Annotated in this window: 41 protein-coding genes and 1 pseudogene; 24 read left to right on the forward strand and 18 right to left on the reverse strand. The window is 65.4% G+C overall.

Features of this window, described 5'->3' with window-relative positions; all coding sequences use genetic code 11:
• Together KAY22_RS02650 and KAY22_RS02655 are read right to left on the reverse strand one after the other, a co-directional pair.
• Positions 1–1,455, reverse strand: a 1,455-nt coding sequence (locus KAY22_RS02650) for a type I secretion system permease/ATPase (RefSeq protein WP_296619662.1), incomplete at its 3' end; no start/stop codon positions are given.
• A gap of 88 nt (positions 1,456–1,543) precedes the next feature.
• On the reverse strand, positions 1,544–3,133 hold the full coding sequence (locus KAY22_RS02655; RefSeq protein ID WP_296619665.1) for a TolC family outer membrane protein: 1,590 nt from the start codon (positions 3,131–3,133) through the stop codon (positions 1,544–1,546).
• 324 nt (positions 3,134–3,457) lie between these two features.
• On the opposite strand from KAY22_RS02655, the gene KAY22_RS02660 reads away from it, so the two are divergent.
• The 3 genes from KAY22_RS02660 to KAY22_RS02670 all read left to right on the forward strand — a co-directional run bounded on the left by KAY22_RS02660 (position 3,458) and on the right by KAY22_RS02670 (position 11,354).
• Complete coding sequence (locus KAY22_RS02660) at positions 3,458–7,699, forward strand: glycosyltransferase (protein WP_296619666.1); 4,242 nt, start codon at positions 3,458–3,460, stop codon at positions 7,697–7,699.
• A gap of 18 nt (positions 7,700–7,717) precedes the next feature.
• Positions 7,718–10,252, forward strand: coding sequence for a methyltransferase domain-containing protein (locus KAY22_RS02665; RefSeq protein ID WP_296619668.1), 2,535 nt, complete (start codon positions 7,718–7,720; stop codon positions 10,250–10,252).
• 121 nt (positions 10,253–10,373) lie between these two features.
• Positions 10,374–11,354, forward strand: a complete 981-nt coding sequence (locus tag KAY22_RS02670) for a class I SAM-dependent methyltransferase (RefSeq protein ID WP_296619671.1) — start codon at positions 10,374–10,376, stop codon at positions 11,352–11,354.
• A gap of 13 nt (positions 11,355–11,367) precedes the next feature.
• On the opposite strand, the gene KAY22_RS02675 is transcribed toward KAY22_RS02670, so the two are convergent.
• From KAY22_RS02675 to KAY22_RS02700, 6 genes are read right to left on the reverse strand one after another with little or no spacing between them, the layout of a single operon-like run.
• Entirely contained in the window at positions 11,368–12,468 is a 1,101-nt protein-coding gene (locus KAY22_RS02675; protein WP_296619673.1) for a class I SAM-dependent methyltransferase, read from the reverse strand.
• The gene (locus tag KAY22_RS02680; RefSeq protein ID WP_296619676.1) at positions 12,443–13,318 is read right to left on the reverse strand and encodes a hypothetical protein; all 876 of its coding nucleotides are present in this window, start codon (positions 13,316–13,318) and stop codon (positions 12,443–12,445) included. Before KAY22_RS02680 ends, KAY22_RS02675 begins: the two co-directional genes overlap by 26 nt.
• Before the next feature lie 52 nt (positions 13,319–13,370).
• Positions 13,371–14,537: a lipopolysaccharide biosynthesis protein gene (locus KAY22_RS02685; RefSeq protein WP_296619678.1), complete on the reverse strand. Its 1,167-nt coding sequence runs from the start codon at positions 14,535–14,537 to the stop codon at positions 13,371–13,373.
• A 29-nt stretch (positions 14,538–14,566) separates the two neighbouring features.
• Positions 14,567–15,361, reverse strand: a complete 795-nt coding sequence (locus KAY22_RS02690) for an ABC transporter permease (protein WP_296619681.1) — start codon at positions 15,359–15,361, stop codon at positions 14,567–14,569.
• Positions 15,358–16,626 (reverse strand): glycosyltransferase family 1 protein, encoded by a 1,269-nt coding sequence (locus KAY22_RS02695; RefSeq protein ID WP_296619683.1) that lies wholly within the window; start codon positions 16,624–16,626, stop codon positions 15,358–15,360. Before KAY22_RS02695 ends, KAY22_RS02690 begins: the two co-directional genes overlap by 4 nt.
• A gap of 43 nt (positions 16,627–16,669) precedes the next feature.
• Positions 16,670–18,952 carry a glycosyltransferase gene (locus KAY22_RS02700; protein WP_296619686.1) on the reverse strand — a complete coding sequence of 761 codons (2,283 nt, stop codon included), beginning with the start codon at positions 18,950–18,952 and terminating at the stop codon, positions 16,670–16,672.
• Between the two features lie 313 nt (positions 18,953–19,265).
• On the opposite strand from KAY22_RS02700, the gene rfbC reads away from it, so the two are divergent.
• The 5 genes from rfbC to KAY22_RS02725 are packed head-to-tail and all read left to right on the forward strand — an operon-like array spanning position 19,266 to position 23,152.
• Entirely contained in the window at positions 19,266–19,832 is a 567-nt protein-coding gene (gene rfbC / locus KAY22_RS02705; RefSeq protein WP_296619689.1) for a dTDP-4-dehydrorhamnose 3,5-epimerase, read from the forward strand.
• 2 nt (positions 19,833–19,834) lie between these two features.
• A complete protein-coding gene (gene rfbB, locus KAY22_RS02710; RefSeq protein WP_296619691.1) occupies positions 19,835–20,893 on the forward strand; it encodes a dTDP-glucose 4,6-dehydratase in 1,059 nt (352 codons plus the stop codon).
• Positions 20,890–21,792 (forward strand): dTDP-4-dehydrorhamnose reductase, encoded by a 903-nt coding sequence (rfbD, locus tag KAY22_RS02715; protein WP_296619693.1) that lies wholly within the window; start codon positions 20,890–20,892, stop codon positions 21,790–21,792. The genes rfbB and rfbD overlap by 4 nt, the downstream gene beginning before the upstream one ends.
• Positions 21,789–22,658 (forward strand): glucose-1-phosphate thymidylyltransferase RfbA, encoded by an 870-nt coding sequence (gene rfbA / locus KAY22_RS02720; RefSeq protein WP_296619695.1) that lies wholly within the window; start codon positions 21,789–21,791, stop codon positions 22,656–22,658. The genes rfbD and rfbA overlap by 4 nt, the downstream gene beginning before the upstream one ends.
• Complete coding sequence (locus KAY22_RS02725) at positions 22,658–23,152, forward strand: cyclic nucleotide-binding domain-containing protein (RefSeq protein WP_296619697.1); 495 nt, start codon at positions 22,658–22,660, stop codon at positions 23,150–23,152. The genes rfbA and KAY22_RS02725 overlap by 1 nt, the downstream gene beginning before the upstream one ends.
• Positions 23,153–23,157: 5 nt before the next feature.
• On the opposite strand, the gene KAY22_RS02730 is transcribed toward KAY22_RS02725, so the two are convergent.
• Positions 23,158–23,313 carry a hypothetical protein gene (locus KAY22_RS02730; RefSeq protein ID WP_296619699.1) on the reverse strand — a complete coding sequence of 52 codons (156 nt, stop codon included), beginning with the start codon at positions 23,311–23,313 and terminating at the stop codon, positions 23,158–23,160.
• 186 nt (positions 23,314–23,499) lie between these two features.
• Between KAY22_RS02730 and trxB the strand changes: the two genes are divergently transcribed.
• Positions 23,500–24,471 (forward strand): thioredoxin-disulfide reductase, encoded by a 972-nt coding sequence (gene trxB, locus KAY22_RS02735; protein WP_296619701.1) that lies wholly within the window; start codon positions 23,500–23,502, stop codon positions 24,469–24,471.
• 40 nt (positions 24,472–24,511) lie between these two features.
• Here trxB and KAY22_RS02740 read toward each other — a convergent pair whose 3' ends face one another.
• Positions 24,512–24,784 carry a phosphopantetheine-binding protein gene (locus KAY22_RS02740; protein WP_296619703.1) on the reverse strand — a complete coding sequence of 91 codons (273 nt, stop codon included), beginning with the start codon at positions 24,782–24,784 and terminating at the stop codon, positions 24,512–24,514.
• Between the two features lie 126 nt (positions 24,785–24,910).
• Between KAY22_RS02740 and KAY22_RS02745 the strand changes: the two genes are divergently transcribed.
• The 11 genes and pseudogenes from KAY22_RS02745 to KAY22_RS02795 all read left to right on the forward strand — a co-directional run bounded on the left by KAY22_RS02745 (position 24,911) and on the right by KAY22_RS02795 (position 39,506).
• Positions 24,911–26,449 carry an acyl-CoA ligase (AMP-forming), exosortase A system-associated gene (locus tag KAY22_RS02745; RefSeq protein WP_296619705.1) on the forward strand — a complete coding sequence of 513 codons (1,539 nt, stop codon included), beginning with the start codon at positions 24,911–24,913 and terminating at the stop codon, positions 26,447–26,449.
• Positions 26,446–27,687, forward strand: a complete 1,242-nt coding sequence (locus KAY22_RS02750; RefSeq protein ID WP_296619708.1) for a pyridoxal-dependent decarboxylase, exosortase A system-associated — start codon at positions 26,446–26,448, stop codon at positions 27,685–27,687. The genes KAY22_RS02745 and KAY22_RS02750 overlap by 4 nt, the downstream gene beginning before the upstream one ends.
• A gap of 105 nt (positions 27,688–27,792) precedes the next feature.
• Positions 27,793–28,437, forward strand: coding sequence for an XrtA/PEP-CTERM system exopolysaccharide export protein (locus KAY22_RS02755; protein WP_296619710.1), 645 nt, complete (start codon positions 27,793–27,795; stop codon positions 28,435–28,437).
• Between the two features lie 32 nt (positions 28,438–28,469).
• Positions 28,470–29,993 carry an XrtA system polysaccharide chain length determinant gene (locus KAY22_RS02760; RefSeq protein WP_296619713.1) on the forward strand — a complete coding sequence of 508 codons (1,524 nt, stop codon included), beginning with the start codon at positions 28,470–28,472 and terminating at the stop codon, positions 29,991–29,993.
• Entirely contained in the window at positions 29,990–31,084 is a 1,095-nt protein-coding gene (locus KAY22_RS02765) for an AAA family ATPase (RefSeq protein WP_296619715.1), read from the forward strand. Before KAY22_RS02760 ends, KAY22_RS02765 begins: the two co-directional genes overlap by 4 nt.
• Positions 31,081–32,688: a hypothetical protein gene (locus KAY22_RS02770; protein ID WP_296619717.1), complete on the forward strand. Its 1,608-nt coding sequence runs from the start codon at positions 31,081–31,083 to the stop codon at positions 32,686–32,688. The genes KAY22_RS02765 and KAY22_RS02770 overlap by 4 nt, the downstream gene beginning before the upstream one ends.
• Before the next feature lie 38 nt (positions 32,689–32,726).
• Positions 32,727–33,524, forward strand: a pseudogene (locus tag KAY22_RS02775) (XrtA/PEP-CTERM system-associated ATPase); the annotation flags it as partial.
• A 988-nt stretch (positions 33,525–34,512) separates the two neighbouring features.
• Positions 34,513–35,358, forward strand: a complete 846-nt coding sequence (locus KAY22_RS02780) for an XrtA system polysaccharide deacetylase (protein WP_296619719.1) — start codon at positions 34,513–34,515, stop codon at positions 35,356–35,358.
• 2 nt (positions 35,359–35,360) lie between these two features.
• Entirely contained in the window at positions 35,361–36,410 is a 1,050-nt protein-coding gene (locus KAY22_RS02785; protein WP_296619721.1) for a FemAB family XrtA/PEP-CTERM system-associated protein, read from the forward strand.
• On the forward strand, positions 36,407–37,600 hold the full coding sequence (locus tag KAY22_RS02790; RefSeq protein WP_296619723.1) for a TIGR03087 family PEP-CTERM/XrtA system glycosyltransferase: 1,194 nt from the start codon (positions 36,407–36,409) through the stop codon (positions 37,598–37,600). The genes KAY22_RS02785 and KAY22_RS02790 overlap by 4 nt, the downstream gene beginning before the upstream one ends.
• Positions 37,601–37,607: 7 nt before the next feature.
• Positions 37,608–39,506 carry an XrtA/PEP-CTERM system amidotransferase gene (locus KAY22_RS02795; protein ID WP_296619726.1) on the forward strand — a complete coding sequence of 633 codons (1,899 nt, stop codon included), beginning with the start codon at positions 37,608–37,610 and terminating at the stop codon, positions 39,504–39,506.
• Between the two features lie 11 nt (positions 39,507–39,517).
• Here the strand turns inward: KAY22_RS02795 and KAY22_RS02800 are convergent, their stop codons facing one another.
• From KAY22_RS02800 to fmt, 6 genes are all read right to left on the reverse strand, one after another.
• Positions 39,518–39,937: an FKBP-type peptidyl-prolyl cis-trans isomerase gene (locus tag KAY22_RS02800; RefSeq protein WP_296619728.1), complete on the reverse strand. Its 420-nt coding sequence runs from the start codon at positions 39,935–39,937 to the stop codon at positions 39,518–39,520.
• Positions 39,938–40,052: 115 nt separating this feature from the next.
• Complete coding sequence (locus tag KAY22_RS02805; RefSeq protein ID WP_296619730.1) at positions 40,053–41,063, reverse strand: glycosyltransferase family 2 protein; 1,011 nt, start codon at positions 41,061–41,063, stop codon at positions 40,053–40,055.
• A gap of 173 nt (positions 41,064–41,236) precedes the next feature.
• Positions 41,237–42,037 (reverse strand): APH(3') family aminoglycoside O-phosphotransferase, encoded by an 801-nt coding sequence (locus KAY22_RS02810; protein WP_296619733.1) that lies wholly within the window; start codon positions 42,035–42,037, stop codon positions 41,237–41,239.
• Positions 42,038–42,066: 29 nt separating this feature from the next.
• On the reverse strand, positions 42,067–42,999 hold the full coding sequence (locus KAY22_RS02815; protein ID WP_296619735.1) for a hypothetical protein: 933 nt from the start codon (positions 42,997–42,999) through the stop codon (positions 42,067–42,069).
• Positions 43,000–43,068: 69 nt separating this feature from the next.
• Positions 43,069–43,812, reverse strand: a complete 744-nt coding sequence (gene truA / locus KAY22_RS02820) for a tRNA pseudouridine(38-40) synthase TruA (RefSeq protein WP_296619737.1) — start codon at positions 43,810–43,812, stop codon at positions 43,069–43,071.
• Positions 43,809–44,717 carry a methionyl-tRNA formyltransferase gene (gene fmt / locus KAY22_RS02825; RefSeq protein ID WP_296619739.1) on the reverse strand — a complete coding sequence of 303 codons (909 nt, stop codon included), beginning with the start codon at positions 44,715–44,717 and terminating at the stop codon, positions 43,809–43,811. The genes truA and fmt overlap by 4 nt, the downstream gene beginning before the upstream one ends.
• 51 nt (positions 44,718–44,768) lie before the next feature.
• On the opposite strand from fmt, the gene recR reads away from it, so the two are divergent.
• The 3 genes from recR (at position 44,769) to def (ending at position 46,433) form a co-directional block, all read left to right on the forward strand.
• The gene (gene recR, locus KAY22_RS02830) at positions 44,769–45,365 is read left to right on the forward strand and encodes a recombination mediator RecR (protein WP_296619741.1); all 597 of its coding nucleotides are present in this window, start codon (positions 44,769–44,771) and stop codon (positions 45,363–45,365) included.
• 103 nt (positions 45,366–45,468) lie between these two features.
• On the forward strand, positions 45,469–45,819 hold the full coding sequence (locus KAY22_RS02835; protein ID WP_296619742.1) for a hypothetical protein: 351 nt from the start codon (positions 45,469–45,471) through the stop codon (positions 45,817–45,819).
• A gap of 83 nt (positions 45,820–45,902) precedes the next feature.
• On the forward strand, positions 45,903–46,433 hold the full coding sequence (gene def / locus KAY22_RS02840; protein WP_296619743.1) for a peptide deformylase: 531 nt from the start codon (positions 45,903–45,905) through the stop codon (positions 46,431–46,433).
• A gap of 17 nt (positions 46,434–46,450) precedes the next feature.
• Here def and KAY22_RS02845 read toward each other — a convergent pair whose 3' ends face one another.
• Together KAY22_RS02845 and KAY22_RS02850 are read right to left on the reverse strand one after the other, a co-directional pair.
• A complete protein-coding gene (locus KAY22_RS02845; protein ID WP_296619746.1) occupies positions 46,451–47,134 on the reverse strand; it encodes a Fe2+-dependent dioxygenase in 684 nt (227 codons plus the stop codon).
• A 7-nt stretch (positions 47,135–47,141) separates the two neighbouring features.
• A complete protein-coding gene (locus KAY22_RS02850) occupies positions 47,142–47,873 on the reverse strand; it encodes an energy transducer TonB (protein ID WP_296619750.1) in 732 nt (243 codons plus the stop codon).
• A 140-nt stretch (positions 47,874–48,013) separates the two neighbouring features.
• On the opposite strand from KAY22_RS02850, the gene KAY22_RS02855 reads away from it, so the two are divergent.
• The coding region (locus tag KAY22_RS02855; RefSeq protein WP_296619748.1) for an RNB domain-containing ribonuclease at positions 48,014–49,769 on the forward strand (1,756 nt) is incomplete at its 3' end.

A 49,769-nucleotide genomic window follows, 5' to 3' on the forward strand; every position in this document is an offset into this window, starting at 1 on the left:
GCCATAGAGCGTGCGGGCGAGGCCCACACGTTGCCGCTGGCCGGCCGACAGGACCGATCCCGCCTCGCCCAGTTCGGTGTCATAGCCCTTGGGCAGGCGCAGGATCAGCTCGTGGGCTCCGGCCAGTTGCGCGGCGGCCACGATGTCGGCATCCTGCGCGTTCGGCAGGAAGCGGCAGATATTGTTGCGCACGGTGCCCGCGAACAATTCGGTGTCCTGCGGCTGATAGGCGACATGCCGGCCGAAATCGCCGCGCTCCCAACTATAGACGTCGGCGCCGTCGAGGCGGACCGTGCCGGTACCCGGCTTCCAGATGCCCACCATCAGTCGCAGCAGGGTGGACTTGCCGGCACCCGACGGGCCGATCACGCCGACCATCTCGCCCGGCACGATGATGAAGCTCGCGCCCATCAGGATCGGTGCGGGCGACGCCTTGGTGGTGAAGCTTACCCCCTCGAAGGCGATGCGTCCGGTCGGGGCTGGCAACTGGGTCGACGGGACGGGCGGCTCGAATTCGGCCAGGACCTTGTCGAGGCGGGCATAGGATTGCGACGCCTCGAACAGCATCTTCCACGAGGCGACCAGACGTTCGATCGGCGCCAGAGCGCGCGAGGCGAGCAGCATGTTGGCGAACAGCAGGCCCGAGGCGATGTTGCCGATGATGACCAGATAGGCACCGACCGCGATCGTCGCGACTTGGATGCCCATGCGGACGAAGCGGATCGCGGCCTGATAGAAGCTGCCCTGGTCGCTGGCGACGATGTTCATCCGCTGCGAAATCTGGCGATAGGTGAACCACGCACTTCCGAGCATCGGCAGCATGCCCAGCGCGCGGACGATCTCCGAATTGCGGAGCGCCGCGTCGGTGAAGGAATAGCTCTTGATCGCGGCGCTGCTCGCTTCCTTGAGCGCGGCGTGGGTCGCCCGATCCTGGAGGATGGCGAGGAGGAGCAGGAGCAGCCCGCCGATCGTGGTCACCGCACCGATCCAGGGATCGATGACGAACAGGACGCCCAGGAAGATCGGCATCCAGGGCAGGTCGAACAGGACGCTGACAGCGGCTCCGCTGATCGCGGCGCGCAGCGTGTCGAGATCGCGCAGCGCCTGGGCATGCGATCCGCCGACGCGGCGGACGACCAGATCGAACAGCGCGGCAAAGGTCGGGCTCGCCAGTTCGCGATCGAAGGCGATGCCGAAGTTGGACAGGGTCTGCGTGCGATAATGGTCGAGGATGCTCGAGACCAGGAACACCGCCAGAGCGCCGAAGGTGAGCACCAGCAGAGTCGATCCGCTGTGGCTGGCGAGGACGCGCGAGTATATCTGGTTGGTGTAGATCGGCAGTGCGAGGAATAACAGGTTGCTGAACAGGCTGAACAGCGCGGCCGCCGCAAAGGCCTTCTTGCCCTTGGCCAGCGCGTCGTTGATCATGTTCTTCTGAAACAGGGCGGAAATCATCGCGCAGTCATTCCCGGTTGCGGCGTCCGCCGATCATCGCTTGCTGGCCGGCCTGATATCATCGCGGCCGCCGGACGGCTAAATTTTTTCATTGGGGGTCCGACGGGCGGGGCGGCGGATTGCCATAATCGCCGAGCAGCGCCGGAATCTCCTCGGCCGAGATCAGCCGGCTCTTGCTGATCGGGGTCAGCGGTTCGCTGACGACGCTCGCAGGGGGCGTCGCCGGAAGGTCGGGCTGACCGGTCGGCTTGGGCTGATTGGCGCCGCGCAGATCGGGCTTCGGTTTCGCAGTGGGACTGGCCGATCCGATCCGGTCGAGGAGCATCACGGCGGGCTCGGTCGGGGAAACGCCGCGCCAGCGCACCTTGCGGAACTCTTCGTCGGGATCTTTGGCCGGAATGGCCGAGTTGACCGTGCGCGCGTCGAGCCGGCCCATGGCGAGCAGCAGCGACGCGCGTGCGACATATTCGTTGTAGCGGTTGGACAGCAGCCCCAGTTGCGCCGAAGCGAGTTCCTGTTCGGCGTTCAGCACATCGGTCGTCGTGCGCAGGCCGTTCTGCTCCTCCAGCCGCATGCCGGCGAAGGTCACCTGCGCTGCCTCCACCTGCCGGCGCCCGGCGGTGACGGCGATGCGGGCCGAGCGCAGCTGGTTCCACGCGATCACGACGTCCTGCAGCGCCTGGCGCCGTTCGCCGTCGAGCGCGGCCTGGGCGGCGCCATTCTGGTCCTGTGCCTGGCGGATGCGGGACTGGATCGCGCCCGCCTGGAAGATCGGCTGGGTGATCGTGATCTGTGCCTGAACGTCGGTGCGCAGCTGGCGGCTGTCATAGGGCGAGAGCGGCCCGAGCTTGCCGGCCGAGGCGGAGATGGTCGCCTGCGGTCGCTGATTGCCGCGCTGGGCAGCGACATTAGCGCGCGTCGCCTGCTCATTATAGCGGGCAGCAGCGAGGTTGGCGTTTTCCTCTTCGGCGACGGCGAAGGCCTGATCGACGCTTTCGGGCAGGCCGCCCAGCTCCGGCAGCGGCTGTAGCTCGCGCGGTTCATGACCGACGACGAGCAGATATTGCCCGCGGCTGACCGCCAGTTGCGTCTCGGCTGCCGCCAGCTGAAGCTCGCCTGCGGCCAGCCGTGCGTCCGCCTGGGCGACGTCGGTGATGGTCGCGTCGCGCACATTGCGCCGCGCCCGCCGTTCGGCCAGCTGCTCGCGCAGCGCCGCGACATTTTCCTTCGCGACCTCGAGCCTCTGCTCGTCGCGCAGCACGGCGCCATAGACTTCGATCACGCGCTGGACGGTCTCGCCCTCGACGCGGCGCAATATCTCCTGGCTCTGTTCGACATTGGCGCGCGCCTGGGCGAGCGCGCCGCGTACCCGTCCGCCGGTATAGACCGGCTGGCGGACGCTGACGCTCAGTTCCCCCTGATTGCCGTCGTTCGTCCGGCTGCCGAATTTCGGGCCCAGCTTCTGATATTCATAGGTCCCGGTCGCGGTTACCGAAACGGTCGGGCCATATTGGCCGCGCGTCTGGACGTAGCTCTCGTTGGTCGCCTTCTGGCGAAAGCGTTGTTCGACCAGCGTCGGGTTGGTCGCATAAGCGGATTCGACCGCATCCATCAGCGTTTCTGCGAGGATGGGCGAGGAGCAGGTCGCCAGGGAAAGGCCGAGAAGCGACCCGGCCATCAGGCGCGTCCGACCAGCCGCTGGCGGAAATCGACGGGTGCTGCGCTGTCTTATGAGGATCATCCAGTTCGCCGTCATTACGTCGACGGCTCCTTCCAGGCCCGCCGCTCGTGCCGGGCCGCCCCCATAGCCGCCTGTGCGCGGGAGTCAATCATGGCCGCCGCCTTGCTGCAGCCTTAACGACTTGCGTTTGAATACAGCTTCTTCCTAAGAGGCAGGACCGGCGCGGCCGGCGCAACCGCCCCGCGGCACCTTCGATCAAGAGTTTCCCGCCATGCGCGTTCCTCCTTTCGTCCCTTTCGTCATCATGACAGCGCGTCGGGGATGATGGCGGGCTATTGGCAACGCCGGGCGATCCGGCGGGCTTTCCGGAAGGCGACTGCCGCGCGCGATGCGCGCGACTGGCGCGCGGCGGCAATGCAGTATCGTCGCTTTCTGGCGGCCCGCCCCGACGATTTCGCGATCTGGGTCCAGCTTGGCCATATGCTCGCCGAAGCGGGCGACCATGGCGAGGCCGACGCTGCTTATCGCCGTGCCTTCGCGCTCGATCCCGACGATGCCGATCTGGCCCTGTGTCGCGGGCATCTCGAACGGCGTCGCGGCGATCTCGATGCTGCGCTCCAATTCTATCGGCATAGTTTCGAGCTCGACGGAAACGAACATGCCGCCCGCGCGCTGGACGAGCTCGCCCCGCCGCCCTTCGAGGAGCCGGTCGTCGAGGAGGCTGAGCCGCCGGTCGAGGTTGAGCCCGAGAAGGTGCCTGAACCGGAGCCCGAACCAGGACCGGTCGAGCCGGCGCCGGCATGGGGCGGCCGGATCGAGGGCTGGTATCTGCGCGGCGTTTCGGGCGTGCTGTTCGATCCCGAAGCTGAGCAGGCCGCTCCCGAGACATGGGTCGAATTTCGCGAGGGCGACCGACTGGTCGGGCAGGCGACTCCCGCCCGGCGTGACGACGGGATGCTCGAGTTCCGCACCGTCCTCGACGTCGAACTGGGCGAGAATGGCGAGGGCGCCGAGGTCGTGGCGCGGCGGATGCCCGATGGCGCGCCGCTGGAGCCGGGGCCGATCATCCTCTTTCCGCCCTCGCGTCACCCCGAGGATCATGCGGTCGCCTGGTCGCTGCCTTCGGCTATGGTCAAACCCTTTGTCGGGGATGCGCGCGGCGACGTGGCCCTGTTCGTCACCCATTCGCGCAGCGGCAAGGTCAAGCCGCATGTCCTGCCCTATATAAGAGAGCTGAAGGCGGCAGGGCTGTCGGTTCTGCTGATCGCCTCGGTCGATCGGCCATTCGATCCGTCGGTGGACCTGCTGGATCTGGTCGACGGCATGCTGGTCCGTCGCAACGGCGGTTACGACTTCGCCGCCTGGGCGCATGCGCTCAAGCTCGACCCCCGTCTCTATGGCGCCTCGACGCTCTATCTCGTCAACGACAGCGTGCTTCCGGCGACCGATCCCGCTCGCATCGCGGCGCTGATCGATCAGATCCGCGCGCGCGACGCCGATCTGGTCGGGCTGACCGAAAGCCACGAATGGCGCTGGCATGTGCAGAGCTATTTCCTGGCAGTGAAGAGCCGGCTCTTGTCCTCGCGCGCTTTTCACGGCTTCATGGACGATGTCCGCCTGCTGACCCGCAAGGACCATGTCATCCGCGCCTATGAGGTCCGTCTGGCCGAACTGGCGGAGGAGAGCGGGCACAAGGTCGACATCCTCTATCCCAGCGCGACGGCGATCAATCCAACTCTGTTCGGCTGGCGGGCGCTGGTCGAGGCGGGGATGCCGCTGGTCAAGCTGCTGCTGTTGCGCGGCGAGTTCAAGACGGTCGATATCGAGGGTTGGCAGGCGCTTCTTGCCGCGCACGGCTTCGACGCCGCGTTGGCGGAAGCTGTCGTCACGGCTGCCGCGGAGGAGGGGCCGGTCGACGATGGCGGACGGTTGCTGGCGCGCCGCCTGCCCGAGCAGGCAGCAGCCGACGATCGGCTCAAGGTCGCCTTTTTCGGTCCCTGGAACTACGACAATGGCCTGGGCTCGGCGAGCCGGGGCATCATCGGCGCGCTGCGCGAGACGGGCGTGCGGCTGAACCTGCACCCGATCCACAAGCCGTTTCACGTCCACCAGCCGCTGACTCCGCCGGTCGACATCGTCGATTTTGCGGGGCCTGCCGATGTGGCCGTCGTCCATCTCAATCCCGACAGCTGGCACCTGCTGACCGACGATCAGCTGGCGGCGATAGGCGCGGCACGGCACCGGGTCGGCTACTGGGTGTGGGAAATGGGTCATATCCCGGCCGCCTGGCGCCGCAATTTCGGCGCCGTGGACCGCATCTGGGCACCGAGCCATTACTGCGCCGAAGTTTTTGCGGCCGGTGGCGACGTGCCGGTCGATGTTGTTCCGCATGTCGTTCCGCTCGCCGAGCCTATGACGATCGATCGCGCGGCCAGCCGCGAAAGGCTGGGCCTGGCCGGTGACCACCGGACGATCCTCTACATCTTCGATGGGTCGAGCTATCTCGTCCGCAAGAATCCGGCGGCGCTGGTGCGCGCCTTCGCAGCTTCCGGTCTTGCGGCGCGCGGCTGGTCGCTCGTGCTGAAGACCAAGCATCTGCTCGATCGGCCCGAGGAAGGGGCGGCGCTGCAGGCGCTGGTCGAGGCGACCGAGGGCGTCGTGCTGATGGACCGCTCGATGACGGCCGACGAACTGGCGGATCTGCTCGCGACGGCAGACATCTATGCCTCGCCGCATTGTTCGGAAGGGTTCGGCCTCACCGTTGCCGAGGCGATGGCGATGGGCAAGCCGGTCGTCGCGACCGATTTCGGCGGGACCCGCGACTTTCTCGATCCGGAGAGCGGCTGGCCGGTGCGTGCGCATCCGTGGACGCTCGATCAGGATTTCGGTCACTATACCAGCGGCGGCAGCTGGGCTCGGGTCGACGAGCCCGCGTTGTCGCATGCGCTGGCGCTGGCGGCCGACGCGGTCGAGGCCGGAGATGCCGCCAGGAGCGAGGCAGCCCGCGCGCGGGTCGCCGAAAGACTGTCGCAGGCAGCGGTTTCCCAACGGATCCGGGAGAGCTTCGATCATCTCCGGACGGCAGGCGAGCCGCGCGGCCTGACTTTCGCCGTGAACGAACGCGCGGGCATGCCGGTCGAGCATGTCCTGTTCGGCGAGGGGCTCCGCATGGTGCTGCTGGCCCCCGATGGCGCGCTGGAGAGCCTGACGACCCCCGAGGTGCCGGAAGATTACGATGGCTGGGTTGTGCTGGCCCCGCGCGGTAGCCGGCTTGCGCCGATGTTCGAGCGTGCCTGGCGCGACGCACGGCAGGCCCGACCCGACGCGGGCATATTCTATGGAGACGATGTCGCCGTAGAGGCGGCTCGTCCGATCGACCAGCTCCGTCTGAAGCCCTGTTTCGACCCGACGTTGCTGGTCGCGCAGGATTATATCGGCGCGCCGCTGATCGTGAAGGCGGCGGTGCTGCGCGACATTGGTCTCGACCCGGCGATGGGCAGCGCCGCTCTGGATCACCTGCTGTTTCGCGCGCACCAAGCGGGCGTGCCGATCGCCCGGATCGCGCAAGTGCTGCTCTGCCATCCGGGCGAGCGGCCGCAGGCCGACCCGGTGACACGTCGCCGCATGCTGGAAAGCCTGCCGCCCTATCGCGACCAGATCTTCGTTGAAGGTCGGTCGCCGGGAACGCTGCTGCAGCGGCGCCGCTTCGGCAAGGCTTTCCCCGACGTGTCGCTCGTGATCCCGACGCGGCGGAGCCGGATACCCGAAAGCCGCATCACTTATGTCGAGCGCCTGTTGAAGGCCGTCGCGAAGGTCGACTGGCCGATGGACCGGCTGACCGTGATCGTCGGCGACGATGTCGCGGGCGAGCCGGCCTGGGCGAAGCGCGACTGGCCCTTCACCCTGCGCCGGATCGAGACGCTGCGTGGCGCGGACGAGCCGTTCAATTACGCCGCGAAGATGAACCAGTTGTGGCGCGCGGCGACCAGCGAGCAGATCGTGCTGATGAACGACGATCTGCTGCCGGTCGATGGCGGCTGGCTGCGCGCATTGATCGGCTTCTCTCTCGACGAAGGAATTGGAGGCGTCGGCGGACGCCTCCTCTACGCCGACGGGCGCCTGCAACATGCAGGGATCGCCCCGCTGTTCGGCGCGATTGCCCATCCCTGGGCGGGCCGGTCGACCGATCGCGCCACCTATCAGGACTGGGCGTCGGTGCAGCGCCAATGGTCGGCGGTGACGGGCGCGCTGTTCGCGACTCGCCGCGCGGTTCTCGAACGGATCGGCGGCTTCGACGAGCAGTTCACGCTCGAATATAACGACATCGACATGTGCCTGCGGATGCGGGCACTGGGCCTGCGGATCGTCTGCACGCCGGACGCCGAGATGGTCCACGCCGAAAAGGCCTCGCGCGGCGAGATGCCGGCGGGTGGCGACCAATATGCCGCCTTCATGCTGCGCTGGAAGGCGTGGCTGGCGCAGGATCCCTCCTGGCATCCCGCGCTGCGCTGGGACAGTTTCGAGGTTATGCCGGTCGACGACCGCGAGGCATGGTACCGATGACCGAACCGATGCGCGTTGATGGCTGAGCCGATCGTCAGCGAAGACGGCGGAGCCTCCGCTCTGCCGCCCCGGTTCGATCCGGCCTTCTATCTGGCGACGAACCCCGGTCTCGATGTAACGCCGTCCGAGGCCGAGGCGCATTATCATCGCGAGGGGCGGGCACGGGGTCTCGTCGCTTCGCCGCTCGCGCTGCGCGAAAATCTTGTGGCGATGATCGCCGATGGGCGGTCGGTGCTGGAGATCGGCCCCTTCTGCAATCCGCTGCTGAAAGGGGCATCGATCGCCTATCTCGACGTGCTCGACGCCGGGCAGCTTCGTGCGCGGGCGCAGGCCATCGGCCTCGATCCCGCCGGTTGCCCTGATCATGTCGACTATGTCGGCGGGCTGGAGCAGGTCCGGCGACGTTTCGACGCGGTGATCAGCAGCCATGCGATCGAGCATCAGCCCGACCTCGTTCACCATCTCCAGCAGATCGAGCGGATCCTGGAGCCTGACGGGCTGTTCTGCCTGATCATTCCCGACAAGCGCTATTGCCTCGACCATTTCCTGGCAGAAAGCACGATCGCACAGGTGCTGCAGGCGCATCGCGAGCAGCGCAGGACGCACAGCCTCGCCAGCATCGTCGAGCATGTCGCGCTGACCACGCACAATGACAGCCATCGCCATTGGCAGGGGGATCATGGCGACGCGGTGCCGACCGATCGTGCGGCGCGGCTGCGAAAGGCGATGCACGATCATGACTTTGCCCTGGGCCGCTACGTCGACGTTCATGCCTGGTATTTCACGCCCGACCGCTTCGCCGAGATCGTCGAGGCGCTCGAGGCGCTTGGCCTGATCGGTCTGGAGCTTGCCGGGGTCTACGATACCGCGCACGGGCGCAACGAATTCTGCGCGGTGCTTCGCCTGTCAGCGGAGGCACGGCGGATTGCGGCAGCGGCAGTGCGCGGACCCGAGATCACGCTCGTCCAGTTTGCGGGCAAGGCGGAAGATGCCGCCGCCCGCCTCGCGACCGCGCCCAACATTCAGGCTTATGCGCGTCGGCACGGCTATCGTTACGCGCTGGCGCAGGCCGATGCCGGCTCACTGAGCGGGGCTGGCTGGGCCGTGCTGTTCGGGCCGCATCATTTCGTCGGGGACCTCGATTTCGATCTTGCGCACTATGTGCGTGGGCGAGACGGGCGGCTGGCCGTCCTTCCGTCGGAGGGCGACCTGGCGCTCGGGGCCTGGGGCATGGCACCGTGGTTGCTCAACCTGGGCCACGCCGGGGCGCGACGGCTGGTTCAGACCGTGGAAGCGGCACATGACAGCGGGCCGGCCGACCCTTCCGCCGTGTTGGTTCGGCTGAGCGAGGGCGATGCGCTTTCGGTCGACCGGGATCCGCAACTGGGTGGGCGGCACGCCGCCTTTCTTCGTGTTGCCTCTGCCGAGCCCACGTCATCGGCGGGGCTCGAAGCGCTGGCCATTGCCGTCAAGGCGTCGCTCGCGTCGGCGGATGAGACGATCATGCCGGTGCGATCGACTGCAGGAGGAGATCGCTGGTCGGCGCGCTATGCTCATCCGCACGGCCTCGCGCCGCCCCTGATCGAAGCGCCCATCCCCGTTCCGGATGTCTCGGCTGCTGCGCGGCTGCGGACGATGTGGGAAGCTGCGGGCGGGGCAGGCGAAGCCGAGCTCCCGGATCGTTTACGTCCAGTCGCCGCGATGCTGGCAACGGCCGAAGACGAACGCCTGGCCGAGGATCTGGCGGCGCTGGGCCGGTCGTCGGCGGCGCAGGGGTTGCTCGGCGGCGACCGCCAGCATGCGCGCGCAGCCGATCCGGCCTTCGCCGCCAAGCTTTCGCGCTGGACCTATGACAAGCTCGTTTCGCTGGCGGAGGCGGTCGGTTGCCTGCGCCTGGAAAATCCGGAAGGCGGCCCTTGGGGTGACAATGGCCGGCGCGATCCGGCCGAGCTTTTCGCCGCGATCGAATCGGCGTTGGGCGCGGACCTTTCGCCGCCGTCGTCGATCGGCGCCTATCTCGGCATCGGTGTCGGGAGGGGGCGGGTGATCCATATGCGGATGCTCGACGCCATCCATGCCGCCTGGCGCATGGGGCAACTCGCCACCCAGCTGGAGGATCCCGGGGCGCCAGACGGCGCGGTTCATGTCGGCGAGGTCGGCGCCGGGATCGGTCTTGCGGCTTATTATGCGCGACGCCTCGGCCAGCCGCGCTGGACGCTGTTCGACGAAGCCACGCCAGCGCTGCTTCAGCGGCATGTGGCGGGGGAGGCCGTTGCTGCGATGCCGGTATCGCAACTGGCGCAGGCCAAGATCGACCTGCTTCTGAATTGCGATTCATTGCCCGAACTGCCTCGGGAATCGTCTCTCGCAATCCTGCGGTCGGCCTATGCCGCCGGTGTCGGCCTTATCGTAAGCATCAACCAGGAGGCGCCATTGCCCGGCGTTGTTCCCGTTTCAACGCTGGTCGCACAGGCCGGGGGCTATGCGCTTGCGAGCCGCCATCGCCACTGGCTGCGGAGCGGTCACGTAGAGGAAGTGTTCAGGCGCTCTTGAGTCGACTGCGGTCGACATTGGTCCGTTTTGGACCAGATAACCGTTTCATTTGACGGCACAACGCTGGGCGGCTGTCGTAAAGCGCCGCAAAGCTTCTGCGGACCCTATGAGAGGAGTGATCATGGCCGTGACGCGTGAGCAGGTTGTCGACGCCTATCGGCTGATTCTCGGCCGCGAGCCGGAGAGCGAGGCGGTGATCGAGAGCTTTCTGCACGTCACGGACTGGCGACAACTCCGCGAGATATTTCTGGGCAGCCAGGAGTTCGCTCAGACGGTAGGAGCAGGCTATTCCCACGCGCTCCCGGTGGGCCGCTATCTCGACGTTCGCGGGGTCGAGGTCGACCTGCGCTGCTCGGACGCGCAGCTTCAGCAAATGTTCGATCGCATCGGTGCCGAATGGAAGAAATTCGGGGAAACCGAACCGCACTGGTCGGTCCTCGTCAGCGACGATTTCCGACAGGAGAATCTCGCCGCGAACATCGATCGATTTTATGCCAGCGGAAAGCCCGACATCGACATCCACCTCAATTTCCTGCGGCGCAGCGCTTTGCCGATGTCCTTCCGACGCGCGATGGATTTCGGTTGCGGCGTCGGCCGGCTCACGCTTGCGCTGGCCGAGCATGTCGAGGAGGTCGTGGGTGTCGACATCTCGCCCCCGCATCTCGCCCTTGCCCGTGAACGCGCCGACGCCGTGGGTGCAGGAAATGTGACGTTCGAGGTGATCGAATCTGTCGCCGATCTCGGTCGTTTCGGAGCCTTCGATCTGATCATCAGCAGGATCGTCCTCCAGCACAACCCGCCGCCGGTCATCGCCGCCATCTATCGCAGGCTGCTCGATGCTCTTGCGCCGGGTGGCTCCGCCATCGTGCAGATGCCGACCTATATCGCCGGGCAGAGCTTCGCAGCCGACAGCTATCTGACGAGCGATCAACCATCGATGGAGATGAACGCGCTACCCCAGGCGGACATCTTTCGCATCATCGACAGCGCCGGTTGCGTACCGGTTGAAATCCGGGAAGATGGAGCGGCCGGCGGTGGCGCGATCAGCCATACGATTGCGGTAAGAAAGCGCGAAGGCCACCAGAGCAGCGTGCGCGCTTAACGATCGGGCACGCTTACGCGGTCTGACGAAATTCGTAGATCTGTGCCCAATGCGAATTCGGGTCGCTGTAGTGGGTACAGGCGAAACCGCTGCGCGCGAAAAGGGCGAGCAGGAAATCTCGCTGGAAGCCCAGTTCAAGCCATCCCCGAATCCGCATCACTGCTACGTTTTCCCAATCCAGCCTGAACCCCCACAGATATGGCAGGTCGGGGCAAAGCTGTTCGAAGATCGGCTCACCGGCCAATATCACCTTGCCCGGGTCTGCCAGCAGCGAAGGCAATTGCGGGATCAGGCTATTGAATTCGATGCAGTGATGAAAACTCTCGTAGAAGAAGATCAGCGAATAGGCACTGTTCACGCCTGACGGGTTGAAACCGAACTGGCCCAGATGGGGGTTGAGATCTGCGGAATATCGTTCCGCTGCCGTCGCTACGGCCTTACAGAAATGCGGATTGACATCGACGGTGTCGACACGCGCGCCAAGCCGGGCCAGCGCGAGCGCGGTCTGGCCGAAGCCGGCGCCATATTCGAGCACCCGATCCCCCGGGCGTATATCGCTGCGCATGATGATGTGGCCCATCGCCATCATCTGCGCACCTGCAAAATGACTGTCACCCGACGCGTAGAAGGCCGGTTTGTAGATGGCGTCCAGATCGGCGATTTCGGGCGTGTCTTCGTTCAGAAGTGGATCATAGCCCTTGCGCGCGGTGATCGCTTCCCAAAGCCGGAGCATCTGCTGGTAGTAATCGGAGCCGAGGGGGTCGAGACCCGTTTCGAACCATTCGGGCAGGATCAGCGAGCGTCCGCGCCAGCGTTCTCCATCACCGCGCTGGAAGTCGGCGGCGACCTCATCGAGATCCTCGATGTGAAAGCCGCGGCCATCATGGCGGAACGCGTCGACCCGCGCTTTGCACTCGTCGGATCGAACAAGGGCGGTTAGCAGCCCGATATTCTCCTCGAAGCAGCGATGATGCTCGATGACATCATCATTTTCGGGGGCGCGTGCCAGCACCGCCCGGTATCCGGCGATCACGTCATCGCGGGTAACATGACCATGGTCTGGCTGCATCAGCGGAGGGCCGGGCTCGTCACTGGCTGCGGACGCGGCTCGCATATTCCTCGCTGTCGAGAAGATATTTGACAACTTCGGGAATGCCATCGGCCATACCTTTTGCATTTATCAGGTCGGCATAGCCGGAGCTGCCAGCATCCGCCGGGCGGTTGAGTATTATCCGGTAGAGCGAATCCACCACGTCCGTTTCGCCTTTGGTCTCGTTCAGAACAGTCGCAACAGCGATGGCGATCTTCGCGGTGCGACTGTCGATATTTCCATCCAGAGAATTTAGCAGTTGGCGAATGAAACGACCCTCATGATGATTGAAAAGCTGCGGTTCAACGAAGAGTACGTTTTCCCGAAGCTCGATATTCCGATCGAGTGATTCATAGAGCATCGTCTGGTCGTTCACGCCGTCCCATACCGACTGCACACGGCCGAGTTCGTCGTCGGAGACACTCATGAACCGACGCTTCCATTCCTTCACGAGCGCGATGCCCATGGGGTGCTCGAGATTGAAGAAGAGGACGCCGGAGTTGATGTGCCAAGCAATGGTTTCGCCGGGAATTGTTGCCATGATCGCAGAATATTGTGCCTTGTCTGCGAGATAGGCACGGAGATCGAAAGACAGGTCTTTCACATAGGCATCTGCATCCATGTACAGCGCCCAGCCTCGAAAGCCCCGATCGACCAACTCGTCGAGCATGAGGATGCGATTGAATGCGGCGTGGGCGCCGATCTGGCCGCGCTTGATGCCGATGAAGCTCTCATAGACAAAGCCGTGCCGGCGCGCATATTCGATGGCGGTTCGCGACGTCTCTCGCAGCATCCCGCTATATCGGAACGCATCCGACGTCTGGAGAATGATCAACTCCAAACCACCAATCTCCCATCTCGCCTCCGCGCTCATGGCGGGAGCTTAGCCCGAGCGGTCGCACGGGCTTCCTCAACTTTCCTGAATATTACAAGGAATGCTCGCGTACGCCGGCGGCGAGCAGCCAGCCGATGCCATAGGCGACCAGAAGCGACAGGAAGATCGTCAGCAGGATTTCCCCACGCTTGGGGAATTCGGACTTCACCGGCATGTTCGGATCGACCACGCGCACGATGTAGAGCTGCTGCTTCATCGCAGCGTCGCGCGCCTTTTCGAGATTGGCGGCGGCGACTTCGTAGCGCTTGGCGGCGAATTGCTGCCGGATCTGGAGGTCCTGATAATTGCCGAGCCGTGCGGCGATTGCCCCGCCACCAGCGGTGAGCTTGCCCGACTGGCCGGCGACCTGGGCCTCGAGTGCGCGGACGCGGGCGAGGGTCGCCACATATTGCGGGCTCGACGGGGCGATGATGCCCTTCATGGCGTTGAGCTGGGCGCGGGCGTTGGTCAGCTGGCCTTCGAGCGTGGTGACGAGGCCGATCTGCGCCTTGCCCGAGCCTTCGGGATCGAGATCCCCGCGGGCCTGGCGGAAGCTGGTCATCTTCGACTGGATCGCGAGAAGACCTTGCTCGGCCTCGGCCAGTTGCCGCCGCGCGCTCGCCAACTGGTCGGTCTGGCTGCGGCGGTTGATCTCGTTAACCCGGCCTTCACCGAGCGCCAGCAACTCGTTGATGATCGCGAAGCTGTCGGATGGACGGAAGCTGCGCACCTGCAAGGTGGTGATGCCGGTTTCCTGATTATATTTAACATTCACCTGCCGCCGGTAATAGCGCAGCAGCATTTCCGGGGTTGGCTCGGAGAACCACAGGCGCGTCGCGATATCGGCCTCCGGGCGGCGGAAGCGCTCGACGAGGTTCAGCTTGCCGTCGATCCGGTTCACGACCTGCTGCGAATCCAGATAGTCGTTGACGCTCATCGCTTCGCCACGCGACGGCGACATGCCGCCGCCCAAGCCCAGAAACTGGCTGAAGCCGCTGGTCGGCATTGGCGAGGCATCGGCGGTGCGGACGATGAAATGCGCTTCCGACTGATATTGGTCGGCCGCCACGATGTAATAATAGAGGGCCGCCAGCAGCGTCGGGACGACCACGATCGCCAGGAACCATTTGTTCCGCCGCGACCAGGCACGGAGCTTCTCCGACCAGTGCGGACGCTCGACGAGCGCGTCGGCGGAGTGCGGCTTGATGATTCCGTGCATCGATTATCCAGAAGTTGCAGGCTGAGACATTAGCGGACGTGTATGCGGTTGCGAAGCCGGCGGATGCCCAGAAGGCCGGTATAGGTGAAGAAGGCGCACCAGCCGATCGCATAACCGGGGAAGAGATGCTGGGCCGAGGCCATCTCGAACATGCCGTAGCGGACGATCTCGAAGATATTGACCAGCGGGAACCAGTCGGCCGCGCGCTGGACGGACAGCGGCAACCATTCGACCGCAAAGAAGGCGCCCGAGAGCGGCATCATGAAATAGGAGATCGGGTGCACCAGCCGCTGCAGGGTCGGGCGCTCGAAGGTTATCGCCGTCACGTTCAGGCCAAGGGCGAAGGATATCCAGATCATCAGGAAGATGCCGAGCATGGCGTAGAGCGGTCGTGCGGGAACTTCCCCCATGCCGATCAGCGTGATGAAACTGTAGAGGATGATGAAGGTCGTGACGCAGCCGGCCGCCTCGACGACGACGCGGGCGAGCGAGATGTTCAAAACCGAGACCATCCGATGGTACATCAGCGGGAGATTGCCTTCGACGATGCTTTCGGCCCGATTGAAGATGCCCCGGAAAACGATGAAGATGCAGTAGCCGACGATCGAGAAGGCCACCGGCGGCATGGCCGAGCCGAGGTGACCCGGCTGGAAGGCATGGAGCGCGCCGATTACCCCGGCGAGCAGCATGGGCTCGCCGATCATCCACAGATAGCCGATGTTGTTGCGGCCGAAACGGGTGTGCAACTCGCGCAGGACAAGGGCTCCCACGACGCTCATCTGATGTGTCAGATCGTCATAGAAGGAGGAGCGGACGGCGGTCATTTCGCCATGTCTCCGCGCGCATCGATGTCGCGAACAAGGTCAAGCACGGTGGCGATATGCGCGTCCCATGTGGGTGGTGTCCAGTCCTGCATGCGTTCCATCTGTCGCAATCGGGCAGGGGAGCCGTCCCGCGCGTAGGCGGTTATCGCGGCAAGCCAGCCGGGCCCGTCGAGCGGGTCGATGAAGTCCGGAACCATCCCACCGGCTTCGCGCAACGCCGGCAGGTCGCTGCACAGCACGGGGGTGCCGCTGAGCAGCGCTTCGGTCACCGGCATGCCGAACCCTTCGGCAAAGGAAGGGCAGAGCAACGCTCGAGCATTGCGCAGCAGCGTACCCACGGCGCGGTCCGGCAGGCCGGGCAACTCGTGGACATGGCCCCGGATGCTGTCGCACCGCTCCAGCATGTCGACGACATTCTCATTCTCCCAGCCGCGCCGTCCGACGATCGCGAGGTGCGGCGTGGCGTCCGGACCGAGCGTTTCGATCATCCGTCGCCAGAGATTGAGAAGCAGCAGGTGGTTCTTTCGCGGTTCGATCGTGCTGAGCACCACGAAATAGGGCGGCCTGAGCCCTGCAGGCAGTCCGGCGTCCGAGGGCAGCGGGTCGCAACCGAGATGGGCGACGCGGATGGTCGGCGTCCTTTCGCCGAGAAAGGCGGTGACGGAGTTGGCGGTGGCCTGGCTGTTTGCGATGAGCCCGTCCGCCAAGGCGCCCAGCGTCCCGATTCGTCGGCGATGGATCGCAGCGCCGTTCGGGCGGGCATATTCGGGATATTCGATGGGGATCAGATCGTGCACGAGGCACAAAAAGCGGGCTCCCTCGCTGCGCAGCTTCGCCTCGACGCGATCGGGCCGATCCAGATGATGGGGGGAGGCCTGCAGATAATAGCGGCGTGCGCCGGCCGCTGGCCGCGGGACTGCGCGTGGCCGCAGCCGGGCGAGCGTCCGTGCGGCGGCTATGGTCAACTCGCGACGCGAGGGAGTCCGGGCGCTGGCCCAGCGTTCCTCGGTCTGGTCGAGGAAGCGCAAGACCCCCTCCTGCGGCAGCCGGCCGTAAGCGCCGAGCGGGCCGATGGCAGCGAAGTGAAGCCTGTTGGGTGCCTTCTCCAGAAGTTGCCGGGCATAGACCAGTTCGACCCGATCGATCCCGGTTGGCATTGCGTGCAGCATGCGCGAGAGCAGACGGGAAATGTCGAGAATGATCTCGATCCCGTCGGGCAGCACCTGTGGCCCCGATGCCAAAGCGGGCCTCTCGCGCGTCGTCATGCCAGCGCTATCGGCGAAGGCCGGGCGCGGGGCAAGTGGGGCTTCACCTTTCGCGAAAGGCGCTCAGTGCATCGAGCCTGTTCAACGCGACGGCTTCGATGAAATCCAGCCGTGCGGTCGTATCCTCGGCTTCGAGCAGGAAAAACCCCCGGACGAAATAGGTCGGCAGCGTTCCGTCGGCAGTGCGGAGCGCGTCGAAGCGTACATCCAGCGCATAGGGAGCGGAGGCCGCAGGCAGATTGCAATTGACCCACTTGTCCTCGCGAACGCCGATGTCTCCCGACAGAAGCTCCGCGCCGCACGTCAATGTCCACTGGCAGGGAAACTGTTCGTCCCCGCCCAACTGGACGAGTAATCGAACCGCCGCGCCATGGGCGGGCATCGGCAGCGTGAGCAGGCCGCCATCGGCCTTGATGCGACAACCCCTGTGCTCGGGGGGATGCCAGCCGAGGTTGCTCCGATAGATCTCGGCGGTCTTCATACCGCGCCAGATCCGCACCTCCTCGTTCCGGTTCAGCGCGTGCCATGCGCCGATTCGCGCCGGCGTACGGGGAACGGCAAGCGGCTTGCCTGCGTCGCGCAGCGCAAAGCGGTCGAGATCCTCGCCGATCTGCCGGGCAAGATCGCTCCAGGAGCGCGGCTTGAAGTCCGCCGCGATGCGGGTTTCCAGCGCTTGACGATAGGCGCTGTCGAACATCAGCCGATCCGCCGCTTTGGCCAGCGAATGGACGGAACCTGCCTCCACATAGACGGCGAAATCGCCGCCGGCCTGCGGTAGCGAAGCTGCGTCGGAAATCAGCGGCACCTTGCCGTAGCAAAGCGATTCCGTCACGGGCAGGCCCCAGCCCTCGTACAGGCTCGGATAGAGGGTGAAACGGCAGCTGCGATAGAGCAGGGCCAGTTCCTCGTCGGACAGGCGCGACAGCATCGTCACCCGCTCCGCCAGCACCGGATCGTCGGTCAGGCGCTGATAGATCTGCTTGTTCAGCCAGCCCTGATTGCCGACGCAGACCAGCTTCGGCACCGCCGAGGCGCCATGGCGGGCGATCAGTTCGGCCCATGCCTCGAAAGCGATCAGATGGCCTTTGCGCGATTCGATCGTCGACACGAACAGGACGAAATCATCGGCTTCGAGAGCCCATTGACCAACCGCGCTGTCGGGCAGGCGCTTGCGCTCCGGCTTGCGGAAGTCGGTGTCGAGGGCGATCACGGCGACATCGTCGCGATCGATGGTGTAGCCGAGTTGCGCCGCCACCGCGATCAGGTCGTCGCGGGTCGCGTCCGAATTGACCAGGAAATGATCGGCATGATCGAACACGCCGATCACCCAGCTGATGAAGTCCTGGGTCAGCCCGCGCACGCAATGTTCGGGAGTGATGATCGGGATCATGTCGTGCACGAAGGGGACGTAGCGGATACCGCGCTTCGCCTTGGCTTCCCGCACATAGAGAAAGTAATTCTGCAACCACCAGCTCGTGCCGAGATTGATCAGCGACGCGCCTTGCGGGAAATCGAACGGCTCGGTCAGCGACAGGAACAGCCGCAGCCGTTCCATGGCTTCGACCCATTCGGGCGCGGCGCGATCGCCGCTGGCGGTGCTCAGCCGGGCGATGGCGCGCATATGCTCCAGCGGGAGCTCGAGCCAGTCCTCGCGGCCATCGATGAAGCAACATAGTCTTATGTCGCGGTCGCCGCCCTGCTGCACCGCGCCTTCGATCGTTTCGATCTGCACGCGCTGGATGCCGGTGGGCAGGCGCGCGTTGCGATAATAAGCGATCAGATCCGAGATATCGAACACCAGCGTATGCCGCGACTGACCGCGAGACGCAGGTTCGGCCATATCCTCGGTCAGAATCGCGCGGAGCTGGGTCAGCAACGGCTTTTCTCCGGCACGCGGAGACAAGGGCGCGACGGTGCGCTTCAGCAGCGCGGGCAGCGTCTCGCGCTGCTCGTGCCTGGGGCGGTGATTGATCAGCCAGAGGAGTTCGTCGCCGGTGTCCGGTGCGCAGTCACCGGCATGCAGTGCGTGCAGGAACGAGCCGATGGCCTGGTCGACGAGTCCTAGGCGCTTCTGCAGATGCGCGAGATGGATGAAAGCATCGGCCTCGAGCGGCCGCAGCTTCGTTGCCCGCCCATAGGCGTCGATGGCGGCCTCGAACGCGCCGCGTTCTTTTTCCGCATGGCCGAGTTGTACCCAGATTGCCGCAAGATCGGGCTGTTGCTCCAGCGCGGTGCGGTAGGCGGTTGCGGCAGCGGCCCAGTCTCCGCGATCGCGCGCAAAGTCGCCGGATGCGACCGCCCCTTCCGCTGCGTCAGGGGGGGACATTACGCGGCCTGTATGGGACGGCTTTCCGCCGAATGTCCGCAGGAGCTTCTTGCCGAGCTTCATCAGCCGCAGGCTCCCAAGACACAGTCTGCCGATGGCATGACCGGAAGCCGCACTGTAATGACGGCATAATTATTCTGTAATATCAATGTCATGAAGTATATTTGACCTGTCCCCACACAATTGGCACTGGTAATCCAGCCCTTGGTGCGCCGCAATATGGTGTCCGAAATTATGCTGTGCTCGCCTCGGCACTGGACAGGGGCCGCAATGCCTGCGAACCGGCGCGGGTTCGATGGCAGGAGCCCGTATATTGCCCGTCAGGTTGATCAAGACCCGCCGCTTCGGTGATGATCGTGGTTGGTTTTCCGAGACATATCGGAGGGATCGCTTCGTCGATCTCGGCGTTCCCGACCTCTTCGTCCAGGATAATCACAGCTATTCGCGGCACATCGGCACCCTTCGCGGTATCCATTTTCAGGCGCCCCCGCATGCGCAGGCTAAGCTGGTTCGCTGCGTCCGTGGGCGGATAATCGACTATGCGGTCGATCTCCGCGCCGGATCGCCGTCCTATGGACAACATGTCGCGGTCGAACTGTCCGCCGACAATGGCGACCAGCTCTACATTCCGGTCGGCTTCGGCCACGCCTTCGTGACGCTGGAGCCCAATTGTGAGGTCAGCTACAAGGTGTCGGACGTCTATGCGCCCGAAACCGATGGCGGCATAGCCTGGAACTGCCCGACCCTCGCCATCGACTGGCCGCTTCCAAAGACCGGGCCGATCCTGTCGGACAAGGATTCGGTCTTGCCTCCGCTCGACGGCTGGGCCAGTCCCTTCGCCTATGACGGCGTGCCGCTCGGCCCGCTTTCGGAGGAGTGACGATGCGTATCCTGGTCACCGGCGGGGCGGGTTTCATCGGGTCCGCGCTGATCCGCCACCTGATCGGCGAGACGACGCATGAGGTGCTCAACCTCGACAAGCTGACCTATGCCGGGGTGCTGACCTCGCTCGCGCCGGTCGGCAACAACCCCCGCTATCGTTTCGTCCAGGGCGACATCTGCGATGCCGAGGTGGTCCGGTCGCTGCTGGTGGAATTCCAGCCCGACATCGTCGCCCACCTCGCCGCCGAGAGCCATGTCGATCGTTCGATCGACGGACCCGGCGCCTTTATTCAGACCAATGTCGTCGGCACCTTTACGCTGCTCGATCAGGCGCTGGCTTATTGGCGCGGGCTCGATGGCGAGCGGCGAGCGGATTTCCGCTTCCATCATATCTCGACCGACGAGGTTTATGGATCGCTGGGCGACGAAGGCCTGTTCACCGAGAGTACGGCCTATGATCCGCGCTCGCCTTATTCGGCTTCCAAGGCTGGCTCCGACCATCTCGTCCGGGCCTGGGGGCATACCTATGGCCTGCCGGTGCTCGTCACCAATTGCTCGAACAATTACGGGCCCTATCATTTTCCCGAAAAGCTGATTCCGCTGATCATCATCCGGGCACTCTCCGGCGAACCCTTGCCCGTCTATGGCGACGGCTCGAACATACGCGACTGGCTCTATGTCGAGGACCATGCCCGCGCCCTGCGCACCGTCTTCGAGCGGGGGACGCCCGGGGAGACCTATAATGTCGGCGGCAATTCGGAGCGGCGCAACATCGAGGTGGTACAGGCAATCTGCGCTGCTCTGGATCGCCTGCAACCGCGAGCGGACGGCCGCAGCTATGCCAGCCAGATCAGCTTCGTCGCCGACCGGCCGGGGCACGACCGCCGCTATGCGATCGACGCGAGCAAGATCCGCGACCAGCTGGGCTGGGAGCCACAGGTCTCGTTCGAGGAGGGGATAGAGAGGACCGTGCGCTGGTATCTCGACAACCGCCCCTGGTGGCAGGACATTCTCGACGCGCGCTACGCCACGGAGCGGCTGGGCCTCGCGACCGGATGAGCGGGCGCCATATCCTCGTCACGGGCGGTCAGGGACAGGTCGGGCTGGAGATGGCGCGCTTGTCCTGGCCCGAAGACACCGTCGCTCTTTTTCCTACGCGTGCAGAACTCGACCTCGCTTCGCGCGACAGCATCCGGACCTATCTGGATCGCCATCCGGTCGACTGCATCGTTAATTGCGCCGCCTATACGGCGGTGGATCGGGCCGAGGCGGAGCCCGAGCTTGCCTTTCGTATCAACGGCGAAGCGGCGGGGTGGCTGGCCGAGGCGGGCCTTCCCATCGTCCATCTGTCGACCGACTATGTCTTCGATGGGAGCAAGACGACGCCTTATGCGATCGATGATCCCGTCGCCCCGCTAGGTGTCTATGGTGCGTCGAAACTGGCCGGCGAGCGGGCCGTGCTCGGGAGTGGAGCGAGGGCGCTGGTACTGCGGACGGCCTGGGTCCTGTCGGCGCACCGCCACAATTTCCTGAAGACGATGCTGCGCGCCGCGCAAACGATGCCCCGGCTGCGCGTCGTCGATGATCAGCGCGGCTGTCCGACGGGCGCAGCAGACATCGCCGCCACCGTGCAGATGATCCTGTTGCGATTGCTCGATGACCGGGCCGCGCCGCTCGGCATCCAGCATTTCGTCAATGAAGGCGAGGCCAGCTGGTGCGGACTGGCGCGCGAGATCTTCCGGATGAGCGCGGAGCGCGGCGGACCGGTCGCCGAGGTGGAGGCGATCACGACCGCGGACTATCCGACTCCTGCGCGCCGCCCGGCAAATTCCCGGCTGTCGACCGCCGCGCTGCACCGGGGCTATGGCATCGAACCCCGCCATTGGCAGGGGGCCGTCGGTGACATTATCGATGAGCTGCTCGGGCCACCGGCCCGGAATCAGGAGTGGGACGCGTGAAGGGCATTATCCTGGCAGGCGGCGCGGGCACGCGGCTCCACCCGATGACGATGGTGACGTCGAAGCAGCTGCTGCCGGTCTATGACAAGCCGATGATCTATTATCCGCTGTCGACGCTGATGCTGGCGGGCATCCGCGAGGTGTTGCTGATTTCCACCCCGCGCGACATTCCCTCCTTCCAGGCGCTGCTTGGAGACGGCCGCCAGTGGGGGATGGAGATCAGCTATGCCGTGCAGCCGAGCCCCGACGGGCTGGCGCAGGCCTATATCATCGGCGCCGACTTCGTCGGGAACGAGCCGTCGGCGCTGATCCTGGGCGACAACATCTATTATGGCCATGGCGCCACCGATCTGTTCCGCTCTGCAGCAGCGCGCAGCGAGGGTGCGACCGTTTTCGCCTATCATGTGACCGATCCCGAGCGATACGGGGTCGTCGAGTTCGATGCCGCGATGCGCGCCGTATCGATCGAGGAGAAACCCCAGCGGCCCCGCTCCAACTGGGCCGTAACGGGCCTTTATTTCTACGATTCCGACGTCGTCGAGATTGCCCGCTCGCTGAAGCCGTCGGCGCGCGGCGAGCTTGAGATAACCGACGTCAACAAGGCCTATCTCGATGCGGGGAAGCTCTCGGTCGAACTGATGGGGCGCGGCTATGCGTGGCTCGACACGGGCACCCCCGATAGCTTGATCGAGGCGGCAGAGTTCGTCCGCACACTCGAAAAGCGGCAGGGCTTCAAGATCGCTTGCCTGGAAGAGGTGGCCTATCTGCAGGGCTTCATCGACGCCGGCCAGCTCGAATGCCTGGCCGATGCCCTCGGCAAGAGCGCCTATGGAACTTATCTGCGGGATCAAGTGCTAAAGCGTTGATGAAAAACGCCCGCTATATCGCCGCCGGTCTGAGCGACGCCGACATGCTTTGGCTCTTGTCCGTCGGCACGCTACGAAGCCTCAAATCTGGCGACATGCTGGTAAGCGCGGGCAAGCCGGTGAACGAGATATTCTTCGTGCTCGCCGGGAGCGTCGCGGTCCGTCTGCGTGATGGAACGCAGGTCGCGCGGCTGGGCGTGGGCGACGTGGTCGGCGAGATGTCCTTCGTGGAGCGCCATTCCCCGCTCGTCTCGGTGCTGGCCGAGGAACCGGTCGAGGTTCTCGCCATCGCCCGCAAGTTGATCCTCGACCGTTTCGAGGAGCAACCGGAGTTCGCGGCGCGCTTCTATCGGGCCCTTGCCATCTTTCTCTCCGAGCGTCTGCGCGAGACCACGGCTGTGGTCCAGGCGCAAGCCGGTGAGGGACAGGACGACAAGGACGATCGCGATGCGCGAGCGCGATTTGGGCGACTGTTTCGCAGATCGGCCAGCTGACGCGCTCAGCCCTTCATCGCATCGCCGATGGCGTCCAGCGCTGTGGGAAGATGGTGCCGCAGTTCCATCACGGGATTAGCGGGAGCACCCTCGGACAACAGCCTGGGAACGGTCAGCGCGACCACCGCTGCAAACAGGCAGGTGAACAGTGCAAAGCGCACAGCGGCGAAGCCTCGCCTGTCGCGCAGAGCCTTTGTTGCACCAATACGGCATGTCGAGCGTGCAGTCATCTCCGCCGGACTAGCGAGCGAAAGCTAAGCCGGGGTAAAGGCGTAGCGGTTGCCAAAGCGGGGGCTGCGTCCCTATCTGCACTTCCGAGAATCACCCGCATCACCGGAACGACAGCCATGACCGCCACCCACTCGACCCGCATGTTGATCATCGGCTCCGGCCCGGCCGGCCTTTCGGCCGCGATCTACGGCGCCCGCGCCGGCATGGCGCCGATCGTGGTCCAGGGCATCCAGCCGGGCGGCCAGCTGACCATTACCACCGATGTCGAGAATTATCCGGGGTTCCGCGAGGTCATCCAGGGGCCCTGGCTGATGGAAGAGATGCGCGCCCAGGCCGAGCATGTCGGAGCGACGATGGTCTGGGACATGATTTCCGAGATCGACCTGAGCGAGCGCCCCTTCCGGCTGAAGGGCGACGGCGGCACGGTCTATGTCGCCGACACGCTGATCATCGCGACCGGCGCGCAGGCGAAGTGGCTGGGCGTGGAAGGCGAGATGGAACTGGGCGGCAAGGGCGTTTCCGCCTGCGCGACCTGCGACGGTTTCTTCTACCGCGGCAAGAAGGTCGCCGTCATCGGCGGCGGTAACACGGCGGTGGAAGAGGCGCTCTACCTGACCAACCACAGCCACGACGTGACGCTGATCCACCGCCGCGATTCGCTGCGGGCCGAGAAGATCCTGCAGGAGCGGCTGTTCGCCCATCCGAATATCAAGGTGCTTTGGAATCAGCAGGTCGAGCGCTTTGTCGGCGGCGAAGGCAATGCCGGGCTGGTCGCGATCGAACTCAGGGACACAGTCACCGGCGCGGTGTCGCAGCTGGAGACCGACGGCGGCTTCGTCGCCATCGGCCACAGCCCGTCGACCGAGCTTTTCCGCGGGCATCTTGAACTCGACGAGGATGGCTATCTGATCGTCGAGAAGGGCGGCACCCGGACTAATGTCCCGGGCGTGTTCGGCTGCGGCGACGTCGCCGACAAGGTCTATCGCCAAGCGGTGACCGCTGCAGGCATGGGCTGCATGGCCGCCCTCGATGCCGAGCGTTTCCTAGCCGAGGCCGATTTCGAGGCGCGGGTCACCGTCGACGCCTGAGCCTTTCGCAGCCGGGCGGGGCGAAGGCCGTCCCGCTCCGTCAGCGCTTGAGCTTGCGTTCCACGAAAGCCAGTAGCGCGCCGAAGCTCTCCAGCATTTCGCCGTCCACTTCATCATCGTCGATGATGATATCCAGCCGGTCTTCCAGCGCCGTCAGCAGGCCAGCCACCGCCATGGAATCGAGTTCGGGCAGCGACCCGAACAGCTGCGTATCGGCATCAAACCCGTCGACGCGCGCGACGTCGAGCGACAGGCTTTCGGCGAGAACGGCGCGAACGGCTTGCTCGGTGCTCTCGAAATCGGCTGCGCTCACGTCGGATGGTCCTCGCGGTTCGGAAGTGGCGGCTCCGTAGACGCATTGATGGCGCGGAACAAGATTCGGTTAGGCAATGTCCGCAGCCGGTTGCCCATCCCGTCGCCAGCCCCTAGCTGTCAGGCGATGCCCGTTGCTGCAGACCCCGTTCCTCGCCCGCTCGATCATCTCTCCCTTCGCGGCGATCGATCGGCACCCGCGCTCGTGGACAGGACCGGGCTGCTCGACCATGCGGGGCTCGACGAGGCGGTGTCGCGCCTTGCTGCCGGTCTTAGGGCTCGAAAGTTGCAACCGGGGGACCGGGTGGCGAGCTGGATGGCCAAGGGGCGGCTCGCCTGCATCCTGCCGCTCGCCGCCGCTCGGGCCGGGCTGATCCACGTTCCGATCAACCCGCAGCTCAAGCATCATCAGGTTTCGCACATATTGGCCGACAGCGGCGCCCGGCTTCTGATTGCAGGCAAGGGGCGCGCCGCGACGCTGGAGGCTGGAGACAGGCCGACGGGCTGTGCCCTGGCGATCGAGGAGGAAGACGGGGCGGCGCTGCTCTCCACCGACGACCGGTTGCCGCCGTCGGCCGCCGATCCGTCTGACCTCACCGCTATCCTCTACACCTCCGGGTCGACCGGGCGCCCTAAGGGGGTTATGCTGAGCCACGCCAATCTGTGGCTGGGCGCCATATCGGTCGCCCATTATCTGGGGCTGGAAGGCGATGACCGCACCCTAGCGGTGCTGCCGCTCAGTTTCGATTATGGGCAGAATCAGCTGCTGTCGACCTGGGCCGCGGGCGCCTGCGTCCACCCGCTCGACTATCTGACGCCACGCGACGTGATCCGTGCAGTGAAACGGCATGGGATCACTACCCTCGCCGGGGTCCCGCCGCTGTGGATACAGCTTATTGAGGCAGACTGGCCGGCCGATGCGATCGGCTCGCTGCGGCGCCTCACCAATACCGGGGGACGGATGAGCCTGTCGCTCGTCCGGCGTCTGCGCGAACTGTTTCCCGAGGCGCGTCTTTTCTCGATGTACGGGCTCACCGAGGCTTTCCGCTCCACCTTTCTCGACCCCGCATTGATCGATGCCCATCCGGACTCGATCGGCAAGGCGATACCCTTCGCGGAGATCCTCGTCGTCCGGCCCGATGGCAGCGTGAGCGACGACAATGAGCCGGGCGAACTGGTCCATGCCGGCCCCCTGGTCGCGCAGGGCTATTGGCACGACCCGGAACGGACCGCCTTGCGCTTCAGGCCGGCGCCTGCGGACGCGGTCCATGGCGGTATTGCCGTCTGGTCTGGCGATACGGTGGTGCGCGACCGCGCAGGTCTGCTCCGTTTCATCGGCCGCGACGACGAGATGATGAAGGTGTCAGGCAACCGGATCAGCCCGACCGAAATCGAGGAAGCGGCCATCGCCAGCGGCGCGACGGCCGAAGTTGTCGCGCTCGGTCTGCCCGACGAGCGGCAGGGGCAGGCCATCTGGCTCTACGCGCGCCCTCAGGTCGAGGACGCCGACGAACGCCTGCGCGACTGGTTTCGTCGGAACCTGCCGTCTTTCATGCAGCCGACACGGATCGTCTGGCAGGAGGAACTGCCGCGCAACGCGAATGGCAAGCTCGATCGCGTCGTCCTGCGTGCCGAGGCGCTTGCACAAGCGGAGAAGGATGCATGAAGCCAACTGGTCCCATTCCCACGGACTATGTCTGGCAGGACGGCGCGCTGATGCTCGGCGAGCGAACAGCCGAAGAGTGGGCGGTTCTGGCGGGCGATACGCCGCTGTTCGTCTATGACCTCGCCATCGTGAGGCGACGGGTCGAGCGCTTTCGCGCTGCCTTTCCCGCCGTATCGCTCCATTATGCGGTGAAGGCCAATCCGCATCCGCCCCTGCTGGCGGCAATGGCCGGGCTGGTCGACGGCTTCGATATCGCCTCGGGCGGGGAGGCGCGGCTGGCGCTCGATGCCGGCATGGAGCCGCGTCGCATCTCCTTTGCAGGACCGGGCAAGCGCGACCGCGAACTGGAAATGGCGATCGAGGCGGGCATCACCATCAACGTGGAATCCGCATCCGAACTCGATCGGGCGCTGGCGCTGGGCCGCGCGCGGGGCTCGACGCCCCGCCTCGCCTTGCGCGTCAATCCGGATTTCGAGCTGAAAGGCTCGGGGATGAAGATGGGGGGCGGGGCCAAGCCCTTCGGTATCGACGCCGATCGCGTCGCCCCGCTGATCCGTCAAATTGAGGACAATGGCGGCCTCTATCGCGGCCTGCACATCTTTGCGGGCTCTCAGGCTCTTGATGCCGAAGCGCTGATCGAGGCACAGGCGTCTGCCGTGGCGCTCGCCGATCGTATCAGCCGCGAAGCGGGCGTGGCACCGCCGCACGTCAATCTCGGCGGCGGCTTCGGCATTCCATATTTCGCGTCCGACAAGCCGCTCGACGAAGCACGGGTGGGGGCGGCGCTGGCCGACACGCTCGCCGGACGCGGGCCCATCCTCGAATGCACAGAATTTACAATCGAGCTTGGGCGCTGGCTGGTGGGAGAGGCGGGCGTCTATCTGACCCGGATCGTCGACCGCAAGCAGAGTCATGGAGAGACCTTCCTGGTGGTCGATGGCGGCTTGCACCACCAATTGGCGGCAAGTGGTAATTTCGGCACCGTTGTGCGCCGTAACTATCCGATTTCTTTGACCAAAAGCCGCGAACCGGATAGGGTGGAGACTGCCTCGGTGGTGGGTTGCCTCTGCACGCCGCTCGACCGTCTGGGGGATCAGGTCCAACTGCCTGTTGCGGGGGTCGGCGATCTGGTCGTCCTCTATCTTGCAGGGGCCTATGGAGCCACTGCGAGCCCCGCTCGTTTTCTGGGGCAGGGAGAGGCGAAGGAATTAACCATAGACGGCGCCCGAATCCTGTGATTCTAAGCAAGTGTTCAGGGTTTGTGCGACATTAGACGGGGCTTGGGGGCTGACTGGTTGTGAATATGGGCAGACCAGTGTCGCGAATGTCCCGGAGGATTGGTGATGGCCTTGAGTGCTAAACTTTGGACGTCGATCGCTGCAGCCGCCTTCGTGGCGACGACCGCGCTGTCTCCCGTCGCCGCAGCTGAAAAGGAGCTGCCGCCGGCGCCCTTCGTGCCGCAGGGCGGCCAGCCGGGCGAGGATTACACGATCGGTCCGCTCGACTCGCTGACCGTGTTCGTCTGGCGCAACCCTGAACTCGGCGCGCAGGTGCAGGTGCGCCCCGACGGCCGTATCACCCTGCCGCTGATCAATGACATGGTGGCCGTGGGCAAGACGCCGACGCAATTGTCTGACGACATCCACAATGCCCTGTCGACCTATATCACCGACCCGATCGTGTCCGTGATCGTCAACAATTTCTCCGGTACCTTTGCCCAGCAGATCCGTATCGTCGGTGCTGCAGAAAAGCCTTCGACGGTTTCCTATCGCGCGGACATGACGCTGCTCGACGTGATGATCACGGTCGGCGGCCTGTCGCAATATGCCGCCGGCAATCGCGCCAAGCTCATTCGTTATAATCCCGAAACCAAGAAGCAGGAGGAATATCGCCTGCGGATCGACAGTCTGTTGAAGCGCGGTGACATCAAGGCGAATGTGAAGCTTCTGCCAGGGGATGTGATCATCATTCCCGAGAGCCTGTTCTGAGTCCGGTGACCGTGGGGGCGGCTGGCTAGGCGATGGAAGCGATCTACACCGAGATCCGCATCGCGCTCTATGCGATCTGGCGCATGCGCTGGCTCGCGCTCGCCGTCGCCTGGGCCTTCTGTCTGGTCGGCTGGGTGATGGTGATGCGCGTTCCGGCCTCCTATGAAAGCAGCGCGCGTATCCAGGTGCAGGTCAAGTCGCTGTTCGGCGACGGGTCCGAAGGGGACATGCAGCGAAGCGTCGATCGCGTGCGCCAGTCTTTGACCTCGACCGAGATGCTCAAGCGGGTCGTCAAGAATGTATCGAATGGCGAGCGACCGCTGACCTCTTACGAATCGCTGTCGCTGATCGGCGCATTGCGCGGCGGCATCTCGATTACCGCGCAAGGCGAAGATCTGCTTGAAATCAAGACGCGCATCAGCCTGAACGGCATTTCCGAGCAGCAGACAGCCTACATCGTCCGCAGCGTTACCCAGCAGCTGATCGACATCTTCGTGCAGGAGAATGTGATCGGCTCGAAGGTCAATAACGAAGAGGCGCTGCGGTTCCTGGATCAGGAACTGGCACGGCGAGCCAAGGAACTTGCCGACGTGGATCGTCGTCGGGCTCAGATTACGCAGGATACGCTGGGCGCGCTGCCAGGGACCGGTACGCTCGAGCAGCGCATGGACGCCGTGCGTAACGAGATGGTCAGCCTCGAATCCAATCTGATGCAGGCCCGCAGCGCGCTCGCTGCCATGAATGGGCAGCTTGCGGCTACGCCTGCACAAATTCCTGCGGGCAGCGTCGGCGGGCTGGACACGATCGACCAGCGCATTGCGTCGCTCGAAGGCCAGCTGTCGGAGGCGATTTCGCGCGGCTGGACCGAGAAGCACCCCGACGTCATAGCGATCCGGTCCCAGCTGTCGCAGCTGCGGGCGGAGAAGGCGCGCGGCGGGACGCGCTCCGTTCCGATGACACCCAACCCGGTCTATGTTTCGCTCAAGTCGATGCAGGCCGAGCGGCAGGGCAATGTCGCCGCGCTGGAGGCGCGCAAGCAGCAACTCGAACAGGCCATCACGCTGATCGGGCAAAGGCAGCTTACGGCGCCGGGGCAGCAGATCGACCAATCACGTCTGGATCGCGATTATGACGTTCTGCGCGACCAGTATAACAAATTGCTGGAGCGGCGCGAGTCTGCGAAGCTGCGCTCCGATGCCACCGGCAAGACCGATGGCGTGCGTTTCCGCGTGATCGACCAGCCCTCGCTGCCACGCGAGCCGGCCGCACCCAACCGGACGATGTTGCTGACGGCCGTGCTTATCGCGGGTGTCGTCGTGGGCGCCGGCGTCGGCTTTGCCAAAAGCCAGCTGTCGAGCGTCTTTACCACCACGCAACAGCTCGCCAAGGCCAGCGGCCTGCCCGTTCTCGGATCGATTTCCGAGGTGATCACGGCCGACACGCGCCAGGTTCGGCGTAAGCAGATGATGTGGTTCTCGTCGGCAGCGGCCGGTCTTCCCGGCATGTTCATGCTGTTGATGTTGATCGAGTTCATCAAGCGGATCATGGTGTCGTGACCGTGGACGACGACAGCCCCAAGCCGCCTGCCAAGAAGCGCCGCCGCCGTGGGTCGCTGATCGAGCGCGCGGGCTCGGTCTATGATTTCGAGGCGGTGCTGCGGGCGCGAGTCGTAATGCCCGATCCCGGGACCATCGGACAGTCGCCAGTGCTCGACGTGCCGTTGTCGCCGACCCTGTCACCGGATCCGATCAGCCTCGGTGCGGGGGCCATGCAGGCTCCCGTGCTGGAAGCGCCGCCGGCGGCTGTCGTTCCCGCTTCCTTGCCCGAACCGTCCGTCACGCCCCCGCCTGCGGTGACGCCTCCGATCCTGCCGGCGGCCCAGCCAGAGCCGGCCGCGCTGGCCGCGCCCGAGATCATCTATCGCACCGCCAAGGTGAATCGTGCCGATCTGATCGATCAGGGCTTCGTGATGCCCGATGCGGCGATCACGGCGCTCGCCGAGGAGTTCCGTATCGTCAAGCGCACCCTGTTGCTCAACGCGATCGGGCCGACCGCTCTGCCCAATGGCCGCCGGATACTGATCTGTTCGGCGCAGGCGAACGAGGGCAAGACGTTCTGCGCGGTCAATCTGGCGCTATCGATGGCGAACGAACGCGACATCGAAGTGCTGCTGATCGATGGCGACTTCGCTAAGCCGACCGTGCTGTCGACTCTGGGTATCGAGGGCCCGGTGGGACTGATGGACGCGCTCGCCGATCCCGATGTCGACGTCGAGACATTGGTTATCAAGACGGATGTCGGCAATCTCTCGGTCCTGCCGTCGGGCAAATATACCAATGAGGCGACCGAACTGATCGCGGCCGACCGGACCCGGCAGATCATCGAACGCCTGTCGACCAAACCCAACCGTATCATTCTCTTCGACAGCCCTCCGGCGCTGGCAGCGTCGCCCGCCTCGGTGCTCGCCTATCATGTCGGGCAGGTGCTGCTCGTCGTGCGTGCCGACAAGACGGGCGAGGCAGAGCTGCGCGATGCGGTGCTGCTGCTCGGGGGATGCGAGGAAATCCAGCTCCTGCTCAACGGCGCGCGCTTCGCGCCCAATGCTCGTCGTTTCGGCAGCTATTACGGCTACGAAGCGCCGCGATGAGGCGGTCCACCGCGCAAGCTCTGCTGGGTCTCTTTGCCGGCGGGGCCACCTGTGGCGCGGCTCATGCCGAACGGCCGCAGATCGGCGCCTTCTTCGACATCCAGCAGGTGGTCCAGTCTCAGCTGAGCGGGCAGGGCGTCGACGATCTCACCTACACCGAAGTTTCGGGAACGCTGGCTGCCCAGGTCACCAACCGCCGGGTGACCGTCTCGGGAACCTACAGGCTCGCCTATCGCATCCCGGAAATGGGCGACACCCAGCAGTCCTTCGTACAGGACGGGGTGATGCAGGCGCGGGCGGTGATCGTCGAGGAATGGCTGACGGTGCAGGGCGGCGGCATCGTCACGCGCAGCCGCATCGATCCAAGCGGCCCCGCGCCGCCGACCAATTTCGGCAGTGGCCGGAACCTCACCCAGACCTATTCCGGCTATGTCCAGCCGATGCTCGCTCACCGTATCGGCGATCTCGGCTTCTCGGCCAATTATCGCTACGGCTATACCAAGAACAAGAGCGACAGCGGCGTCTTTTCGTTGGGGCCGACCACCGACCGCTTCGACAGTTCGGTGTCGCAACAGGCCCAGCTTTCCCTGGGGATGGAGCGCAGCTCGCTTCCGTTCGACTGGAAGCTCAGCGGCGAGGTCCGCGCCGAGGACCTGTCGAACCTCGACCAGCAGCTGCGTGCGCTCAACATCATCGGTGAGATCAAGCTGCCGGTGGCGCGGACGATCGCATTGGTTACCAGCGCCGGGTACGAAAAGACCCGCACCACGGAGCGCGAGGCGCTGATCGACAGCCTGACCGGCCTTCCGGTGATCGGACGGGGCGGCGGCTTCGTCTCCGACACCAGCAAGCCACGGGTGCTGACCTATGACGTCAACGGTTTCATCGCCGATGCGGGCGTGATCTGGCGTCCGAGCCGGCGGACCCGCTTCGAGGCGCGCGCCGGCTATCGCTACGGGGGCTTTTCCGTCACCGGTCTGGTCGAAATGAAGCCCAGCGAGAAGACCGGCCTAACGGTCATCGTGAGCGATCAGATCCAGAGCTTCGGTCAGGGGCTCACCAGCGGACTGGCCAACTCTCCCGTCAATCTCGATCTCGGCCAGGCGATCGATCCGTCAACCTCGTTTCAGAATTGCCTGTTCGGAAAGGCTGCGGGGTCGGGGCGCTGTATCGGTGGTACGCTGGGGCAAGCTTCGGCGAATATGTATCGGGAGCGCGGAGCCAGCATCATCTTCACCCGCGCGATGCGTCAGTGGAACGTCTCCGCCGGGCTCGGCTATACGCGGCGCAACTATATCGACGATCCGAACGCCGTGGTTTCGCTTGCCGGCGTCGTCGATCAGAGCATTTTCGGCAATTTCGCAATCGGTGGCCAGCTTACCCGTCAGTCGGGCGTATCCTTTTCTTTTACGGGTAACATGTTTAAGAATGGTCAGGTGGGCGCATCCGACGTGCTGTCGGGGTCGGCCAGTGCGAATTATTTCCGCACGTTCGGACGCGGGATACAGATGCAGGCGAGTGTGGCGGTGGATGCGTCGAAGCAGGATGGACTTACGGCTGATGTCTCCGGGCGTGCGCAAGTCGGCCTGCAATACCGTTTCTGACATGACCCCTTTCCCATCCAGCAAGAGGGAGGGTCGCTATGGACCATGATCCCTATGGCCTGACGGATCGCCCGTTCCAGCTGACGCCGGATCCGCGCTTCTATTTCGAAAGTGCGACCCATCGAAAGGCGATGACCTATCTGGGCTATGGCCTGGCGCAGGGGGAAGGTTTCATCGTCGTGACCGGCGAGGTCGGCACAGGCAAGACCATGCTGGTCGGTCGCCTGATGGCGACCATCGACCGTTCGCGCCTGACCGCGATCAACCTCGTATCGACCCAGCTCGAGGGAGAGGATATCCTTCGGATCGTCGCGCTGGCGCTGGGGGTCGCGACCGATGTCGCCGCCAAGGGTCAGTTGCTGGCGCGGATCGAGCGCTTCCTGCACGAGCAGGCGCGCAACGGGAAGCGCACCCTGCTTATCGTCGACGAAGCGCAGAACCTGCCCATTTCCGCGCTCGAAGAGCTGCGGATGCTGTCCAATTTCCAATATGGCGGACAGGCGCTGCTGCAGATTTTCCTGCTGGGCCAGCCCGAGTTTCGCGACGCGCTGGCACAGCCGCGCTTCGAACAACTGCGCCAGCGCGTCATCGCGACCCATCATCTGACCGCGATGGGCCCCGAGGAGGTCGCTCCTTACGTCATGCACCGGCTGGCCTGTGCCGGCTGGAAAGGAACACCGCGTTTCACCCAGGACGCCTATGAAGCCTTCCACCGGCTGTCGGGCGGCATTCCGCGCCGGCTGAACATGCTGGCGGGGCGCGTCATGCTCCAGGGCGCGATCGAGCGCCTGACCGACATCGACGGCGAAGTGGTGGACGACGTCGCCTCCGATCTTGCCAGTGAGAGCATCATGCCGGCGCAGGGGCCGCAGCCGCGCGCGCAGGCAATGCCGTCCGAGCCGGAACCGGTCTTCGTGGCGCCCGAGCCTGTACCTGCGCCGCAACCGGCGGCTTCCATGCCCGTGCCCCCGCTGGCGACGCCCTTTCAGACGCCGCAACCGGCGCCGTTCGCGCCGCAGCAGGCCGCAGCGCCCTTCGTCGCGACGCCACCACCTCAGCCACCGGCCGCGCCTCCGCCGCCGGCCGCGCAGCCGTCCTACACCAGCTATGCACCGCCGGAAGAGGATGAGATTCCTGCCTCTCCTGCGGACCCGCTGGGCGAACCGGTGGCTGATCCGCTAGCTGCCTTGCGCGGTCATTTTCCGCCACCTGCGATCGAGCAGCCGCCCCGGTTCGACGGTAATGTTCCGCCCGAACTCAGCCGGTCCGCCTTTCCCGAACCTCCAGCCGCGCCATCGGTCCCGAGTTGGGCGGTAGAGCAAGCCGCCGAGCAGCCACCCGAATGGCCGCGCGTTCCTGTGCCGACGCCCGAAGCCATGTGGCAACCGACGCCCCAGCCTGCGCCGCAGCCGGTCAAGACACCCGTCTGGCCGAAGGAACAGGACTGGACACCGCCCCTTTCCGAGGCGCCTCCCGCTGCTCCGGCTCCGGCTCCGGCTCCGGCCCCGGCTCCGGCCATTCCGGCCTTCGAGCCTCCGGAGATGGCTGATCCTGTGGCTCCGCATCCCGCGTCGGTGCCCGTCGCGCCGCCAGCGAGCGCCGAACCGGTGCCCGCCAGCGACCTGGCGTCGGTCGACTATGCCGCGCGTAATGCCGAACTGGAGGCGCGTCTGGCCGAGCAGGAAGCGATCCTGCGTCGGACGCTGACCTTGCTCGTCGAACTGGTCGAGACGGATCCCCAGCTCAATCCGCAACCTGCCGCCCCCGTTTCGGTGCCGTCGCGGCGGCCGGACGGCGGAGGGCAGGGGGCGGCCTGACCGGGCGATGGTGACCAACGGCCTTTCGGTCGACATCGAGGACTGGTTCCAGGTCGGTGCATTCGAAAAGTGCATCCGGCGGGAAGACTGGGATGGGCTGCCGTCGCGCGTCGAACGTAACAGCGATGCCGTCATCGACCTGTTCGACCGCGCCGGGGCCATGGCCACTTTCTTCACCCTGGGCTGGGTGGCGGAGCGCTACCCGGACCTGATCCGACGCATCGTCGCAGCGGGCCATGAGGTCGCCAGTCATGGCTGGGACCATGTGCGCGTCTTCACCATGACGCCGGCCCAGTTTCGCGAGGATCTACGCCGCACGCGCGGGGTTCTGGAGGATCTCGGCGGCTGTCGGGTGATCGGTTACCGCGCGCCGAGCTTCTCGATCGATGCGCGTACGCCCTGGGCGCATGAGATATTGGCGGAAGAAGGCTATGCCTATTCCTCCAGTGTCGCGCCGGTCGTGCATGATCATTATGGCTGGCCAGAGGCGCCGCGCTTCGCCTTTCGGCCGGTGGCCGGAGCCGATCTGATCGAACTGCCGGTCACCACCGCCCGTCTCGGTGGCCGGACTATCGCTGCAGGGGGCGGGGGCTTTTTCCGACTGTTCCCCTATACCTTCTCGCGCTGGGCTATCCGGCAGGTCAATGCGGAGGGGCGGCCCGGCATCTTCTATTTCCACCCGTGGGAGATCGACCCCGGTCAGCCCCGCGTGGCGGATGCTCCGCTGCGATCGCGCCTGCGTCATTATGCCCGATTGTCCGCCATGGAAGGCAAGCTGGAGCGGGCGATCGGCGATTTCGCCTGGGACCGGATCGACCGGATCATCGGCGCGGAAGCGGCGAGGGCGGCCTGATCATGGCTGAGATCGGTCGCGCCGACCTGTCCGATCCGGAAACATGCCGGGCGATCGAGGGCTATGTCGCCGATCATCCCGAAGCTAGCGTCTTTCATCGGCCGGGCTGGAGCGTCGCGGTCGAGCGGTCGTGCGGGCAGGCGGCCCATTATCTCGTCGCGCGGCGCGAAGGCGAGCTATGCGGGGTCATGCCACTGTCGGAGGTGCATTCGCCCCTCTTTGGCAGGGCATTGGTCTCGGCGGGCTTTGCGGTCGGGGGCGGGCCAATCGCAGAGGATCGCGACACGGCCGATGCGCTTGCGGAGACGGCGTGGGCGTTGGCGGGGCGATTGAGCTGTCCTTCGCTCGAACTGCGCGGCGGCACCGTGCCGGACGATCCCGCCTGGCATGTCGAGCAGGGCGTCTATGCGGGTTTCGTCAGGTCGCTCGCCGACGATGACGAACGCGAATTGCTCGCCATTCCGCGCAAGCAGCGGGCCGAGGTGCGACGTGCGCTTGGCTTCGATCTGACGGTCGGTATCGGTCGGGACGAAGCGGACCGGCGCGCCCACTATGCGGTCTATGCGGAAAGCGTCCATAACCTCGGCACGCCAGTGTTTCCGCGCGCATTGTTCGATGCGGTGCTCGACGCCTTTCCTGACGATGCCGATATCCTGACGGTCCGTCGCGAGGGAAAGCCGCTCGCGAGCGTGCTGAGTCTGTACCACAAGGGGGCGGTGCTGCCCTATTGGGGCGGCGGTACTGCGGACGCGCGAACGTGGCGGGCCAATGATCTGATGTATTATTCGCTGATGCTCCACGCTCGAAAGCGCGGGGGCAGGCGGTTCGATTTCGGTAGGTCGAAATTCGGCACGGGCGCCTTTGCCTTCAAGAAGAATTGGGGGTTCGAGCCGCAGCCGCTTGCCTATGCGGTCCGTACGGCGGACGGTCAGGCGCCCCGGCAGATCAATCCGCTGAATCCCAAATACCGGCTGCAGATCGCGCTGTGGCAGCGGCTGCCGCTGGCGGTCGCCAATCGGATCGGCCCCTGGATCGCGCGGGGGCTGGGATGACCGGCGAAATCCTCTTCCTCGCTCACCGCATCCCTTTCCCGCCTGATCGCGGCGATCGGATTCGCAGCTTCCACATTCTGCGTCATATCGCGGCGCGGCGACCGGTCCATCTGATCGGCTTCGTGGACAATGAGGAAGATCGTCGCCTAGCGAAGGAATTGCTGCCGATGCTGGCGTCGCTCCACATCGAGATCCGGAGCAAGTCGCGCCTGCGCGCAGGGCTGGAAGCGCTGATGCTCGGCGAGCCGGTGTCGATCGCGGCGTTTGGATCGCGACGCATCATGCGGATGGTGGACCAACTGCTCGCCGAACGGCCGATCGACACCATCTTCGCCTATTCGGGTCAGATGGCGCAATATGTGCCAGATGATCGGGTCGGCCGCCGTTTCGTCATGGACTTCGTCGACGTCGATTCGGAAAAGTTCGCTGCCTATGGCAGGTCGGGCCGGGGACCGCTGGCCTGGATCAACCGGCGTGAGGGCCGTCTGCTGGCGGAATATGAGGACAGTATCGGCCGCTGGGCGGACGTCAGCCTGTTCGTCAGCGAGGCCGAAGCCGCTCTGTTTCGCAAGCGGGCGGGCCTGTCGACCAACCATGTCCGGGCACTCGACAACGGGATCGATCATCGCAAGTTTGCGCCCGATGGCTTTCCGCGCGTGGAGGGGGCCGAACCGATGCTCGTCTTCACCGGGCAGATGGACTATCGGCCCAATGTCGACGCCGTATGCTATTTCGCGCGGCGCACTTTCCCTGCCATCCGCGCCAAGCATCCGGCCACGCTGTTTGCGGTCGTCGGGCGCAACCCGACCCCCGCCGTGCGTGAGCTCGCAAAGCTCAAGAACGTGATCGTCACCGGCGAGGTGCCTGACGTTCGACCCTGGCTCGCTGCGGCCTCGGTGGTCGTCGCCCCGCTCGACATTGCCCGGGGCGTGCAGAACAAGGTGCTCGAAGCAATGGCGATGGCGCGCCCGGTTGTGGCATCTCCGGCGGCATTCGAGGGGATCGACGCCGAGCCGGGCAAGCATCTGATCGTCGCCCATGGCTATGAAATGGCGAACGCCGTCAGCCACATGCTCACTCACCCTGACGAGGCGGCTGCGATGGGGCAGGCGGCTCGCCAACAGATCATAAATCGCTATGACTGGGATGCGCAGCTCGCGGCGCTCGACGGCCTGCTGGGGATCGGCTGAACAGTCTATGTGCGGTATTGCGGGCATCTATCATCTGCAGACGGCCAAGCCCGTCGACGCGGCGCGCGTCCGTGCGATGACCGATGCGATCGCCCATCGTGGCCCCGACGGCGCCGATCTGTGGGTGGCGCCGGGCGTCGGGCTCGGGCATCGCCGTCTCGCGATCATCGATCTGGCCGGCGGCGCGCAGCCGATGGAGTCGTCCGACGGGCAGGCGGTCATCACCTATAATGGCGAGGTCTATAATTATCGCGAGGTCCGCGTCGCCCTGCAGGCATGCGGCCGCCGGTTCCGGACGAACAGCGATACCGAGGTCATCGTCGAGGCCTGGCGCCAATGGGGCCCCGACTGTCTGTCGCGCCTGAACGGGATGTTCGCCTTCGCGATCCACGATCGCGAGCGCGGCTGCCTGTTTCTCGCGCGCGACCGGCTCGGGGTGAAGCCGCTTCATTATGCCGAGCTGTCCGACGGCAGCGTGGTGTTCGGATCCGAGCTCAAGGCACTGCTCGCGCATCCCCTGTTCCGGCGCGCGATCGATTTCAGCGCGATCGACGACTATCTGGGGCTGGGTTATGTGCCCGACGATGCCTCCATCGTCGCGGGGGTGCGGAAATTGCCGGCCGGCCATTATCTGATGCTGCGCCGGGGCCAGGGTGTCCCCGCGCCAATCGCCTGGTGGGACGTCAGCTTTGCCGACCGTGCACGCGGATCGGTCGCCTCGCTGTCGGACGAGCTCGCCGCGCTGATGCGGTCGGCGGTCACCGATCGCATGGTGTCGGACGTTCCCCTCGGCGCCTTTCTGTCGGGCGGGGTCGACAGTTCCTCGGTCGTGGCGTTGATGGCAGAGGCGAGCCCGCAGGCGGTGAAGACCTGTTCGATCGGGTTCGATCACCCGGACTATGACGAGACCCGCTATGCCGCGCAGGTAGCCGAGCGTTTCGCCACGGACCATCGGACGCGCATCGTATCGTCGGACGATTATGGCCTGATCGACCGGCTGGTCGAAGCGTTTGACGAGCCCTTTGCCGACGCCTCGGCACTGCCGACCTACAGGGTGTCCGAACTGGCGCGCGAGCAGGTCACGGTGGCGCTGTCGGGAGACGGTGCCGACGAGGCCTTTGCCGGATATCGGCGCTACGTCTTTTTCCGGAACGAGGAGCGCGTGCGCTCGGTCTTGCCGGCCGGACTGCGCACGGGCCTGTTCGGCACGCTCGGCCGGGTCTATCCCAAGCTCGACTGGGCGCCGCAGATCCTGCGCGCGCGTTCGACCTTCGCCGAACTCGGCCGGTCAAGCGAGGAGGCCTATGCCGGTGCGGTCGGCGTGACGGCGCGCGAGGCACGGCTGGCCCTCTACACCGATCGGGCGCTGCGGGATTTGCAGGGGCACCGCGCCGAGGATCGCTACATCAAGGCGATGCGTCAGGCGCCGGCTCGCGATCCGCTCGACCGTGCCCAATATGCCGATCTCAAGATCTGGCTGCCCGGCGATATCCTGACCAAGGTCGACCGCGCGAGCATGGCAGTGAGCCTCGAAGCGCGCGAGCCCCTGCTCGATTATCGTCTGATCGAATTCGGCGCCCGTCTTCCGCAAGCGATGCGGGTTCGGGGAGCGACGGGCAAATGGCTGATGAAGCAGGCGATGCGCCGCTATCTGCCCGACGATATCCTCTATCGTCGAAAGATGGGCTTCTCGACCCCGATCAGTGCGTGGTTTCGCGGACCGCTGGCGGCGGAGGCGCAGCGAATCGCGCAGGGGTCCGCGCTGATCGAAACCGGTTGGTTCGATGTCGCCGCACTCGACCGGACCGTGACCGAGCACAGAAGCGGCCGGATCGACCATGGCCGGTTGCTTTGGCAGTTGTTGATGCTCGATCGTTCGCTGACCCGGCTCTTCGGCATCGGCTGACCGGGCTGCTGCTATTTGACGTCGAGCAACTCGATCTCGAACATCAGCCAGCTGTCGGGCGGTACGGGGCCCTTGCCCTTGCGGCCATAAGCCTGGTCGGGCGGAACGATCAGCGTGCGGACCCCGCCAACGCGCATCCCGATCAGTCCGTCATCCCAGCCCTTGATGACCAGTCCTGCACCGAGCCGGAAGCTGAGCGGCGTCCCGCCATGCGAGGAATCGAACTTCCGCCCACGTTCGTCTTGTACCGGATCATAGAACCAGCCGGTATAATGGACGACGAGCGTTCTGCCCGTCTGCGCCTCGGTCCCGGCGCCCGCCTCCAGATCCTCAACGCGCAGTGCCTGGGTCGTATCGACTGTCTGGGCGATGGCCGGCGTGCCGGAAAGGGCCGCCAGAACGACGAACGGGGCGACAAGCTGACGAAGCATGGACATCATTCCTCAAACGATCTCTCGTCGAGCGAATTCGCTCGGGCAGCTCGAAAGGGCAAGAGAGGAGTGATCGGTCCTGACCGGCCCGAGCGCCTGATCGAGGCCGTCCCTATCAGGCCGCCAGAAGCGCCAGCTGCGACCGGATCACGTCCAGATTATGTTGCGCCAAATGGCTGCCACGGCCTGCGACGCTTCCCTCGAGATCCGGGCGCTCTCCGATGACGAGGCAGCGTTCCCAGGCGCCGGTGGCCAGCGGCAGCCAATGATCGACGGCGCGTGCGGGCTCGGCAATGGCCTGATCGAGGAGCATGTCGCCCAGTACGAAGAAGAAATCGGGAGACTCCGGCCAAGCCTCGAACTCGGCTTCGGCCAAGGCCAAAGCCGCCTCGCGGCGGCCGGCCTTGGAGAGCGCGTTGATGGCGAGAACGACCAGTTCATGGCGCCATCTGGCGGTGGGGAGCGTGCGTTTCAGTGCTTGCGAATAGCATTCGCATGCGGCGGCGCTGTCGCCGCGCATCTCTGCATCTTTGCCGAGCTGGTAGAGGATATAGGGGTCGCCCGGGCCATCCTCGAGATCGCGCATCAGCAGGGTGTGATTGCGACCATGCTTCCTGTCGAGCTGGGCCGCCATATAGCCGTCATGGCCGAGGTGAACGTCGAGCGGACTGCGGGGCAGGGGGGAGACGACCTGTTCGTGAACGCGCCCCTGGTACCGGACATGGCCGGGGAGCAGCCGCGTGATCCAGCTGCGCGTCGGCGACCCTGCTTTTTCCGAATCGCTGTGAATGCACAGCTGACCCAGCCGGGCAGGGCCATCGCACCATTCGCGCAACAGGGCGCCGCCGGACAGGATCCATTCGTCGGCATCGATGACGAGGTGCCAGTCGGCATCGGCGAGGGCGAGAACATGGTTGCGGGCGCGCGAAAAATCGTCAGGCCATGCGAGGCTGCTGACCTCGGCGCCCGCATCGCGTGCAATGGCCATGGTTTCGTCCTTCGATCCGGTATCGAGAACGACCATGCGATCGACCCAGGGGGCGACGCTTTCAAGACAGCGCCGGATGCAGCGCGCTTCGTCGCGAACGATCAGCGCCGCCGCGATGATGGGCGTCTTTCTCTTCATTCTTCTTTCCTCGCGCGGCTCGCTCGCTCGGGTGGCCGGTCGTCCGCATCGTCCCAATATATGGTTAGGAAATGTCTAACGCCGGGCATCGGGCTGACCGCGAGCCTCGGGGGTTCCATGCGCGGTCCCGGATGAATGAGCCTAAGCAAGCGGCGGACAGGCACTGGCCCGGACTAGAAGAACTCGTCGAGCGTCAGGTGGAATTCGAGCCGTCGTGCGTCGAGCTTTGCGATGGCGTAGCGGAGCAGGAACCTGTGCTGCAGGTCTGCGCCGAACTCGCCAAGGCTGTTCCACGCGATGGCGACGTCCTGATAGCGATCGGCGACGCCCAGCCGGCCTACGTCGATGCACTTGGGCGAACCACCCGGAGGCAGGATGAGGTTGTCGAGCGAATAGTCGCCGTGCGTCACGACCAGTTCGGTCCCATCGGGCGTCAGCGTCGATAGCCGTTTCCATAAGGCCTCCGGCGTCTGGCCGAGGCGCACCTCGTCAAAATCATCCTCTTCGACGAGACCTTGTTCCATCCGTTCCTGCGCGCGGACGAGGCGTATCGCGTGGCCTGCGTTGAACGGGCAGTCCTGTATCGACAGGGCATGCAGTCGGCGCAGATAGTCGGCTGCGGCATCGACCACGGCATGAGCGATGCTTTCGTCGCCCTGTTCGAGCAGCTGATAGGCCGTTAGGCCGGGTACGGCGGCCGTCAGTAGCCAGGCCTCCGCATCCGCCCACAAGAAGCCGCCGATCGCCGGTACATCGATGCGCGTTTGCAGCCAGTGCAGCCGCACATATTCGTCGATGAGGTCGTCCGCCTGCGGCCCCCGGCCGTGTTTCAGGTAGCGAAGCGGACGCCGGTCGGCATCGGTGAGGCGGTACACCTCGCAGCCTGATTCGCCGACCTGGTCGCGATACCAGGAGAGGCCATGGGTTTCCGAGGCGAAACCAGCGGGGACAGCAATGGGGGGGGCAGGCGGCATAACGATCCGACATCTATCGCCCTCGCTGATCAGATGCAGACGTCTTCCAGTTGCGCAACAAGCCCGTCAAGCTGATCGGGACCGGCGACGCGTCCGATCCGATAGGCCGGCAAAGGCAGCAGGCGCATCATATGCTGCATCTGCCAGTGGGTCAGTCCCATGCGGCGCATCGCACCGGGCCGATAGATGAGGTCCTTCGACCATGGAAGCAGATCGGTCGGACGCAGCCGCGTCAGGCGTCCGTCATGCGCCTGTTCGGGATCGATCATCACGATTGCATGCAGCGGAAGGGGCTGCCCACAAAAGGCGTCCGTCACGGGCAGCTTGAACTTTTCGATGTTGCCCGTGACACGTTCCAGGCCGGTTGCATCGATCTGCATCCGGTCCAGCGCGTCCTGCCACAATTTGACTCGCGGAAAGCTGGGAAGGGCAATAGGCGCGCCTTCCCCGGACAGGTCGAGCAATGTCACGTCGTCGGCCAGCATCGCCCGGCCCCGATTGATCAGCATCGCGGCCAGCGTCGACTTGCCGGCACCCGAGCGACCGCTGAACGCGACGACACCGCTGCCGAAGCGCAGACAGGCGGCGTGCAGGGGAAAGAGCCCCCAGCGCATCGCCGCGATCGCGAAGACCGTGCCGTAGAGGAAGGCCCGGATCGCTGGCGCGTCGCGATCGGTTTCCGGCTCGATCGTGATCGTCCGGCCATCGGGCGCGATCAGCCACGCGGCCGTGCCGGCAATATGGAGCCGGCAGTGACCGTCTTGTCCAACCTGGAGAGCCGACGTTTTTGCGATGATATCCTGGAGCGGCGGTGCGGCGCCGAGGCGTATCACGAGGTCGCTATCCCCTACGCCATCCCATGCCGGCAGATCGGGCAGCGCAATCTCGCTGGAGAGCCTGCGCAGCGCGTAGGAATGCCGGTGCATCTCCTTCAAGATCGGCAGGGGCTGAGGACGGATCAAGCAAATCTCACGAGCACGGTCTGTAGAGACCTTCCGTGACGCAGGCGGTTCTCGAAGGCAAGCGGTGGATCAACCCGGGTAGACCGCCTCCACGAAGTAGAGCCCATCGGGCGGTGCGTTGAGCCCTAGCCTTGCGCGGTCGGCGGCGACCAGCGCGTCTGCGAGATCGTCCTGCGACCAGCGCCCTTGCCCGACCAGCGCGAGGCAGCCGACCATCGAGCGGACTTGGTGGTGGAGGAAGGAGCGCGCCGCAGCCTCGATCTCGATCGTCTCGCCCGAACGCCGGACGTCGAGCCGGTCGAGCGTCTTGACCGGGCTCTCCGCCTGACAATGTGCCGAACGGAAGGTGGTGAAGTCGTGACGGCCGACGAGCAGCTGCGCCGCTCGGTGCATCGCTTGATCGTCGAGCGGCATGGCCAGCTGCCAGGCCAGCCCGCGATCGAAGGTCAGCGGCGCGCGCCGGTTGACGATGCGATAAATGTAGCGGCGGCCAAGACAGGAAAAGCGCGCATGCCAGTCATCGGGAGCCTCCTCGACGGCGAGGATCGATACCGGAGCAGGACGCAGATGGGCATTGAGCGCCTCCCCCAGACGGAAGGCAGGGATCGGCCGTTCGACATCGACATGGGCAACCATCGCGCGCCCATGGACTCCCGCGTCGGTCCGACCAGCGGCATGGACGGCGGGTGTCTCGCCGGTGGTCGCGGTCACCGCTCCCTCGATCGCCTGCTGAACGCTCGGGCCGTGCGACTGGCGCTGCCAGCCCATGAAGGGGCGACCGTCGAACTCGACCGTCAGGCGGAAGCGCGTCATGCGATGACGGTGCCCGCGGCGATGGCGAAGCCGCGCAGCAGATCCTCCGTGGTCATCGCCGCCTTGCCGGCCCGCTGGACGCGTGTCGGCCTGATCGCGCTCTCGGCACAGGCGATGGTCAGCCGCTCGTCGAGCACTTCGCCGCAGACGCCGTGCATGTCGGCAATGACCGAGCAGGCGAGAACGCGGATGCGTTCCCCGCCCAGCTCGAACCAGGCTCCAGGTGCGGGATTGAAAGCGCGCACCTGCCGCTCGACCTCGATCGCCGTGCGGCTGAAATCGATCCGCGACTCCGCCTTGTCGATCTTCGCGGCATAGGTGACGCCCTCCTCGGGCTGAACGACCGGCAGATAGGCTTCGATCTTGTCGAGCACGTCGACCATCAGCAGGGCGCCGGACCGGGCCAGTTCGTCGGTCAACTCCCCGGCGGTCTTGGAAGCGATCGGGCTACGCAGTGTTGCAAGCATGGGGCCGGTGTCGAGCCCGCGTTCCATCTGCATGATCGTCACGCCCGTCTCGGCATCGCCGGCCAGTATCGCGCGCTGCACGGGGGCAGCGCCGCGCCAGCGCGGGAGCAGCGAGCCGTGGACGTTGAGGCAGCCGAGGCGCGGCGCATCGAGGATCGGCTGCGGCAGGATCAGGCCATAGGCCGCGACGACGGCGGCATCGAGGTCGAGCGCGGAGAAGTCCGCCTGGGCCTCCTCGTTGCGCAGGGAAACGGGGTAGCGAACCTCCAGTCCCAAAGCCTCGGCGCGCTTCTGGACCGGAGATGGCGTCAGGCCCTTGCCCCGGCCGGCGGGGCGTGGCGGCTGGCAATAGACGGCGACCACGTCGTGGCCGGCGTTCACCAGGGCGTCGAGCGTGGGGACGGCGAAGTCCGGGGTTCCCATGAAGGCAATGCGCATGCCCCTCTGAAACGCTTGCCTTGGTAACATGCAAGCCCATATCGAAGGGTAATGTCGTCTCCCGAGATAGAAGCGCTCACGCAGGCGCTTGCCAGGCTGCCGGGGCTGGGCCCTCGTTCGGCCCGGCGCGCCGTGCTGCATCTTCTGAAGAAACGCGAGATCGCGCTGGAGCCGCTGTTGCGCGCGCTCGACGCGGTCAATGCGCGGCTGACCGATTGCCATGTCTGCGGCAATGTCGACACGACCGATCCCTGCAGCATCTGCGCGGACACCCGGCGCGATTCGCGGATGCTGTGCGTGGTGGAGGAGGTCGCCGATCTCTGGGCGCTCGACCGGTCGCGCCTTTTCCCCGGCCGCTATCATGTTCTCGGTGGACGGCTGTCGGCGCTCGAAGGCGTCCGTCCCGAGGATCTGACGATCGACCTGTTGATCGGACGCGTGGCGGCGGGGGGCGTCGACGAGGTCGTGCTCGCCATGAACGCGACGCTGGAGGGGCAGACGACGGCGCATTACATCGCCGACCGGCTCGAAACCTATCCGGTGCGGCTGACTCAGCTGGCGCATGGCCTGCCGGTTGGCGGCGAGCTCGACTATCTCGACGAAGGCACGCTGGCCCAGGCTCTGCGCGCGCGTCGGCCGGTCAGCTGACGGCTTCTCCTCGCACGCCCGTTCGGCCAGCGTTCAGCTTTCTTCCGTAAAACTGACTGCGACCTGTCTCCAGCTCGGGTCAGCCATGCTGAAGGAGAGCAGGATGAAACGCGTCTTCATGAAAGCGATTGCGGCACTCGCGCTCACCGGCTCGATCGCCGCCGCCGTTCCCGCCGAGGCCCGCCCTGGTCGCGGGGGCTATGACCGCGACTATGGTCGCCATTGGGATCGCGGGCGTGATCACTATCGGTGGGACCGGGGCTATCGCGACCGCGGATATTGGCGAGGACCGCCCCGCCGCTATTATTACGCACCGCCACCGCGTTATGGCTGGGGCGGTGGATGGGGACCTCCGCGCGGCTATTATTACCGCGACCGTGATCGCGGTGGCGACGTGTTGCTCGGCGCACTTGCGGGTGTGGCGATCGGCGCAGTGATCGCCGACGGGCGGTAGGACCGTAAACAGGCTGCCCGTCGCTACCAGCGGCGGGCGGCCTTTTCCTTGACGATTCGGCCCCGCATACCTAGCTCCGGCTAATGGCCATTCTTCCGATCCTCGAAACGCCGGACCCCCGGCTGCGCACCATCTCGCTTCCCGTGGAAAGCGTCGACGACGATGTCCGTGCACTGATCGGCGACATGTTCGAGACGATGTACGATGCCCCCGGCATTGGCCTGGCCGCGATCCAGGTCGGCGTGCCGAAGCGGATCCTCGTCATCGACCTGCAGGAAGAAGAAGACGCCGAGGGCAAGCCGATCCGCAATCCGCGCGTGTTCATCAACCCCGAGCTGTTCGACCCTTCGGACGACTATGGCGTGTACACGGAAGGCTGCCTGTCGGTCCCTGACCAGTTCGCCGACGTCGAACGGCCGGCGGTCGTTCACGCCCGCTGGCTCGACGAACAGGGGAAAGCGCATGAGGAGCGCCTCGACGGGCTGCTCGCGACCTGCCTGCAGCATGAGATGGACCATCTCGAAGGCATATTGTTCATCGATCATCTGTCCCGGCTCAAGCGGGACATGATCCTGAAGAAGCTCGACAAGGCGCGCCGCAACCGGGGCGCCTGACCAGCTTTGTCGGACGCTCAGGCGTCCGCCCAGCGCCGCAGCAGATTGTGATAGACGCCGGTCAGCCGGATCACCGTATCGTCGCCCTGACCGCGTTCGCCAGCGACGTTCTGGATCGCCGAGTCGAGGTCGAACAGGGTCGACCGGGCCCCATCGTCGCGAACCATGCTCTGGATCCAGAAGAAGGAGCAGAGCCGTTCGCCTCGGGTCACCGGCGTGACGCGGTGCAGGCTCGATGCCGGATAGAGGATCATGTCGCCGGCCGCGAGCTTGACGCTGTGCGTGCCCAGCGTGTCCTCGACCACCAGTTCGCCGCCATCATAGTTTTCCGGGTCGGCCAGGAACAGCGTGGCCGAAAGGTCTGACCGGATGCGGAAATCGCTGCCGCGCTTGATCCGGACGGCATTGTCGACATGGGTACCGAAGGCCTCGCCCTCGCCATAGCGGTTGAACAGCGGCGGGTAGACTTTCAGCGGCAGGGCGGCTGCGACGAACAGCGGACAGGCACCCAGAGCGTCGAGAATGATCGCGCCCGCCTGCTGCGCGGCCTCGCAATCTTCGGGCAACTGGCGGTTGCGCTTCGCCAGCGCGGATTGGTGCCCGGAGGTGGCATTACCGTCGATCCAGTCGGCCTGTTCGACGAGGTCGCGGACCCGCGCGAGGCTTTCGCCCGACAGCAGGCCGGGTATGGCGATCATCATGTCGGGGTCAGCCGCGCAGTACGAAGGGGATCGGCATCAGCCCGCGGACTTCGACGGGCGCGCCATCGCGCAGCATCGGCTGCCAGCGCCAGCGGCGCGCGGCGTCCAGCGCCGCCTTGTCGAGCCGCTCGAACCCGCTGCTTTCAGCCACGCTGACCTGTTGCACGCGTCCGTCGGTGCCGATGAGCAGTCGGAGGACGACCGTACCCTGTTCCTTCTTGCGGCGCGATTCGGTGGGGTAGCGAGGCGGCTCGCCCTCGATCATCCGTTCATCGAGATTGGCGATGCTGACGGGGCCCGCCGGTGGAGTGGCAATGGCGGCGGGGCGGGGCGGAGGCGAAACCGGCGAAGTGACCACGGTCGGTGGCGGCGCCACGTTGGCCTGGACGATCGGGGGCGGCGTGACCACGGGCGATTCCATCTTCCGTTCGACCGCCGGCTCGGGTTTGGGCTGCTCGACGGCCGGCGGTGGCGCGGGTTCGGCGATCAGGTCGACCACCAGCGGCGCCGATTTCGCTTTGGCCATGGGTATGACGTCGAGCTTGACCATTGCGACCAGCGCGAGCGCATGCAGGGCGAGTATGGCCAGGATGCCGGCCCAGTTCGGCCGTCGATCTGCGCCATAGCTGCAGCGGGCAGAGGCAGGTTCGGCAGGCGGAGCCGCTTCCCGCATGGCAACGGCGTCGAAGAACAGCGCCTCGGCGCGTTCGATATCCTGCTTGCTGAGCGTCGCGTGCATCGTCACCTGCCCACTCCCGGAAGATCAGTTCTTGCTAGTGCAGAAAATAGTGAGAATCAATCGCATTAGCATTTGATCCGGATCAATCCGCATGTTCGGCGAGGCGTGACGTCGCCCTGTTCGCCCTCTATGTGTGGCCAATGTCCCGACAAAAAACTTTCGGTCTTCCGAGCCGCCAGCAGATCCTCGACTTCATCGCCAAATCGGAGGTGCCCGCGGGCAAGCGCGAGATCGCCAAGGCTTTCGGCCTTCATGGCGCCGCCAAGATCGAGCTGAAGGCCCTGCTCAAGGACATGGCCGACGAGGGGCTGATCGACAGCGGTCGCGGCCGCGCCTTCCACAAGATGGGCGGCATCCCCAAGATGACGGTGCTGCGCATTACCGACGTCACCGACGAGGGCGTGCCGCTGGCGGTGCCCGAGACCTGGCATGGCGAACATGGGCCGCCGCCGCAGCTGCGGGTGAAGGAAGCGCGCGGTCGCAAGGGACCTGCGCTCGGTGTGGGCGACCGCATCCTGGCGCGGACCGAAGAAGCCGGGCGCGGCTGGATCGCTCACCCGCTCAAGAAGCTGGAGCGGGGAGAGGCGCTGCTGCTCGGCGTGCTGCATCGCGACGGCGACCGTCTGTGGCTGCGTCCCGTCGACAAGCGCGAGAAGCGCGACACGCTCGTGTCCGATGCGGGCGGCGCCGAGCCGGGCGATCTGGTGCTGGCGGAGAAGGCGGGGCGTCCCCCGCGCATCACCGCGCGGGTGACCGAGCGGCTCGGCGATCCCTTCGCGCCGCGCTCCTTCAGCCTCGTCGCGATCCATAAATTCGGCATTCCCGATGTGATGCCGGAAGCGGTGATCGAGGAGGCCGAACTGGTACGTCGGCTGCGTCTGGGCGCAGAGCGCGAGGATCTGCGCGATCTGCCGATCGTCGCGATCGATCCCGCCGATGCGCGCGATCATGACGATGCGATCTGGGCGACGCCCGACGACGACCCGGCCAATCGCGGCGGCTTCAAGGCGATCGTCGCGATCGCCGACGTGTCCTTCTACGTCCGGCCCGGATCGGCGCTGGACCGCGAGGCCAGGAAGCGCGGTAACAGCGTCTATTTCCCCGATCGCGTCGTGCCGATGCTGCCCGAGGCACTGTCGGCGGGCATCTGTTCGCTCAAGGCCGGCGAGGATCGGGCGGCGATGGTCTGCCATCTCACGATCAAGGCCGACGGCACGCTCGCCGGCTGGCGTTTCTCGCGGGCCGTGGTCCGGCTCGCGGCGAATATCGCTTATGAGGACGCACAGGCGGCCATCGACGGCAATCCGATCGAGGGCGGCTGGGACCGAAAGCTGACCGACAGCGCGCTCAAGCCGCTCTGGGCCTGCTGGAAGGCGCTGGCGGCTGCGCGGGACAAGCGCGAACCGCTCGATCTCGATCTGCCTGAACGGCGCGTGGTGCTCGACGAGAAGGGCCGCATCCTGTCGGTCGCGCCGCGCGAACGGCTCGATGCGCACCGGCTGGTCGAGGATTATATGATCGCGGCCAATGTCGCGGCGGCCAAGGCGCTGGAGGCAAAGAAGGCGCCGGTGATGTACCGCGACCATGAGCCGCCGAGCCGCGAAAAGCTGGTCGCGCTCAAGGACTATCTCGCCACCTTCGACATGGAGTTCGCGCTCGGCCAAGTCGTCCGGCCGTCGACCTTCAACCAGATCCTCAAGCGGGTGACCGACGACACGATCCGCCCGCAGATCATGGAGCAGGTGCTGCGCAGCCAGACGCAGGCCTATTATGCGCCGGCCAATACCGGCCATTTCGGCCTTGCGCTGGGCAGCTACGCGCATTTCACCAGCCCGATCCGCCGCTATGCCGACCTGCTCGTCCACCGCTCGCTGGTCGGGGCCTATGGTCTCGAAG

This window comes from Rhizorhabdus sp. (assembly GCF_018006725.1).
GTDB lineage: Bacteria > Pseudomonadota > Alphaproteobacteria > Sphingomonadales > Sphingomonadaceae > Rhizorhabdus.

Excerpts from the sequence above, each read along its gene's own strand:
- KAY22_RS02750 (WP_296619708.1), top strand. The coding sequence starts at position 26,446 with ATGAAGCCAACTGGTCCCATTCCCACGGACTATGTCTGGCAGGACGGC.
- KAY22_RS02755 (WP_296619710.1), top strand. The coding sequence starts at position 27,793 with ATGGCCTTGAGTGCTAAACTTTGGACGTCGATCGCTGCAGCCGCCTTC.
- KAY22_RS02745 (WP_296619705.1), top strand. The coding sequence starts at position 24,911 with ATGCCCGTTGCTGCAGACCCCGTTCCTCGCCCGCTCGATCATCTCTCC.
- KAY22_RS02845 (WP_296619746.1), bottom strand. The coding sequence starts at position 47,134 with ATGATGATCGCCATACCCGGCCTGCTGTCGGGCGAAAGCCTCGCGCGG.
- truA (WP_296619737.1), bottom strand. The coding sequence starts at position 43,812 with ATGACGCGCTTCCGCCTGACGGTCGAGTTCGACGGTCGCCCCTTCATG.
- KAY22_RS02835 (WP_296619742.1), top strand. The coding sequence starts at position 45,469 with ATGAAACGCGTCTTCATGAAAGCGATTGCGGCACTCGCGCTCACCGGC.
- trxB (WP_296619701.1), top strand. The coding sequence starts at position 23,500 with ATGACCGCCACCCACTCGACCCGCATGTTGATCATCGGCTCCGGCCCG.
- KAY22_RS02660 (WP_296619666.1), top strand. The coding sequence starts at position 3,458 with ATGATGGCGGGCTATTGGCAACGCCGGGCGATCCGGCGGGCTTTCCGG.
- KAY22_RS02725 (WP_296619697.1), top strand. The coding sequence starts at position 22,658 with ATGAAAAACGCCCGCTATATCGCCGCCGGTCTGAGCGACGCCGACATG.
- def (WP_296619743.1), top strand. The coding sequence starts at position 45,903 with ATGGCCATTCTTCCGATCCTCGAAACGCCGGACCCCCGGCTGCGCACC.
- KAY22_RS02695 (WP_296619683.1), bottom strand. The coding sequence starts at position 16,626 with ATGACGACGCGCGAGAGGCCCGCTTTGGCATCGGGGCCACAGGTGCTG.
- KAY22_RS02655 (WP_296619665.1), bottom strand. The coding sequence starts at position 3,133 with ATGGCCGGGTCGCTTCTCGGCCTTTCCCTGGCGACCTGCTCCTCGCCC.
- KAY22_RS02790 (WP_296619723.1), top strand. The coding sequence starts at position 36,407 with ATGACCGGCGAAATCCTCTTCCTCGCTCACCGCATCCCTTTCCCGCCT.
- KAY22_RS02795 (WP_296619726.1), top strand. The coding sequence starts at position 37,608 with ATGTGCGGTATTGCGGGCATCTATCATCTGCAGACGGCCAAGCCCGTC.
- KAY22_RS02805 (WP_296619730.1), bottom strand. The coding sequence starts at position 41,063 with ATGAAGAGAAAGACGCCCATCATCGCGGCGGCGCTGATCGTTCGCGAC.
- recR (WP_296619741.1), top strand. The coding sequence starts at position 44,769 with ATGTCGTCTCCCGAGATAGAAGCGCTCACGCAGGCGCTTGCCAGGCTG.
- KAY22_RS02665 (WP_296619668.1), top strand. The coding sequence starts at position 7,718 with ATGGCTGAGCCGATCGTCAGCGAAGACGGCGGAGCCTCCGCTCTGCCG.
- KAY22_RS02780 (WP_296619719.1), top strand. The coding sequence starts at position 34,513 with ATGGTGACCAACGGCCTTTCGGTCGACATCGAGGACTGGTTCCAGGTC.
- KAY22_RS02810 (WP_296619733.1), bottom strand. The coding sequence starts at position 42,037 with ATGCCGCCTGCCCCCCCCATTGCTGTCCCCGCTGGTTTCGCCTCGGAA.
- rfbB (WP_296619691.1), top strand. The coding sequence starts at position 19,835 with ATGCGTATCCTGGTCACCGGCGGGGCGGGTTTCATCGGGTCCGCGCTG.
- KAY22_RS02760 (WP_296619713.1), top strand. The coding sequence starts at position 28,470 with ATGGAAGCGATCTACACCGAGATCCGCATCGCGCTCTATGCGATCTGG.
- KAY22_RS02850 (WP_296619750.1), bottom strand. The coding sequence starts at position 47,873 with ATGCACGCGACGCTCAGCAAGCAGGATATCGAACGCGCCGAGGCGCTG.
- rfbD (WP_296619693.1), top strand. The coding sequence starts at position 20,890 with ATGAGCGGGCGCCATATCCTCGTCACGGGCGGTCAGGGACAGGTCGGG.
- KAY22_RS02685 (WP_296619678.1), bottom strand. The coding sequence starts at position 14,537 with ATGCACGGAATCATCAAGCCGCACTCCGCCGACGCGCTCGTCGAGCGT.
- fmt (WP_296619739.1), bottom strand. The coding sequence starts at position 44,717 with ATGCGCATTGCCTTCATGGGAACCCCGGACTTCGCCGTCCCCACGCTC.
- KAY22_RS02690 (WP_296619681.1), bottom strand. The coding sequence starts at position 15,361 with ATGACCGCCGTCCGCTCCTCCTTCTATGACGATCTGACACATCAGATG.
- KAY22_RS02675 (WP_296619673.1), bottom strand. The coding sequence starts at position 12,468 with ATGCGAGCCGCGTCCGCAGCCAGTGACGAGCCCGGCCCTCCGCTGATG.
- KAY22_RS02785 (WP_296619721.1), top strand. The coding sequence starts at position 35,361 with ATGGCTGAGATCGGTCGCGCCGACCTGTCCGATCCGGAAACATGCCGG.
- KAY22_RS02800 (WP_296619728.1), bottom strand. The coding sequence starts at position 39,937 with ATGCTTCGTCAGCTTGTCGCCCCGTTCGTCGTTCTGGCGGCCCTTTCC.
- KAY22_RS02770 (WP_296619717.1), top strand. The coding sequence starts at position 31,081 with ATGAGGCGGTCCACCGCGCAAGCTCTGCTGGGTCTCTTTGCCGGCGGG.
- KAY22_RS02680 (WP_296619676.1), bottom strand. The coding sequence starts at position 13,318 with ATGAGCGCGGAGGCGAGATGGGAGATTGGTGGTTTGGAGTTGATCATT.
- KAY22_RS02670 (WP_296619671.1), top strand. The coding sequence starts at position 10,374 with ATGGCCGTGACGCGTGAGCAGGTTGTCGACGCCTATCGGCTGATTCTC.
- KAY22_RS02700 (WP_296619686.1), bottom strand. The coding sequence starts at position 18,952 with ATGTCCCCCCCTGACGCAGCGGAAGGGGCGGTCGCATCCGGCGACTTT.